The sequence below is a fragment of the Streptomyces laurentii genome (assembly GCF_040635425.1).
Classification (GTDB): Bacteria; Actinomycetota; Actinomycetes; order Streptomycetales; family Streptomycetaceae; genus Streptomyces; species Streptomyces laurentii.
In genome coordinates, this window is record NZ_JBEYHT010000060.1 from 1 (window position 1) to 47,356 (window position 47,356).

General features: G+C 72.5%; 41 protein-coding genes and 4 pseudogenes. 27 read left to right on the plus strand and 18 right to left on the minus strand.

Translation table 11 applies throughout. The features are described from left to right. Positions 1-1,288, plus strand: a 1,288-nt coding sequence (locus tag ABZ693_RS28930) for a streptophobe family protein (protein WP_435842572.1), incomplete at its 5' end; no start/stop codon positions are given. A 37-nt stretch (positions 1,289-1,325) separates the two neighbouring features. On the opposite strand, the gene ABZ693_RS28935 is transcribed toward ABZ693_RS28930, so the two are convergent. Genes ABZ693_RS28935 through ABZ693_RS28945 form a run of 3 tightly spaced genes read right to left on the minus strand, consistent with a single transcriptional unit; the run spans position 1,326 to position 5,891 of the window. Then, on the minus strand, positions 1,326-2,357 hold the full coding sequence (locus ABZ693_RS28935) for a serine/threonine-protein kinase (RefSeq protein WP_359883191.1): 1,032 nt from the start codon (positions 2,355-2,357) through the stop codon (positions 1,326-1,328). Then, positions 2,354-3,337 (minus strand): SH3 domain-containing protein, encoded by a 984-nt coding sequence (locus tag ABZ693_RS28940; protein ID WP_435842573.1) that lies wholly within the window; start codon positions 3,335-3,337, stop codon positions 2,354-2,356. The genes ABZ693_RS28935 and ABZ693_RS28940 overlap by 4 nt, the downstream gene beginning before the upstream one ends. Before the next feature lie 7 nt (positions 3,338-3,344). Further along, positions 3,345-5,891, minus strand: coding sequence for an FHA domain-containing protein (locus ABZ693_RS28945; RefSeq protein ID WP_359883193.1), 2,547 nt, complete (start codon positions 5,889-5,891; stop codon positions 3,345-3,347). Between the two features lie 109 nt (positions 5,892-6,000). Here ABZ693_RS28945 and ABZ693_RS28950 point away from each other — a divergent pair, with 109 nt between their 5' ends. Beyond that, positions 6,001-6,621, plus strand: coding sequence for a TetR/AcrR family transcriptional regulator (locus ABZ693_RS28950; protein ID WP_359883196.1), 621 nt, complete (start codon positions 6,001-6,003; stop codon positions 6,619-6,621). Between the two features lie 117 nt (positions 6,622-6,738). After that, a pseudogene (locus ABZ693_RS28955) lies at positions 6,739-6,924 on the plus strand (alpha/beta fold hydrolase); the annotation flags it as partial. A gap of 110 nt (positions 6,925-7,034) precedes the next feature. Here ABZ693_RS28955 and ABZ693_RS28960 read toward each other — a convergent pair. Both ABZ693_RS28960 and ABZ693_RS28965 read right to left on the minus strand, forming a co-directional pair. Further along, complete coding sequence (locus ABZ693_RS28960) at positions 7,035-7,928, minus strand: oxidoreductase (RefSeq protein WP_359883199.1); 894 nt, start codon at positions 7,926-7,928, stop codon at positions 7,035-7,037. A gap of 196 nt (positions 7,929-8,124) precedes the next feature. Next, positions 8,125-8,943, minus strand: a complete 819-nt coding sequence (locus tag ABZ693_RS28965; protein ID WP_359883201.1) for a class II aldolase/adducin family protein — start codon at positions 8,941-8,943, stop codon at positions 8,125-8,127. 192 nt (positions 8,944-9,135) lie between these two features. Here ABZ693_RS28965 and ABZ693_RS28970 point away from each other — a divergent pair. Then, a pseudogene (locus tag ABZ693_RS28970) lies at positions 9,136-9,507 on the plus strand (class I SAM-dependent methyltransferase); the annotation flags it as partial. A gap of 187 nt (positions 9,508-9,694) precedes the next feature. Here ABZ693_RS28970 and ABZ693_RS28975 read toward each other — a convergent pair. Next, the gene (locus ABZ693_RS28975) at positions 9,695-10,510 is read right to left on the minus strand and encodes a DUF3626 domain-containing protein (RefSeq protein ID WP_359883203.1); all 816 of its coding nucleotides are present in this window, start codon (positions 10,508-10,510) and stop codon (positions 9,695-9,697) included. A gap of 139 nt (positions 10,511-10,649) precedes the next feature. On the opposite strand from ABZ693_RS28975, the gene ABZ693_RS28980 reads away from it, so the two are divergent. From ABZ693_RS28980 to ABZ693_RS28995, 4 genes are all read left to right on the plus strand, one after another. Further along, on the plus strand, positions 10,650-11,369 hold the full coding sequence (locus tag ABZ693_RS28980; RefSeq protein ID WP_359883272.1) for a ThuA domain-containing protein: 720 nt from the start codon (positions 10,650-10,652) through the stop codon (positions 11,367-11,369). 158 nt (positions 11,370-11,527) lie between these two features. Then, complete coding sequence (locus ABZ693_RS28985; RefSeq protein WP_359883205.1) at positions 11,528-12,919, plus strand: NADP-dependent succinic semialdehyde dehydrogenase; 1,392 nt, start codon at positions 11,528-11,530, stop codon at positions 12,917-12,919. Between the two features lie 173 nt (positions 12,920-13,092). Next, positions 13,093-14,205: an MFS transporter gene (locus ABZ693_RS28990; RefSeq protein ID WP_359883275.1), complete on the plus strand. Its 1,113-nt coding sequence runs from the start codon at positions 13,093-13,095 to the stop codon at positions 14,203-14,205. A 108-nt stretch (positions 14,206-14,313) separates the two neighbouring features. Beyond that, positions 14,314-14,859 carry a GNAT family N-acetyltransferase gene (locus ABZ693_RS28995; protein WP_359883208.1) on the plus strand — a complete coding sequence of 182 codons (546 nt, stop codon included), beginning with the start codon at positions 14,314-14,316 and terminating at the stop codon, positions 14,857-14,859. 61 nt (positions 14,860-14,920) lie between these two features. Here the strand turns inward: ABZ693_RS28995 and ABZ693_RS29000 are convergent, their stop codons facing one another. Next, positions 14,921-15,430 (minus strand): SgcJ/EcaC family oxidoreductase, encoded by a 510-nt coding sequence (locus ABZ693_RS29000; RefSeq protein WP_359883209.1) that lies wholly within the window; start codon positions 15,428-15,430, stop codon positions 14,921-14,923. A 60-nt stretch (positions 15,431-15,490) separates the two neighbouring features. Here ABZ693_RS29000 and ABZ693_RS29005 point away from each other — a divergent pair, with 60 nt between their 5' ends. Further along, positions 15,491-15,979, plus strand: coding sequence for a MarR family winged helix-turn-helix transcriptional regulator (locus ABZ693_RS29005; protein ID WP_359883211.1), 489 nt, complete (start codon positions 15,491-15,493; stop codon positions 15,977-15,979). A 141-nt stretch (positions 15,980-16,120) separates the two neighbouring features. On the opposite strand, the gene ABZ693_RS29010 is transcribed toward ABZ693_RS29005, so the two are convergent. Beyond that, complete coding sequence (locus ABZ693_RS29010; protein WP_359883278.1) at positions 16,121-17,131, minus strand: PHP domain-containing protein; 1,011 nt, start codon at positions 17,129-17,131, stop codon at positions 16,121-16,123. Positions 17,132-17,191: 60 nt separating this feature from the next. Then, positions 17,192-19,384, minus strand: coding sequence for a SpoIIE family protein phosphatase (locus ABZ693_RS29015; protein ID WP_359883214.1), 2,193 nt, complete (start codon positions 19,382-19,384; stop codon positions 17,192-17,194). A gap of 193 nt (positions 19,385-19,577) precedes the next feature. On the opposite strand from ABZ693_RS29015, the gene ABZ693_RS29020 reads away from it, so the two are divergent. The 8 genes from ABZ693_RS29020 to ABZ693_RS29055 all read left to right on the plus strand — a co-directional run bounded on the left by ABZ693_RS29020 (position 19,578) and on the right by ABZ693_RS29055 (position 27,453). Continuing rightward, complete coding sequence (locus tag ABZ693_RS29020) at positions 19,578-19,790, plus strand: hypothetical protein (protein WP_359883216.1); 213 nt, start codon at positions 19,578-19,580, stop codon at positions 19,788-19,790. Between the two features lie 195 nt (positions 19,791-19,985). Then, a complete protein-coding gene (locus ABZ693_RS29025; RefSeq protein WP_359883219.1) occupies positions 19,986-21,230 on the plus strand; it encodes an acyl-CoA dehydrogenase family protein in 1,245 nt (414 codons plus the stop codon). A gap of 253 nt (positions 21,231-21,483) precedes the next feature. Next, positions 21,484-22,653 carry a VWA domain-containing protein gene (locus ABZ693_RS29030; RefSeq protein ID WP_435842574.1) on the plus strand — a complete coding sequence of 390 codons (1,170 nt, stop codon included), beginning with the start codon at positions 21,484-21,486 and terminating at the stop codon, positions 22,651-22,653. After that, entirely contained in the window at positions 22,650-23,321 is a 672-nt protein-coding gene (locus tag ABZ693_RS29035) for a DUF6308 family protein (protein WP_359883221.1), read from the plus strand. The genes ABZ693_RS29030 and ABZ693_RS29035 overlap by 4 nt, the downstream gene beginning before the upstream one ends. Before the next feature lie 512 nt (positions 23,322-23,833). Continuing rightward, a complete protein-coding gene (locus tag ABZ693_RS29040; RefSeq protein WP_359883223.1) occupies positions 23,834-24,130 on the plus strand; it encodes a hypothetical protein in 297 nt (98 codons plus the stop codon). Positions 24,131-24,138: 8 nt separating this feature from the next. Continuing rightward, the gene (locus ABZ693_RS29045) at positions 24,139-24,261 is read left to right on the plus strand and encodes a hypothetical protein (protein ID WP_359883225.1); all 123 of its coding nucleotides are present in this window, start codon (positions 24,139-24,141) and stop codon (positions 24,259-24,261) included. A 167-nt stretch (positions 24,262-24,428) separates the two neighbouring features. Continuing rightward, the gene (gene ligA, locus ABZ693_RS29050; protein ID WP_359883227.1) at positions 24,429-26,474 is read left to right on the plus strand and encodes an NAD-dependent DNA ligase LigA; all 2,046 of its coding nucleotides are present in this window, start codon (positions 24,429-24,431) and stop codon (positions 26,472-26,474) included. 358 nt (positions 26,475-26,832) lie between these two features. Continuing rightward, entirely contained in the window at positions 26,833-27,453 is a 621-nt protein-coding gene (locus ABZ693_RS29055; protein ID WP_359883230.1) for a hypothetical protein, read from the plus strand. A gap of 93 nt (positions 27,454-27,546) precedes the next feature. On the opposite strand, the gene ABZ693_RS29060 is transcribed toward ABZ693_RS29055, so the two are convergent. Then, positions 27,547-28,452, minus strand: coding sequence for an alpha/beta hydrolase family protein (locus ABZ693_RS29060; protein ID WP_359883232.1), 906 nt, complete (start codon positions 28,450-28,452; stop codon positions 27,547-27,549). Positions 28,453-28,551: 99 nt separating this feature from the next. Here ABZ693_RS29060 and ABZ693_RS29065 point away from each other — a divergent pair, with 99 nt between their 5' ends. Further along, a complete protein-coding gene (locus ABZ693_RS29065) occupies positions 28,552-29,118 on the plus strand; it encodes a TetR/AcrR family transcriptional regulator (RefSeq protein WP_359883234.1) in 567 nt (188 codons plus the stop codon). Between the two features lie 83 nt (positions 29,119-29,201). Here the strand turns inward: ABZ693_RS29065 and ABZ693_RS29070 are convergent, their stop codons facing one another. Both ABZ693_RS29070 and ABZ693_RS29075 read right to left on the minus strand, forming a co-directional pair. Continuing rightward, the gene (locus ABZ693_RS29070; protein WP_359883284.1) at positions 29,202-31,727 is read right to left on the minus strand and encodes an FtsX-like permease family protein; all 2,526 of its coding nucleotides are present in this window, start codon (positions 31,725-31,727) and stop codon (positions 29,202-29,204) included. Further along, a complete protein-coding gene (locus ABZ693_RS29075; protein WP_435842575.1) occupies positions 31,727-32,530 on the minus strand; it encodes an ABC transporter ATP-binding protein in 804 nt (267 codons plus the stop codon). Before ABZ693_RS29075 ends, ABZ693_RS29070 begins: the two co-directional genes overlap by 1 nt. A gap of 124 nt (positions 32,531-32,654) precedes the next feature. Here ABZ693_RS29075 and ABZ693_RS29080 point away from each other — a divergent pair, with 124 nt between their 5' ends. The 3 genes from ABZ693_RS29080 (at position 32,655) to ABZ693_RS29090 (ending at position 35,666) form a co-directional block, all read left to right on the plus strand. Next, positions 32,655-33,638 (plus strand): helix-turn-helix transcriptional regulator, encoded by a 984-nt coding sequence (locus ABZ693_RS29080; RefSeq protein WP_359883240.1) that lies wholly within the window; start codon positions 32,655-32,657, stop codon positions 33,636-33,638. Between the two features lie 262 nt (positions 33,639-33,900). Next, positions 33,901-34,851 (plus strand): hypothetical protein, encoded by a 951-nt coding sequence (locus ABZ693_RS29085; protein ID WP_359883286.1) that lies wholly within the window; start codon positions 33,901-33,903, stop codon positions 34,849-34,851. 278 nt (positions 34,852-35,129) lie between these two features. Next, positions 35,130-35,666: a DUF4240 domain-containing protein gene (locus ABZ693_RS29090; RefSeq protein WP_359883243.1), complete on the plus strand. Its 537-nt coding sequence runs from the start codon at positions 35,130-35,132 to the stop codon at positions 35,664-35,666. Between the two features lie 368 nt (positions 35,667-36,034). Here ABZ693_RS29090 and ABZ693_RS29095 read toward each other — a convergent pair whose 3' ends face one another. From ABZ693_RS29095 to ABZ693_RS29105, 3 genes are all read right to left on the minus strand, one after another. Then, entirely contained in the window at positions 36,035-37,267 is a 1,233-nt protein-coding gene (locus tag ABZ693_RS29095) for a serine hydrolase domain-containing protein (RefSeq protein ID WP_359883246.1), read from the minus strand. A 128-nt stretch (positions 37,268-37,395) separates the two neighbouring features. After that, positions 37,396-37,770, minus strand: a complete 375-nt coding sequence (locus ABZ693_RS29100; RefSeq protein ID WP_359883248.1) for a DUF1048 domain-containing protein — start codon at positions 37,768-37,770, stop codon at positions 37,396-37,398. A gap of 2 nt (positions 37,771-37,772) precedes the next feature. Beyond that, the gene (locus tag ABZ693_RS29105; protein ID WP_359883251.1) at positions 37,773-38,102 is read right to left on the minus strand and encodes a PadR family transcriptional regulator; all 330 of its coding nucleotides are present in this window, start codon (positions 38,100-38,102) and stop codon (positions 37,773-37,775) included. A gap of 248 nt (positions 38,103-38,350) precedes the next feature. Between ABZ693_RS29105 and ABZ693_RS29110 the strand changes: the two genes are divergently transcribed. Beyond that, on the plus strand, positions 38,351-40,198 hold the full coding sequence (locus ABZ693_RS29110; protein WP_359883254.1) for an APC family permease: 1,848 nt from the start codon (positions 38,351-38,353) through the stop codon (positions 40,196-40,198). A gap of 164 nt (positions 40,199-40,362) precedes the next feature. Here ABZ693_RS29110 and ABZ693_RS29115 read toward each other — a convergent pair whose 3' ends face one another. Beyond that, entirely contained in the window at positions 40,363-40,914 is a 552-nt protein-coding gene (locus tag ABZ693_RS29115; RefSeq protein WP_359883257.1) for a hypothetical protein, read from the minus strand. 54 nt (positions 40,915-40,968) lie between these two features. Next, positions 40,969-41,748: a GNAT family N-acetyltransferase gene (locus ABZ693_RS29120; RefSeq protein WP_359883259.1), complete on the minus strand. Its 780-nt coding sequence runs from the start codon at positions 41,746-41,748 to the stop codon at positions 40,969-40,971. A gap of 764 nt (positions 41,749-42,512) precedes the next feature. On the opposite strand from ABZ693_RS29120, the gene ABZ693_RS29125 reads away from it, so the two are divergent. From ABZ693_RS29125 to ABZ693_RS29145, 5 genes and pseudogenes are all read left to right on the plus strand, one after another. After that, complete coding sequence (locus tag ABZ693_RS29125) at positions 42,513-42,665, plus strand: hypothetical protein (RefSeq protein ID WP_359883292.1); 153 nt, start codon at positions 42,513-42,515, stop codon at positions 42,663-42,665. Next, positions 42,662-42,751, plus strand: coding sequence for a K(+)-transporting ATPase subunit F (gene kdpF / locus ABZ693_RS29130; protein WP_359883261.1), 90 nt, complete (start codon positions 42,662-42,664; stop codon positions 42,749-42,751). Before ABZ693_RS29125 ends, kdpF begins: the two co-directional genes overlap by 4 nt. A 7-nt stretch (positions 42,752-42,758) precedes the next feature. Next, positions 42,759-44,423 carry a potassium-transporting ATPase subunit KdpA gene (gene kdpA, locus ABZ693_RS29135; RefSeq protein ID WP_359883264.1) on the plus strand — a complete coding sequence of 555 codons (1,665 nt, stop codon included), beginning with the start codon at positions 42,759-42,761 and terminating at the stop codon, positions 44,421-44,423. Between the two features lie 83 nt (positions 44,424-44,506). Then, a complete protein-coding gene (gene kdpB, locus ABZ693_RS29140; RefSeq protein WP_359883289.1) occupies positions 44,507-46,609 on the plus strand; it encodes a potassium-transporting ATPase subunit KdpB in 2,103 nt (700 codons plus the stop codon). 6 nt (positions 46,610-46,615) lie between these two features. Beyond that, a pseudogene (locus ABZ693_RS29145) lies at positions 46,616-47,266 on the plus strand (potassium-transporting ATPase subunit C); the annotation flags it as partial. On the opposite strand, the pseudogene ABZ693_RS29150 reads toward ABZ693_RS29145, so the two are convergent. Further along, positions 47,237-47,356, minus strand: a pseudogene (locus tag ABZ693_RS29150) (SOS response-associated peptidase); the annotation flags it as partial. The pseudogenes ABZ693_RS29145 and ABZ693_RS29150 overlap by 30 nt on opposite strands.

Below are 47,356 nucleotides of genomic sequence, written 5' to 3' on the forward strand. Positions count from 1 at the left end.
CGACCCCGCCGGACGCCTGGTCCACGGCCTGGCGGCCGCCCTCGGCGCCGTCGTCACCGGTTTCGTGGCCATGGGCGTCACCGCCGCCCTCGGCCTGTGGGCGGCCGGCGCCACCGGACTGCCGGGCGGCGGGAACGCGTTCACCGCCGTCGTCGCCGCGGCCGTCGTGATGGCCGCCGGCGGCCAGGTCGGACTCGCCGGCGACGCGGGCGACCTGGCCGGCGCCCGGGCCGAACTCACCGCCATGCCGCTCACCGTCACCCTGGTGGGCGCGCTCGTCACCGGCGCCCTGTTCCTGCGCCCGCTGCGCCACCACGCCGTCGCCCGCGCCCGCGACCTGCTCGCCCTGGCCGTCCCGACCGTGGTGCTCTGGCTGGCCGCGCTCGCCGGCCTGTCCACGCTCGCCCGGCACGACTTCCCGCTCACCCTCGGCGGCACCCAGGAGGCCGGCGGCGACCTCGGCGACCTGGTGCGGCAGCTCATGTCCGCCGCCCACCCCACCATCGGCTTCCGCACCGACCTCGGCCCCACCCTCTTCTACGGCCTGCTGTGGATCCTCGGCGTCCTCGTCGTCGCCGTGCTCGTCTCCCGCCGCACCCCGCTCCCGCCCCGTTTCGTCCGCCACCACCAGGCCGTTCGCCCCGCCGCCTCCGCGGTCCTGCTGTTGTTCCTCGCGTACGTGTCCGCCGGCCTCCTCATCGGCCTGGTCGTCGCGGCGACGAAGGGCCACCCCGCCGAGACCTTCGCCGTGCTGCTCCTCGGCCTGCCCAATGTCAGCTGGCTCGCCCTCGGCGTCGGCATCGGCGGCTCGTGGGAGGGCCGGGCCGAGGGACCGTTCGGCCTGCCCATGCCGCAGATCCTCGACCACGTCCTGCGCGGCGGGAACGGCGGCAAGGACCTGTCGACCGTCGACCTGTCCACCCTCGCCTCGTACGACGGGCGGGCCTGGTGGCTGCTACCGATCGCCGTCGTGCTCGTGCTCGGCGCGGCGGTCGCCATGGCCGTCCGCTCCCCGGCCCGCGTCCGGCCCTGGCGGCACGCCCTCCACCTGGGCGTCGCCTTCGCCGTGGCGATGCTGGTCATCGCCCCGCTCACCCTGGTCGAGGCCCGCTTCGGTCTGTCGGTCATCGGCATCGGCGACCTGGAGGCGCTCGGCGCGGTGGTGCTGCTCCGCCCGCACATCTGGGGTCTGGTCGGCCTCGCGCTGCTGTGGGGTCTGGTCGCCGGATTCCTCGGCGGGCTCCTCGCGGCCCCGCTCCGGCACCGCGCCGCGACCAACGTGCCCTGACCGATGGCCGTGCCGTTCGCCGCGCCCGAGACCGCGGTCACCGCTCCAGGAACACCGGCCGCGCCCACTCCGGCGGCTCCGGTGGCTCCGGCGGCGGGCTCGGTGTCCCGCCCGCCGTGCCGCCCGCGACCGCCCGTGCCCCGGCGCCCGGCACCCCGCCCTCCAGGGCCGCCCGCAGCTCCGCGACGAACTCCAGGCACGTCCCGTACCGCTCCTCCGGCGTCTTGGCCAGCGCCTTCGCCATCACCGCGTCCGCCGCGGCCGGAAGCCCCGCCCGCTCCTCGGACAACGGAGGCGGCGGGTCGTACTGGTGCGCCCACAGCAGCGCCATGTCGTCGTCCCGGCGGAACGGCGGCACCCCGGCGAGCGTCTCGAACACCACGCACGCCAGGCTGTACACGTCGCAGCGGCCGTCCACCGGCTTGCCGGAGATCTGCTCCGGCGCCACGTAGTCCAGCGTCCCGACGAACTGCCCCACCGTCGTGAACCCGGTCAGTGACAGGGACTTCTTCGTCAGGCCGAAGTCGGTGAGGTAGACGTGCTCCGGATGGTCCCGGTCGGTGCCCTCCGCCACCAGGATGTTGCCGGGCTTCACATCCCGGTGCACCAGATCGTGCGCGTGCGCGGCGTCCAGCGCGGAGGCCACCTGCACCGCGATCCGCCCCGCCACCGCCGGCGCCAGGGCACCGCCCTGCCGGTCGAGCAGCGCGCGCAGGTCGAGACCGGGGACGTACCGCATCGCGATGTACAGCACGCCCTCCGTCTCGCCCGCCTCGAAGACCGGCACGATGTGCGGATGGTCGATCGCCGCCGCGACCCGCGACTCGTGCGCGAAACGGCGGCGGAAGGTGTCGTTGCGGGCCAGTTCGGGCGCCAGCAGTTTCAGCGCCACGGTCCGGTCGAGGCGCAGGTCGCGCGCCCGGTAGACCACGGCCATGCCGCCGCGCCCGATCTCCGCCTCGACGCGGTAGCCGGCGACCTGCTTGCCGACCAGGCCGGACTCCCGCCCGGCCGGCAGCGAACCGGCCTGCTCCGCCCCGTTGCCCGGGACCGCGCCGGTGCCGCTCATCCGCGCTCACCCGGGTCGTCCGGCCGGGGCTCCGGTACGACCCGGGTCGGCTCGTGCCCGACGGGGCCGGGGGCGGGTTCGCGTACGGTCGTGGGCTCGTCCGCGGGTTCGTCCGCGGGCTTGTCCGGGGGGTTGTCCGCGGGCTCGGCTCGGGTCTCCGGTTCGGGCTCGGCTCGGGTCTCCGGTTCGGGCTCGGGTTCAGGCCGGGGGCCGGGCTCCGGCTCCGTCTCCGGTTCTGGCGTGGGTTCGACTACGGGCTCGGGCTCGGGCGGCGAGGCCGCCGAGGAGGGCGGTGCCGAGGCCGCGTACGCGCTCAGCCCCGTACCGTCGCAGTACACCCACCGCTCGTGCTCCGCGTCGTACAGCCACAGCGACTCCCCGTCGACGACCATCCCCACCCGCAGTCCGCGGGTGCGCCGCCGGAACGTCTCGCCGTCCGCCCGCCCCGCCGCCAGTTCCTCGGCGGCCCGCCGGTAGCGGGTCAGCGCGTCCGCCGCCCGGCCGATCAGCGGGCGCGGGTCGGCCGTCCGGGTGAGCGGACTGCCCGCGGCGGGCGGATCGGCCGGTACGGAGACGAGGAGACGGGCGTCGACCCAGGCCGACCAGCCGTTCGAGCACAGCACCTGGCCCCAGTCGCCGACCCGGTCGAGCAGCCGCACCGGCAGGAACGCGTCCAGCGGCTCCGTCGGCAGCGCGGGATCGGGCGCCTCCCAGGCGGCCAGTCCGGTACGCGGCACGACGTGTGTGGGCAGGAAGTCCGCCTCGTCCGTGCGGCCTGTGCCGTCCGCCCCCTCCGTGCCGCCGGGGCCGCCCGTCCGCGCGGTGGCGGCCTCCGGGGCGTACGCCGGGGTCGCGCGCGCACCCGAGACGAGCCGGGTCGGCTCCCCGGCCGCGGGCCCGTACTCCGGTGTGTGCTCCCCGGGCTCCGGCCCGTGATCCGGCCCGCGCTCCGTCGCACCGCTGGCGTCCGTGCTCTCCACAGGGGTCCTACCTCCGCATCACGACCGGCTCGTGGCGCCGCAGCAGCCACGCCACCACGAGACCGAGGACGACGCACAGTGCGACCAGCATGCCCATGTCGAAGAGCCAGGCGCCCACCGTGTGGTCCATCAGCGGGTCGGCGGTCCGCGAGCCCGGCACGATCGCGCCGATGTCGATCGTCGCGCCCATCGCCGCGAACGCCCACCGCGACGGCACCAGCCAGGCCAGCTGCTCCAGGACCGGTGTGCCCCGGACGTTCAGGAGCGCACCGCAGAACACCACCTGGACGATCGCGAGGAGGACGAGCAGCGGCATCGTCACCTCCTCCTTGCGCACCAGGGCGGAGACGAACAGTCCGAGCATCATCGCGGTGAAGGCGAGCAGTGCCACCGCCAGGGTGAGTTCGAGGAGCGGTGGCATCAGCACGCCCTTGCCGCCGGGCGCGCCGAGGGGCACGCCGATGAGCGCCACCAGGGTGAGGACCACGGCCTGCACGACCGTGATCGTGCCGAGGACGACCACCTTGGACATCAGATACGCGGAACGGGACAGGCCGACGGCTCTCTCACGTCGGTAGATGGTGCGTTCCTTGACCAGTTCGCGCACCGCGTTCGCCGCGCCCGTGAGTACGCCGCCGACGCAGAGGATCAGCAGCACGTTCAGCGCGGATTCGGCGTTCAGCTTTCCGCCGGACAGGGCCCGGGCCATCGCGCCCATGATGAACGGCAGCGCGACCATGATGACCAGGAAGGTCCGGTCGGAGGACAGCGCCGCCGCGTACCGCCGGACGAGGGTACGGAGCTGGGAACCCCAGCTCTGCGCCTTCGGCGGCGGGGGTGGCGCGGCCTGCTGCGGCAGCGCCCCTGCGGGCGCGGGCGCGGGCGCGGGCGCGGGCCCGGGCGTGGGTGCCGGGGCGCCGGCCCCGCGCGGCCCGGCGCGGACGCCGGCCTCCTCGACGTAACGGTGGTGCAGCGGGGAGAGCCGGTAGCGGCCCGCCCAGTCGCGGTCCCGGTCGTTCTCGAACGCCTCGAACGCCTCCGGCCACTGCGCGTAGCCGAAGAAGCCGAGCGCGTCGCCGGGCGGTCCGTAGTACGCGACCCGGCCGCCGGGCGCGAGCACGAGCAGCCGGTCGCACACGTCCAGGCTCAGCACGCTGTGGGTGACGACGATGACGGTGCGGCCGTCGTCGGCGAGGCCGCGGAGCATGTGCATGACCGAGCGGTCCATGCCCGGGTCGAGTCCGGAGGTCGGCTCGTCGAGGAAGAGCAGGGAGGGTTTGGTGAGCAGTTCCAGGGCCACACTGACGCGTTTGCGCTGGCCGCCGGACAGACTGTGGATCGGCTGCCCGGCGCGCTCCGTCAGGCCCAGCTCGGCGATCACCTCGTCGACCCGGGCGCGCCGCTCGGCGGGCGCGGTGTCCTCGGGGAAGCGCAGTTCGGCGGCGTATCCGAGGGCCCGGCGGACGGTCAGCTGGAGGTGCAGGATGTCGTCCTGCGGGACGAGACCGATGCGGCGGCGCAGCTCCGGGTAGTCCTGGTAGAGGTCGCGGCCGTCGTACAGGACGCTGCCCCGGTCGGCGGGGCGCAGGCCGGTGAGGGCGTTGAGCAGCGTCGACTTGCCCGCGCCCGACGGGCCGACGACCGCGAGCAGGCTCTTCTCGCCGACGGGGAAGGAGACCCCGTCGAGCAGGGTCTTGTGGCCGTGGTCGACGGTGACGGCCAGTTCCTGGACGTCGAGCGAGATCTCGCCGGTGTCGGTGAACTCGACGAGCGAGCCGCCTATCAGGCCGTACGCGCGGTGACCGATGCCGACGAGATCGTCGGGGGTCACCCGTGCGTCGGTGACGGGGCGGCCGTTGAGGAAGGTGCCGTTGTGGCTGCCGAGGTCGTGGATGCGGTACGTGCCGTCGGGTTCGGCGCGCAGTTCGGCGTGCCGGCGCGAGACGGTCAGGTCGTCGAGCACCAGGTCGTTGTCGGGGGCCCGGCCGATTCGCACGGTGTGGACGGGCAGCGGGCGGACGGAGGTGGGGCGGCGGAAGGCGCCGGTGCGGGCCGGGGACGAGACGGCCGCGGAGGAGGGCCGGGGCGGCGCGGGGGCGGCCGGTTCCCGGTGTGGTTCCGCTCGTACGGGCGTGGCGGCAGCGGCAGCGGCAGCGGCAGGATCGGCAGGCGCCGCGGGGGCCGCGGCGTCGTCACGTGGCGTCCTCTCGCGGGCCGCGTGGCTCTCGTGCGGTGGGTTCGCGCGGAGGACGGCCTTCGGGCCGTCCGCGGGATGGCCGAAACGGAGGACCGTTCCGGCGCCCACCACGCTGAGGCCCACCCGCCGGCCGTCGGCGAAGGTGCCGTTCGTACTGTCCTGGTCCTCCAGGGTCCAGTGACCGCCGACCGCCCGCAGCACCGCGTGATGCCAGGACGTCCGGTCGTCGGCCAGGACGATGTCACTGCTGGGGTCGCGTCCGATGCGATAGACACGGCGCGCGTTCATGACGGTCGCGTCTCCGTCGGTCTCCAGGACCAAGGCGGGCGCGGCGGGCGCGACAGGCCGCTCTCCCATACGAAAAGCCTATCGTCGGCGGCCTGACCGCGCCCGGGATGGCCGCCGGTATCGTGGCGGCCGACCCACCCGTGGCCGTCCCCGGCCGGGGACCGAAGGAGAACCGCCCGTGCCGAAAGGTGTCACCAAGCGCCGCCCCCGTACCCGCGCGGCCCTGCTGCGGGCGGCCCTGGAGACCTTCGCCGAGCACGGGTTCCACGCGGTGTCGATCGAACAGATCTGTGAGCGCGCGGGCTTCACGCGCGGGGCGTACTACTCCAACTTCGCGAGCAAGGAAGAACTCTTCCTGGCTCTCTTCGACGAGCACGGTGAACGGGTCGTCCGGTGCCTCGCCGAAGCGGTCGACGCGCTCGCGCCCGAGGAGTGCACCCTGGAGCGGCTCGCCGGGCTGGTCGCGCGGATCGAACCGGACGAACGCGCCTGGTACCTGGTGAGCATGGAGTTCACCCTGCACGCCATCCGCGACCCGCAGGCCGCCTGGGTGCTCGCCCGCCACGAGGCTCGCCTGCGCGCCGAGATCGCCCGCGGCCTGGAACTCGTCGTCCGCCGCAGCGGACGCGAACTCGCCGTGGACGCCGACCGGTTCGCCCGCCTGATCGTGGCCCTGCGCGAAGGCGCCCTCGCGCAGAGCTATGTCGAACCGGTCGAACTTCCCCCCGGCACCCTCGAACGCGCCTTCCTGCCCGCGCTGTTGGAGTCCGCCACCCGGCCGGCCGCGCCCCCGGCCTGACCGGCGGGCGGGGGAGGGGGAAGCGTGTTCGTCGATCGGTTCGTCACCGTGTCCCGCCGGCCGCCTGTCGAACTGCTGGTCGCCCAGTCGGCGGGACCCGCGCACCGCGCGCTGCTCGTGATCCACGGAGGCCCCGACTGGGACCACACCTACCTCCGGGAACCGCTGGACAGGCTCGCCGGAACACACCGCCTCGTGATGCCCGACCTGCGCGGGTGCGGGCGCTCCACCCGCGGTCTGCCCGGCGACCGGTACACCCCGGACGCCGCCGTCGGCGACCTGATCGCCCTCCTGGACGCCCTCGGGATCGGCCGGGCCGACGTCCGCCGCAGGGGTGAACGCGACGGCCGCCGGTCCGACCCCCCGTCGCCGGCGTGGAGCTTCCGGAAGAGGCCGAGCGCCTCGACTCCCGCTCAGTCGCGGCCGAGCGCGTCCAGGAGCTGGAACTCCTCGTCCGTGAGCCGGAGTTCACCGGCCGCCAGGTTGTCGACGAGGTGGTCCGGGTTACCCGTGCCGGGGATGGCCAGGATGTGCGGGCCCTTCCGGAGCGTCCAGGCGAGGCGGACCCGGGCCGGGGTGGCACCGTGCGCGCGGGCGATGGAGAGGACCTCGTCGTGCTCGGTGTGGACGGCGCCCTCCTCGCGTCCCGGGCCGGCGATGGAATAGAAGGGGACGAAGGCGATGCCGAGCGCGGCGCAGGTGTGCAGCAACTCCTCGGCGTCACGGTCGTCGAGGCCGTAGCGGTTCTGTACGCACACCACGGGCGCGATCGCCCGGGCCTCGTCCAGGTGCTCAGGGCGGGCGTTGGACAGGCCGAGGTGGCGGACCAGTCCGGCGTCACGGAGTTCGGCGAGCGCGCCGAAGTGCTCGCCGACGGACGGCTGGCTCATGACCCGCAGATTGACCAGGTCGAGGTGGTCGCGGCCGAGCTGGCGCAGGTTCTCCTCGACCTGGCCTCGCAGCTCGTCGGGGCGGGCCGAGGTGGCCCACTCGCCGGAGGCGTCCCGGGCCGGACCGACCTTGGTGGAGAGGAGCAGCTCGTCGGAGTAGGGGGCGAGCGCCGAGTTGATCAGTTCGTTGGAGGACCGCAGCCGGGAGAAGTAGAAGGCGGCGGTGTCGATGTGATTGACGCCGAGTTCGACGGCGCGGCGCAGCACGGCGATCGACCGCCCCCGGTCACTGGGGGTGCCCAGGTGGAAGGCGGCGCTTCCGGTCAGCCGCATGGCGCCGAAGCCGATCCGGTGGACCAGGTGGTCGCCGAGCGTCCAGGTACCCGAGGCGGCCGCCGAGACCGTGCGCGAGGTCATCCGTTTCCTCAACTCCATCCGATAGGCCGCCCCGCCCGACGGGTTCGGGCGGGGCGGCAGTGGAGTATGCGCAGGTGGCAGCCGTGCCGGAAAGCCCGGACGGGGTGGGGGATTGTCACAGCCGGGACGGGAACTCCGGCCGAGCATGCGGACGTTGTCCCCGTAGACGGCGAAACGGCGCGGGCGGATAAGGCGGTCAGTCGAAGAGGTCGGGGTCCGAGGCCGTGATCTGCTCCCAGAGCGGACGGGCCTGGAACCAGCCGGCGATCGGCGAGCCGATCTGGCCGCGGGTGAGCAGCGCCGTCTCCCGGTCGATCAGCTGCGGCGTGCCCGCCGCCATCGCCAGCAGCTGGGCCTGGCAGGAGCGTTCCATGGTGACGAACCACCAGACCGCCTCGGCGACCGACTGGCCGACGGTGAGCAGCCCGTGGTTCTTCAGGACGACCGCCTTGTACGAGCCGAGCGCCTTGGCGACGCGCTCGCCCTCCTCCCGCTCGTTGACGACGCCGCGGTAGTCGTCGTAGATCCCGTGGTCCTCGAAGAACGCGCAGGCGTCCTGGGTGATCGGGTCGAGCGGGACGCCGAGGCTGGAGAACGCCTTGCCGTGCAGGGAGTGCGAGTGCGCGGCGGCGATCGCGTCCGGCCGGGCGCTGTGCACCTGCGCGTGGATGACGAACGCGGCCCGGTTCACCGGCCGTACGCCGTCCAGCACCTGCCCCTCGTGGTCCACGCGGATGAGGTCGGACGCCTTGATCCGGCTGAAACTCATGCCGAACGGGTTGACCCAGAAGGTGTCCGGGTCCCCGGGGTCGCGCACGGTGATGTGCCCGGCGACGCCCTCGGAGAAGCCGAACCGGCCGAAGATCCGGAAACCGGCGGCCAGTTGTTCCTTCCGGTGCTGGCGTTCCTCCGCGACCGAGTCGAAGGTGGGCGGCAGCGGCACGACGGCCCCCTCCGGCAGGGGGCCGATGGCGGCGGAGAGGAGCGCGGCGATTTCGGGCGGCAGATCGGGCACGGGAAGCCTCCGGCGGTGCGGCGGATCGGGTCGGCGAGTGCGCCAAAAGATACAGAGATGTATCCGATACGACAATGTCTCCAACGGCTTCGGCGGACTCGGCGCCCGGCGTTCCCGCCCGGGAACCCCGGGCGGCTGAACTCCGCGAAACTCGGTGGCTCTTCGGTGCTGCCTCCGCCTGGGTTCGGCCGCATGGCCGACGACTGTTTCGGACATCCACGGCTCACCGCCATCTACGATCCGCACGACCCCGACCGTGGCGATCTCGGCGCCTACCTCCGGATGGCCGAAGAGTTCGGGGCGCGCCACGTCCTGGACATCGGCTGCGGTACAGGGGTGTTCGCGCTCCTCCTGGCCGGCCGCGGGATCGAGGTCGTCGGCGTCGATCCCGCGCGGGCCTCCCTCGGCGCCGCCCGGGCCAAGCCGGGCGGTGACCGGGTGCGCTGGATCCCTGGCGACGCGACGGCCCTCCCGCCCCTGCGGGTCGACCTCGCGACGATGACCGCGAACGTCGCCCAGGCCATCGCCGATCCGGACACCCGGCACGCGACACTGGCGGGAGCGGGCAGCCGCTCCGTGCCGCCGTCGAAGGGCAGGAAGACGGTGCGGTTGGCGAGCAGCCGGTCCATGGGGTCGAGCGACGCGTCCGTCATCGTGACGTCCTACCAGCGCCGTCCCGTCACGGGCCCAACGCTTTTCCCGCCGTTCCCGCCGTTCCCGCCGTCCCCGGTGGCCACCAGGCCCCTGCCCCCTACCGCGCCGGCGCCCCGAACCGGGCCAGCAGATGCCAGACCCGCTTCACCTCCTGCCGGTCGTACCGCCCCGACTCCGCGGCCTCCTGCACGATCCGCGCGTCCAGCCACCCCTCCACGGCCAGTTCGGCGCCCAGCTCCACGAACCGCGGCCCCCGGTACCCCGGATGGCGCCGCAGGTCCGCGACCGACAGCCGGAAACCGTCGTGCCACGCGACCGGACACGGCAGCGCGCGGGCCGCGGCCTCCACCTCCGTACCACGGAAGGACGGGTCGAGGACCAGCGCCTCGACGTCCCGGGCCAGGTCGACCGGGCCGTGCACCTGCGCCTCGACGTAGTCGTCGAGCGCGTCCTGGCCGTCGTCGAGGGCGAGCGCGACGAGCGGCGCGGCCCGTTCGGCGACACCGAAGTCGGTCGGTTCGAGGACGCTGTCCGGATAGCAGAAGGTCGTCCGGGCCAGGGCGGCGGCGCTCAGCCGCAGATGCGCCGAGCCGAAGCGGGGCGCGGCGCCGAAGGGGCGGCGCCGGTGGTCGAGCGCGCCGTACACGGGCCGCTCGTGCGCCGGCGCGTCGTCGTACGCCCCGCCGAAGATCCGGCTCTCCCAGCGCCAGCGGTCGCCGCCGGGGTGCGCGGTGAGACCGCCGTTGCTCGTGCCGGTGACGAACTGGGAGCGGTAGAAGCCGTCCTCGGCGAGCCGGCCGAGGAAGGCCGGATGGAAGTTGAGCGTGACCCGCAGGGCGGGGTCGAGCGGGCCGCCCGTGGCGAGGGCGGAGACATGGGCGAGCGCGCGGCTCGGCCGGGGAAGAAGATCCATCGCCGCAGTCTGCCGCAGGCCGGGTCTTGCGGCGCGGGCTTTTCGCTGGCTACGGTCAGGCGTGGAAAGCGCTTACTGAAGTGGGCGCGTCAGGGGAGAGGGAGAGCGGCGCGTGGCCACCAGCGACGACAGCGGACACATCGAGCCGGCCGGACAAGCGGAGCACGCGGGCGGCACGGCGGACGGCCGGCGCGGCGACGAGGTCCTCGTCTACACCCGTACCACCGGCTACCGCCACGACTCCATCCCCGCCGGTGCCGCCGCCCTCGCCGACCTCGCCCGCGCCGCCGGTCTGCGCCCCGAGATCACCGAGGACCCCGGTGCCTTCACTCCCGCCCGGCTCGCCCGCTGCGCCGCCGTCGTCCTCCTCTCCACCACCGGCACCGTCCTCACCGACGCGGGCCGGGCGGCCTTCGAGGCGTACGTACGGGACGGGGGCGGCGTGCTCGCCGTGCACGCGGCGGCCAACGCCGAGCCCGACTGGCCCTTCTACGGCGAACTCCTCGGCACCCGCTTCGACGGCCACCCCGAGATCCAGCCGGGCGTGGTATGCGCGGAGGACTCCGGCCATCCGGCCACGGCCGCGCTGCCGGACCGCTGGGAGTGGACCGACGAGTGGTACAACTTCACCGCCAACCCCCGGGCCACCGGTGTCCGGGTCCTCGCCCGCGCCGACGAGACCAGCTACCGCGGCGGCACGCTCGGCGTCGACCATCCCCTGGTGTGGTGCCGGGAGGCCGGACCCGGACGGGGTCGCGTCCTGTTCACCGCGCTGGGGCACGCCATCGAGGCGTACGCGGACCCCGCCTTCCGGTCCCATCTCGCGGGCGCCCTCGGCTGGGTGACCCACGCCGGGTGACCCGTCGGCCGCGCGGGGCGCCGCCCGACTTCAGGGTGCGCCCGCCCCCGCCCCCGCCCCCGCCCCGTTCGTCCCGCCCCGATTGCGGCCGTGCCCGGTCCGCGAGAGGTTGACCCCGGGGGAGTGCGGCACGGGGGCGGAGGCCTGGAGGAGACGACATGGGTATCGCCACCGTGAACCCGGCGACGGGTGAGACACTGCGCACGTACGAGGCGCAGGGGCCCGCCGAGGTCGAGCGGCGCATCGACGCCGCCCACGAGGCGTACCGCCAGTACCGTACGACCCCCTTCTCCGAGCGCGCCCGGCTGATGCGCGCCGCCGCGGTCCTCCTCGACGAGGACACCGAGGACATCGCCCGCACCATGACCACCGAGATGGGCAAGCCGGTCGTCGCCGCCCGTGCCGAGGTGGCCAAGTGCGCCAAGACCATGCGCTGGTACGCCGACCACGCCGAGGACCTGCTCGCCGACGAGCATCCGCCCCAGCGCGACGTCCAGGACGCGGGCGCCGACTTCGCCCGCGTCCACTACCGGCCGCTCGGTCCGATCCTCGCCGTCATGCCGTGGAACTTCCCCCTCTGGCAGGTCATCCGGTTCGCGGCGCCCGCGCTCATGGCCGGCAACACCGGGCTGCTCAAGCACGCGTCGAACGTTCCGCAGACCGCCCTCTACCTGGGCGAACTCTTCCGCCGCGGCGGATTCCCGGCGGGCTGCTTCCAGACCCTGCTGATCGGCTCCGGCGCCGTCGAGGGCGTGCTGCGCGACCCGCGGATCGCCGCCGCCACCCTCACCGGCAGCGAACCGGCCGGCCGTTCCGTCGCCTCGATCGCCGGGGACGAGGTCAAGAAGACCGTCCTGGAACTCGGCGGCAGCGACCCGTACATCGTGATGCCCTCCGCCGATCTGTCCCGGGCGGTCAAGACCGCCGTCACCGCCCGCGTCCAGAACAACGGCCAGTCCTGCATCGCCGCCAAGCGGTTCATCGTCCACCGCGACGTCTACGACACCTTCGCGGAGCGTTTCACCGCCGCCATGAACGCGCTCGCCCTCGGCGACCCCCTCGACGAGGACACCGACGTCGGCCCGCTCGCCACCGAGCAGGGCCGCGCCGACCTGGAGGTACTCGTCGACGACGCCGTGGCCGCCGGCGCGACCGTGCTGTGCGGGGGCGGCCGGCCCGAGGCGTACCCGCGCGGCTGGTACTACAAGCCGACCGTCCTCACCGGCATCACCCCCGCGATGCGCATCCACCACGAGGAGGCGTTCGGCCCGGTCGCCACGCTCTACCCGGTCGCCGACATCGAGGAGGCCGTCGCCGTCGCCAACGACTCGCCCTTCGGGCTGAGTTCGAACGTGTGGACCCGCAAGGAGGAGGACATCGCCTTCTTCGTCCGTGACCTGGAGGCGGGCGGCGTCTTCGTGAACGGCATGACCGCCTCCCACCCCGCCCTCCCCTTCGGCGGGGTGAAGCGCTCGGGGTACGGCCGTGAGCTGGCCGGACACGGCATCCGCGAGTTCTGCAACGTCACCACGGTCTGGCAGCGGGCCTGACGACGGCCCGCGCGCCCCGGCCCCGGCCCCCGCCCCTCCCGAGCCTTCGCCCGCGCCCGCGAATTCGATTGCGGCGGGCCCGGCCCGACCGTTGAGCTGTGTCCATGGACGGGACTCTCCTGACACCTCCCAAGCGTTCCGCGCGGGCGCGCGGGGCCGTGCTGGGCGCGCTGATGCTGGGCGCCTTCACCTTCAACACGGCCGAGAACCTGCCGATCGGACTCCTCGACGTCGTCGCCGGCCGGCTGGGGGTGTCCGTGCCGGCCACCGGACTCCTCGTCACCGGCTACGGCCTGACCGTGGCGGTCGCCTCCCTGCCGCTCACCCACGCGGTACGGTCCGTGCCGCGCCGCCACGTCCTCACCGGCGTGTTCGCCGCCCTGGCCGTCTCCAGCCTGGCCGCGGCGCTCCTCTCCTCGTACGGGCCGCTGCTCGCCGCCCGGCTGGTGACCGCGCTCGCCCAGGCCCTGTTCTGGGCCGTGATGGGCCCTGTCGCCGTCGGTCTGTTCCCGCCGGGCGTACGGGGCCGGGTGATCGGGGCGCTGTCGGTGGCCGGCTCGCTCGCGCTCGTCGCCGGGGTGCCCGGCGGCACCTGGCTCGGACGGCACGGCGGCTGGCCACTGCCGGTCACGGTGGCGGCGGTCCTGGGCCTCGTCTCGCTGGTGACGGTCGCGGTCCTGCTGCCCACCACGCGCCCCGAGGCGGAACCCGCCGCCCTGGGGATCAGCCCCGACCGCCGCCGGTTCGCCCTCGTGCTCACCGCCGGGGCGCTCTCCGCCACCGGCGCGTTCGCGGGATTCACGTACCTCGTGCCCTTCCTCGGGGACGTGGGCGGCTTCCGGCCGGAGACCATCGGCGTCCTCCTGGTGGCCTTCGGGCTCGCCTGCCTGGCCGGGGTGTCCCTGGCCGGCGCGCTCCTCGACCGCTCTCCGCACGGCGTCCTGACCGGCGCCGTGGCCGTCCAGGCGACGGGCCTGCTCGGCCTGTACGCGTGGGGGGCCCGGCCCGCGGCGGCGGTACTGTTCCTGGTGCTCACCGGCGGCGCGCTCGGCCCCGTCTTCATGGCCACCCAGCACGCGATGCTGCACTGCGCACCCGGCCGCACGGACCTCGCCTTCGCCGCCAACTCCGGTGCGTACAACGTCGGGATCGCGGCAGGCGCCGCCCTCGGCGGCCTGATCCTGCCGTACGCCGGGGTGCGCGCCGCGTTCCTGGCGGGCGGGCTGCTCGCGGTCGCGGCCTGCGCCGTCCTGCTGCCCGGCCGGCCCCGCCCGGCGGAGTCGTAGGGCCCGGCCCGCGAGCGAGGCCGGGCGGCGGGACGAGGCGGTGCGGGAGTGGTGCGGCCGGGACACCCTCACGCCTGCTCAGGACGGGCGGACAGGCATACTCCGGCCATGGACACCGGGGTGAGCGGGAGCGGTACGCGACCGGACGTGGACGTGGACAGGGCCGTGCCCGTACGGACCACCTCGTCGGCGCACGACGCGGGCTGGCTGCTGCGTACCGCGGTGGCGGCGGACATCGAGGCGCTCGCGGAACTGCGGGCCACGGTCATGCGCGCCGACCTGGAGCGGCTCGGACGCTACGACGAGCACCACGTACGGCAGCGGCTGCGGGACGCCTTCTCCCCGCGGCACACCTCGATCATCGAGATCGACCGCGAACTCGCGGGAAGCGTCGCGCTCCGCCCCGCCGAGGACCGGCAGTGGCTGGAGCACTTCTACCTCGCCCCGCACCGCCAGGGCCGGGGGCTCGGCTCCGCCGTGCTGCGCACGGTGCTCGAACGCACGGACGTCCAGGGCGTGACCGTGGGCCTGAACGTCCTGCGAGGCAGCGCCGCCCGCCGGCTCTACGAGCGCCACGGCTTCGTCGTGGAGGCCGAGGATCCGATCGACGTCTTCATGGTGCGCCCGCCGGGGGCGACGGCGGGAACCGGCTGAGGGCCGGCTCGCGCCCCGGACGCCCTGATGCCGGAGCGCCACCCGCCCGCGCGAGCAGGCGTCAGGAGTGGGCGCCGGTGTGCTGGTGGCCGATGCCGAGGCGGCGGGCGGTGCGGGTCATCAGCCGGGACAGGCGCGAGGGCAGGGCGTCGGGGGCGGGCACGGTGACCGGCCGTACGCGGCCGTTGTGGATCGCGGTGATCCGCCAGCCCTGGTCGGTGCGGACCACGACGACGCTCTGCCGCGACCGGCGGCGCTCGGGCAGGCGGGACCGCCAGGGCATGAGGACGGACGCGGTGCCGTGGACGATCGCGACGTCCGGGGCGAGGTACCGGATCGACTCCACCTCGCCGACCAGGACCGAATCGGTGAGGACGCCGCGGAAGAGTCGGTCGTGGTTCTCCTGGTGCCGGGCGCGGCCGACGGCACGGGTGCCGTCGTAGGAGACGTAGTCGGAGTCCTCGGTGAAGCAGGCGCCGAAGGCGCGGGCGTCGCCCGCGTTCCAGGTCCGCGTGAACTCGTCGAAGAGCCGGCGGATCAGGCGGTCATCGGTGTCGGGCCGGACGCGCATGGGAGCCTCCCGGGTAGCATTGCTTCTACCTGCGAAACTTACGATAGGCGAAAGGTTCGAATGTCGAAAGATGCTGTGGTGGGCGACATCGGGACGCAGCTGCGGCTGCTCCAGCAGAGCTTCGACGCCTTCGACGAGGCCGTCGCCACCCGTCTCGGGATCAACCGCACCGACCTGCGCTGCCTGGACGTGCTCCTCGGCGGCGGACCGCTGCCGGCCGGCGGGATCAGCGAGGCCCTCAAACTCAGCCCCGCGGCGACGACCACGGTCATCGACCGCCTCGAACGGGCCGGCTACGTCACCCGTACCCGTGACGCGGGCAACCGGCGCCGGGTGCTCGTCACCGCCACCGAAGCGGCCCGGGCGGTCGAGGCCGCCATCTTCCGGCCCGTCGGCCAGGCGGGGGCCCGGGCCCTCGACCGCTACGACGAGGGGCAGCTGGCCGTCATCCTGGACTTCCTCCGGACGGCCCGCGAGGTCCAGGAATCCCAGACGGCCCGCCTCGCGAGGGCCGAGGAGGCCCGAGGAGTGACACGGGGTCAACCCTGAGCGCCTACGGATGGCGGGGCGGGCCCGAGCGGCGAACGGTTCCGCTGGCCGGTACGCCTGACGGTCCGGCGTGCGTACGGGCCGGTTCGGCCGAACTCGCCGCGCACCTTCAGGGGCCCGCGATACCGCCGGCCCGCGCCCTCAGCCCCGGGCCCAGTCCAGCAGCCGGTCCGCCGGCCAGGTGTTGATCACCTGCTCGGCCGGCACCCCGCACTCCTCCGCCCGCGCGCAGCCCAGGATCTGCCACTCCAGCTGGCCGGGCGCGTGCGCGTCCGTGTCCACCGCGAAGCGGACCCCGGCCGCCACCGCCTCGCGGAGCAGCCGGCGCGGCGGGTCGAGGCGTTCGGGGCGGCTGTTGATCTCCACCGCCGTGCCGGATTCCGCGCACGCCGCGAACACCCGTACCGCGTCGAACTCCGACTCCGGCCGCAGCCGCCCGCCGCTCACCAGCCGGCCCGTACAGTGCCCCAGCACGTCCATCAGCGGATTGCGCACCGCCCGTTCCATCCGCCGGGTCATCGCCCGCGCGTCCATCCGCAGCTTCGAGTGCACGGACCCCACCACCAGGTCCAGCCGGTCGAGCAGTTCGGGCTCCTGGTCGAGCGAGCCGTCCTCCAGGATGTCGCACTCGATGCCGGTGAGCAGGCGGAACGGCGCCCACCCCTCGTTCAGCCGGGCCACCACGTCCAGTTGCCCGCGCAGCCGGTCGGCGGACAGTCCGCGGGCCACCTTCAGGCTCGGCGAATGGTCCGTCAGCACCATCCACTCATGGCCGAGTCCGGCCGCCGTCCGCCCCATGTCCTCGATGGTGCTGCCGCCGTCCGACCAGTCCGAGTGCACATGGCAGTCGCCGCGCAGCGCCGCCCGCAGCTCCTCGCCGCCCGACACCTCGGGCACCGGGATCTCCCGCTCCAGCCGCTCCAGATACTCCGGCACCCGCCCCGCCAGCGCCTCGCGGACCACGGCCGCCGTCTTCGGACCGATGCCCTTCACCGACTCCAGGGTTCCGGCGCGGGCCCGCCGCGCCGCCTCCTCCGGGCCGAGCGCCGTCACCGCCGCCGCGGCCGTACGGAAGGCGCGGACCCGGTACGTCGGCTCCTGCCCGCGCTCCAGCAGGAACGCGATCCGGTCCAGCGCCGCCGCCGGGTCCATCGGCACACACCGCCCTTCCCGTGACCGCCGGCCGGTCGCCCTCGCCTGCCGGCCGCCGGTTCAGTCCTCGTCCTCGATCCAGTCCTCGGCCTGGCACGCGGCACGCTCCGCCGTGCCCCGGGCCTGCGCGCCGGCGTTGTCCCCGGTCCCGCCGTCGTCGTCGCCGTTCGGGCCGTTCCGGCCCTTTCCGTTGTCCGGGCCGGCGGGCTCCAGCTCGCACCACACCGCCTTGCCCTCGCCGCGCGGCTCCACGCCCCACCGGGTCGCGATCGCGTCCATCATGAGCAGCCCGCGCCCCGACGTCGCCGCCTCGCCCGGGGTGCGCCGGCGCGGCCAGCCGCTCGACCGGTCCTGCACCGACAGGCGTACCCGCCGTACCGGCTCCGGCAGCACCTCCAGGGTCAGCACCGCCCCGCCCTCCGTGTGCAGCAGGACGTTCACCAGCAGCTCGCCCGTCAACAGCTCGGCGTCGTCGGCGAGTTCGGGCATACCCCAGTCGACGAGCGTCTGGCCCACCGCCGACCGCGCGTCGGACAGGCCCTGCGGATCGGCCTGGTGGATGTACTGGTGGATCCGCGGCGCCCGCGGCGTCCCCGGGTCCGGACTGCGCCGCAGCACCAGCAGTGCCACGTCGTCCCCGGCGCCCCACCGCTCCCACAGCTGTTCCGACAGATGGTCCGCGAGCGCCTCGGCCTCCGGCGGTCCGCTGCCGATCGCCCCCACCAGCTCGGCGAGCCCCGCCTCGAGATCGGTGCCGGGCTGCTCGACCAGCCCGTCCGTGTACAGCACCAGGATCTCGCCCGGCACCAGGTCGAGCCGCGTCTCCGGGAACTCCTCCTCGCCGAAGACCGTCGCGAGCCCCAGCGGCAGCCCGCCGCGCAGCTTCGGCCGGCCCACCCGCCCGTCCGTGTGCCGGATCAGCGGCCCCAGATGCCCCGCCCGCACCCCGCGTACCGTGCCGCCGGCCAGGTCGACCTGCGCGTACGTACAGGTCGCGAAGCGGTTGGTGTCCAGCTCCGCGAGAAAGCGGGAGGCCCGGGCCAGGACCGTGGCCGGCGGATGGCCCTCGCCCGCGTACGCCCGCAGCGCGATCCGCAGCTGCCCCATGATCGCGGCGGCGTGCGTGTCGTGCCCCTGCACGTCGCCCACGACCACCCCGACCCGCCCGCGCGGCAGCGGGATCACGTCGTACCAGTCGCCGCCGACCTGCCGTCCGCTCCACGCCGCGTGGTAGCGCACCGCGATCTCGCCGCCCTCGATCCTCGGGATCACGCGGGGCAGCATCGTCGCCTGGAGCCCGGTGGCCAGCTCCCGCTCCTCGTCGAAGAGGATCGCGCGCTGGAGCGACTGCGCCACGATCGCCGCGAGGCCGAGCAGCAGATTGCGCTCGTCGGGGTTGAAGCGGCTGCGCCGCCGGTAGAACAGCGCCATCCCGCCCAGCGAGCGGGCCTGCGCCACCAGCGGCAGATAGCAGGCGGAGCGGTACGGCATCCGGTGCAGGTACGGGGCGAGCGCCGGGAAGTCCTCCTCCACGTGCGACGGGAACTCGGACACGAACCGGGCCACGCCGCTCTGCACCGCCTCCGCCAGCGGCAGCCCCCGCTCCAGCGGGCGGGTGCGGAATTCGCCGAAGACGTCGAGGCCCTCGCCGCTCAGCGCGATGAGGTTGAGCGAACCGCTCTCCAGCAGCCCCAGCGCGAGACCGTCCGAGCCCAGTCGCCCGAGTCCGGCCGGACCGGTCAGCGCGGCCGTGACGTCGTCCACGGTCACCGCCCGCGACAGCGCGTACGTCGTGCGCTGCACGATCGTGGTCTGCACCTCCTGGCGCTTGGCCAGGTTCAGGATGAACTCCGAGTTGGTGACCTCGGTCGTCGCGTCCCGCACGATCCCCACGACCCGGTGCGCCGCCCCGTCCGCCCGGCGCAGGATCCGGGCCTGCACATGCGTCCACTGGGGTGGACCGCCGGGCGGGTCGAGGCGTATGTGGGCCGCGTACGAGGAACGGCCGCCGGAGATGGCGTCCTGGACCATACGGTCGAGCCGGGCCTGCTCGGCCGGCTCCAGGGCGCGCAGAAGCGACGCGGGCCGCCCGTCGAAACCGTCCGGAGCCACCCCGAGGACCAGCAGGCCCGCGTCGTCGACATCGATGGTGTCCGTGTCGAGATCCCAGTCGAAGCTGCCGGTGCGGTTCATGGCGAGGCGCTCGGCGGGCCCGATCTCACCGCCGCGCGCACTGTGCTCGTCATCGGTCATCCTCCTCATTGTCGAGCCGGGCCCCCGCACACGCCATGTCGGCGACAGCACCGCGTACGCCCGATTCCGCAAGGGACCCCGATACCGGGGGAGGGCTCCCTCCGGCCGGGACGCGTGCCCCGGATGCGGGACCCGGGCCCGGCCACGAGAATGGCCATTACCTGCGGAACCTTGCGGAACACCAGGAGGCGCCATGAGCGGAGACACCGACAAGATGTCCCGGGGGGTCCAGGGGGAGGTGCCCACGCCCGACAAGCTGCTGCACGCGGGGTCGGAGGGCGAGTTCACCGCCGAGGACCTCGTTCTCGCCTCGGGGCGTGACGTGAATCCGAAGAACCTGGAGTGGGCGGAACGCCGTATGCAGGAGAAGGGGGCGCGCGCCTCACTCGACGAACTCCTTCCCTGAGCCCCTGCCGCCTTCCCGCCTCCCAAGCGGCGATCGGGGCGGTGATCGGGGCGGCGATTCGGGGCGGTGATCGGGGCGGGGAGAGGACGGGAAGGCCCGTACGCCACCGGCAGGCGCACGGGCCTTCCCCCTTTATGGAACACGTTCTACCGTGGCTGGCCGCACCGCGCGGAGCGCCGAGCCACGGGAGACGCCATGCATCTCGACTACACGCCCGCCCAGCACCGCCTGCGCGCCGAACTGCGGGCCTACTTCGCGACGCTCGTCCCCGGGGACTCCGGCGGTACGGGCGATCCGGCCGGCACCGGCGACTCCGACGGCATCGGGGACACTCACGCCCGCTTCGCCGACCTCGACGCCCAGAAGCGCTTCTACCGCGAGACCGTGCGCCGCCTCGGCACCGACGGCTGGCTCGGCGTCGGCTGGCCCACCGAGTACGGCGGGCGGGGCCTGACGCCCATGGAGCAGTTCATCTTCTTCGACGAGGCCGCGCAGGCCGGCGTACCGCTGCCGCTGATGGCGCTCAACACCGTCGGACCGACGATCATGCGCTACGGCACCGACGAACAGAAGGCGTACTTCCTCCCGAGGATCCTCTCCGGCGAGATCGACTTCGCCATCGGCTACAGCGAACCCGACGCCGGCACCGACCTCGCCGCGCTCAAGACCCGCGCCGTGCGCGAGGGGGACGAGACGGACGGCCACTACGTCGTCGACGGACAGAAGATCTGGACCACCAACGGCGACACCGCCGACTGGGTCTGGCTCGCCGTCCGTACCGACCCGGACGCCCCGCCGCACAAGGGCATCACCATGCTCCTCGTCCCGACGAGCGACCCCGGTTACTCGTGCACCCTCATCAACACGCTCGCCTCCCACGACACCACCGCGAGCTACTACGAGAACATCCGCGTCCCCTGCTCCCGCCGGGTCGGCGCCGAGAACCAGGGCTGGCGGCTGATCACCAACCAGCTCAACCACGAGCGCGTCACCCTCGCCGCCCACGGCACCATGGCCATCCGCGCCCTCCACGACGTCCGGCGCTGGGCCGCCGGCACCAAACTCGCCGACGGCCGCCGCGTCCTCGACCTCGGCTGGGTCCGCCGCACCCTGGCCCGCACCCACACCCGCCTCGACGCGATGAAACTGCTCAACTGGCAGATGGTGAACGCCGTCCAGAACGGCACTCTCACCCCGCAGGACGCCTCCGCCGTCAAGGTGTACGGCTCCGAGGCGCGCCGTGACGCCTACGCCTCGCTCCTGGAGATCACCGGCGCCGCGGGCGCCCTCAAGGAGGGCTCGCACGGCGCCGTCCTCCACGGCGAACTCGAACGCGGCTACCGCTCCGCCGTCATCTTCACCTTCGGCGGCGGCAACAACGAGATCCAGCGCGAGATCATCTCCTGGATCGGCCTCGGCATGCCCCGCGTCCGCCGCTGACGCCGTGTGACAAGGCTCGGTTCGCTCGCTTGGCCGACGACGTCAGCTCGCGCCGACCATCCCGCTTTCGTGCCAACCGAAATCGGGATGGTTCGGCAGAGGAGAATTCTGTCCAAAGCCGGGACAGCCGGGACAGCCGGGACAGCCGGGCATCAGGGGGCTACCGTTTCCCTCTCGGTGATCAAGGGGGGCGAGGACGCAGACGACGTCGCTGCGAAAAGGGGAGAACGCCGGGCTGCTGACGGCGCCGGTGATGCTGGCGGTGTCGGTGCACGGCTTGGCCGCGGACGTTTCGGCGCTGTTGCTCGGAGCGGACGGCAGGGTGCGGAGCGACGACGACTTGGTCTTCTACAACCACCCGGCCCAAGATGGCGTATCCCTCGCCGGCTCGGCCATCACCGCCGACCTTGCGCGCGTGCCGGCCGACGTGGACAGACTGGTTGTCGTGGCGAGCGCTGATCCGCTACAGCCGGGCGCGGTCTTCACCCGCGCGCCGCTTCTGTCGATCACCCAGACAGGCTCGCCGGCCAGTTCGTTCACGGCGCCGGACTTCACGTCCGGGGAGACGGTCGTGGTTCTGGCGGAGCTCTACCGGCGGGACAAGGGATGGAAGATCCGCGCGGTGGGACAGGGCTACGCCTCTGGTCTGGCCGGTCTCGCGACCGACTACGGCGTCGATGTGGAATCCGAGCCTGCCGCGACCCCTGCGCCACTCCCCACTCAAGGACGCCGAGTTCCGGGTTCTGCGGGGCCTGCGGTGGACCTGTCGAAGGTCGAACGGATGGCCCCCGGGCTGCTGACCCCGGCACGCCATGCCGGCAAGGCTCTTGTGGACCGGGACGTCGTGAACCGGCGGGCAGCGGTGTACCTGATCCTGGATCACGACTGGCACATGGAAGAGCTGTACGAGTCGTTCGCTGTGCAGGCCTTCGCCGAGCGCGTGTTGGCGCTGTCGGCCACCCTCGATGACGACGGCACGGTGCCCGTGGTCTTCTCCAGCGGGCCGGAACCCTTCCTGGAGGAGATCCGGCTGGACAACTACCGTGGTCGTATCGGACAGCTGCATACCCAGGTCGACTGGGGGTCGGGGAATGTCGCCGACGCCATGCGTCGTGCCGTAGGGCACTACCAGGAATCCGGTGCCGCCGATCCCGCTTTCATCGTGACCCAGGTCGGTGACGAACCCTGGGACAAGGCCGAGGTTCGCTCCTTGCTGCAGAACACCGCATCACTTGGTGTCTTCTGGCTGTTCGTCGGGTTCGGTCGTGGCAAGCTCGCGTTCTACAAGAACCTCAACGCATCGGCCTCCGCCACCTTCGCCAACGTCGCCTTCTACGACGCGAGCAAGAATCCGGGATCGGTGCCCGAGGAGCGGTTCTACGCCGGTCTTGTCGACGCCTTTGCCACCTGGTTGCGGCGTTGAGTCAGCCGCCGCTCGCGCAGCGTCTGAACAGCCTCATTACCTCTGATCAGGCCGTATCCGATCTCCGAAGCTACTTCGGCACCGGCTTGCTCGATGAGACGGCGCCGTTCACGGGTCGTCGTTTCGAGCATCTGGCCGGCGGAGGGGACCGTCAGGCGGTCGCGAACACAGTGACCGCTGACGACCTGATTGCCGTCCAGACCCTGTCGGTCAGGATTCCCGCGCGGGTCGCTGTCGACCTTCTTGAAGGCGACCTTGGAGTCCGGATGTCCAAGCTGCTGAGCAGAGTTCGCTTCGACATCGATATGGCCGAGGCCGAGGCTGCCGACCTGGACGAAGGGTCGCCGGCCCACACCGCCTGGCGCGTTCTCCGCGACCAGTCCGGAATCGGGTGGGTGACGGCAGGCAAGCTCCTTGCCCGGAAGCGGCCGCGGCTGCTGCCCGTCTACGATCAGGTCGTTCGCTGCGTTCTTGGTCGGCCCAAGTCATTCTGGCTTGACCTGCATGGTGCGCTGCGTGCAGACAACCGTGCGTTGCACCGCGAGCTGATGGCCCTACGGCAGTCCGCCGACCTCCCCGCGACCGTCAGCGTGTTGCGGGTCTGCGACGTGGTGCTGTGGATGCATCATCGTAAGGATCATCAGCAGAGAGGCTGTAGCGGGACCTGACGCCTGTCGGTCGCACCCGGAGGGCGCGAGCCCCGTGACCTGCGCTGTAGCAAAATGCCATCTATCTCTCTGATGAGTGCCGACAGTCACCAGCTCCGCGCTTGAGACGAAGGAGTCGACGCCGACCATGACACGGCGGCGCGAGGAGTACCTGTTCGAGGGCGATTTCGGCTTGAGTGCCCTCGCCGGCGAGATGGCTGCATCCCTCGAACCACTTGACCAGTCATCACCCGGGCGGACCCCGACCTCGGCTACCGGCTGCTCCTGCGCCTGCTCGCCACACGTGCCGCCCCTCTCACCGAGGAGGCGTACGAACGCCACGTGGTGCTGTGCCGCCACTTCCGTTTCGGCGCGGAGTACGTGGCCGAGGCCGTCGAACTGCTCCTGCACCGCTGACTCGCACCCCTCCTCCGGCCTGCTCCACGAGGTAGGAGCATCCGGCGGGACTGAGGCGCCGAGCCACACGTCGTCTCCGGGCCTTCGTTGTCAGTGGCGGCTGGAAAGCTGATCGGATGAACGGAGACGAGCAGCTGCTGAACGGCCGCGTCTACGGCGCGGAACACGACGACCCCCATCCCGGTCCGGTCCCGCACCGGACCTACGCCGAGCTGGTCGGCGGCCCGCTGGACGGCCTGCTGCTGGACATCGACGGGTGGCGGACCGAGGAGGTCGACGACGGCGCCGTCCTGAGCACCGAACTCTCCCGGTGGCCCGGGGGCCGCGCCTTGTACGACCCGCGCCCCGGCGAACCCCGCACGCCCGGCCCAGGAGTGAGCTGCCGCTTCTATTACTCCGGCGACACACCCTGACCGAGCACGTGCGGATCAACGGACTCGACCAGGCGGCCCGGATCACCGAGGCCGTCGAGGCGACCGAACGGCTCGTCGCCGCCCGGCTGTGCGTCGGTGGTTCCGCCCACCCCGAACTCCCCGAGGTGTGAGGCGACCTGGAGGACCTGCGGTGGCTGCGTTCCCAGGTAGCCGGCAGAGGGGGCGTCCCGATCGATCAGGCCTCAAGGAGCCGGGTCCGGTTTCCTGGGGGGCAGACGTTCACCTGTGTCCGTCCCAGCCTCGGCCGATTGTCAGACCCCTGCGGAAGGATCGCCGCATGACGACTGCTGCGCCCACTGTCCAGCTGACCGACCGAGCCGCCTACGACACGGCGGTCGACCAGGCCCTTGCCGCGTACGCGGAGTACGAGGGAGGCGGGGACACCACCCTTGCCGACGCCTCGTACGACGCTCTCGCCCGCGGGATCGCCGCTTACGAGCGCGCGTACCCCGACCACAAGCGGGCCGACACCCCCACCGACAAGGTCGGCGGCGGCGTGGCACCCACCGGGGACGTCGCGCACACCGTGCCCATGCTTTCCCTGGACAACGTCTTCGACGCGACCGGCCTGGAGAAATGGGACGAGTCCCTGGCTCGCCGGATCGGCGGACCGGTCACCGGTGGATACGCGGTGGAACCGAAGCTGGACGGGGCGGCGATCGCGGCCCGCTACCGCGACGGCCGGCTGGTGCAGCTCATAGGCCGCGGTGACGGCGCGCGCGGCGAGGATCTCTCCCACGCGATCGGCACGATCGTCGGCCTCCCCGCACGGCTGCCGGACGGCGTGACCGTCGAGGTCCGTGGTGAGGTCCTGCTGACGCGGGCCCAGTTCGACAAGGCCAACGAGATCCGCCTCGCGCACAAGGCGAAGATGTTCTCCAACCCCCGCAACGGCACCGCGGGCACCCTGCGCGCGAAGGACCGCCCGTACGTGATCGAGACGACGTTCTTCGCCTACGGCGCGGTGGGACTGGACGGCGTCGACTTCCTGAGCGGGGAGAGCCACGAGGCGGTGATGGCCCAGGTCGCCGCCCTGGGAGTGCAGACCACCGGCAGCAGCGGAGTCGGCCTGCGGGTGTACTCCACGCCGGCGGAGGTCCAGGCCCGGGTCGAGGAGATCCAGGAGCTGCGGCCCGAGCTGCCGTTCGGGATCGACGGCGTGGTGATCAAGGCCAACGACTTCGCCGAGCAGGAGGCCGCCGGCTTCGCCACGCGCCACCCTCACTGGGCGATCGCCTACAAGCTGGCGGCCGTCGAAGCCCAGACCCGGCTGGTCTCGGTGGAGTGGAACGTGGGCCGCACGGGGATCATCGCGCCGCGCGCCGTACTGGAGCCGGTGGAGGTCGACGGCAGCGTCGTCACCTACGCCACGCTCCACAACCCGGCCTTCATCCGGGACAGCGGCCTGAAGATCGGCGACACCGTCAAGGTCTGGAAGGCCGGCGACATCATCCCCCGGATCGAGTCCCCCGTCACCGCGCTGCGCACGGGGGCCGAGACCGACATCGTCCTGCCCGAGGTCTGCCCGCAGTGCGGCGGCGACATCGACAAGTCGGGTGAGCGCTGGGAGTGCGCGGGCGGTGTGACCGGTTCCTGCGGCCTGCTGCCGTCCCTGAAGTACGCCGTCGGCCGCGACCAGCTCGACATCGAGGGACTGGGCGTCACCTACTTGGAGGCGCTCGTCGAGGCCGGTTTCATCGACGACCTGGGCGATCTGTTCTTCCTCACCCGCGAGCAGCTGGCGCAGGCGACCGGGAGCGAGAAGCGCGCCGACTCGCTGCTGGCCCAGCTCGACAAGGCCAGGCAGCAGCCCCTGAACCGGGTGTTCTGCGCGCTGGGCATCGTACGGACCGGCCGCACCCTCTCCCGTGAGATCGCCCGCCACTTCGGCACGATGGACGAGATCCGCGCCGCCACCCCGGAGGCACTCGCCGAGGTCAACAAGCTCCCGGGCGCGAACGCGCCGAAAATCGCCGCGCACATCGCCGTCATGGGTCCGGTCATCGACAAGCTCGTCGAGGCCGGAGTGAACATGGACGAACCCACCGCCGGCAACAGCGCCGCGGGCGGCAAGCCGCTGGAGGGCAAGGTCGTCGTGGTCACGGGCGGGATGCACGGCCCGCTGGCCGGACGCAACCGCAACCAGATGAACGAGCTGATCGAGAGCGCGGGCGGCAAGAGCTCCGGCAGCATCTCGAAGAAGACCGGCATCCTCGTGGCCGGCGAGGGGGCCGGCTCCAAGCTGGCCAAGGCCGAGGAACTCGGCACCGAGATCCTCAGCGAGCAGGAGTTCGCCGATCTGCTCGGCGCTCACCTCTCCTGACCCACGCCCCGGCCCTGTCTCCGCCCCCGCCGGAGGCGGTCGGGGCGCTCGCCCAGGTGTCGGCGACGCGGGTGTGGATGTCGACACCGTTCGTCAGGTTCCTGATCATCGGTCAAGCGGTGCTCCGAATCCCGGTGGCGACACCCCCCCAGGCCATCGACTTCGACAGGGGCACAGCCGGGTGAGTGCGCTTTCCCCGCCGGGCCTGCGGATTGCAGATTCCCTGCAGGTTCGCTGCAGGCCTTCTTCCCAGGATGGTGTCCGCCGCGGAGCTCGCGGTTCGGCCGGACGGCGAACCGGCGCGGCCGATGCGATCCATGCCCGGGGACGGTCCCGGGCCGACGGAAGGAAAGTCCTGATGCGAGCACTTCTCACCCACACCCGCACCCGCGTTCCTCGGCGCGCCGCCGTGCTGGTGGCGAGCGTCGTCCTGGCCGGCACCGCCGCCGCCGTCGGGCAGGCCTCCGCGGACACGTCCGCCGCTCCCCGGGCAGGTGACTTCGCCGCGCAGGCCCGGGCCGCCGGTCTCTCCGCGGCCCAGGCGCGCGTACTGCAGGACAGTGTGGACGCGCAGCTCGCCCTTGAGGGCGGTACCCAGACCGCCGCCAACGAGATCACCCTGCCGGGCGGTGTCGACCTGCTGGTCCCGCTGCCCGGCGAGTCCAAGGCCCGTGACCTGGACGCACCGGCCACGCGGAACACGGGCACTCTGGCCCCGCCCGCCGACTGCGGCAGCTACACCTTCTGCGCGTACAGCGGCGAGGGCTTCACCGGCGTCGTCAAGCGGCAGATGAGGTGCAGCGACACGCCCCTGTCCATCGGCTGGTCCGGCAACGGCTCGTGGAGCAACAACCAGTCCTCCGGGACTCGGGCCCGTATGTACGGCAGCGGCGGCAACCTCATCTACACCACACCCGGCGCCTACTCGGAGGACCGCAGCGGCTCCTGGACGCCCGTGTTCAAGGTCGACGCCTGCTGACGCGCTCTCCCGTGCGGGACTCGCGGTTCCTCCCGGCCTGTGCCCGCCCGAGGCCGCGGGTCGGGAGGGGTCGGGAGGGAAGGGGTACGGACGTCAGTCCTTGCGTCGCAGCGATGCCCTCCGCTCGGTCTCCGCTGCCACGCGGAACGCGGACCAGGCGTGGGTGTCCACGTCGAGAGCGTCGAACAGGTAGGCGCTGACCGCGTCGGCCACGAGGGTGACGCGGGCGGGGTCGGTGTCGGTGGTCTCGGCCACGGCTTCCCCGGCGATGCCACCGAGGGTGTGCTCGCCGTCCGGTACGGCCATCAACCGCTTCGGCGCGGGGCTGAGGTGGTAGGCGTCGAGGAACCAGTCCGGGCCTCGGGTGGACATCGTCGATCGGTCCTTCTCGCCGGCGATGACGAGCGCGGGAGTACGCATGGTGCGGTAGTCCGGCCTCATGAAGGGCAGGTGCTCGCTCGCGAACGGAGTCAGGGAGTCCCCTGTTCCGGTCGCGGCGATCAGGACGCCGGCCTTGATGTCCTCGCGGGAGAAGTCCTCCCCGGGGTCGCCGGCGTCGTCGAGGACGCGGGCACCGAGGAGCGCGCCCACGGTCTGGGCCCCCCAGGAGTGCCCCACCAGCCCGACGCGTGACGGGTCGACTCGGGCGGTGAGCCCGGCCTGCTCCATGACGTGGCCGAGGTGGTCGAGCACACCATGGAGGTCGGCGATGCGAACCCGCCAGATGGTGCCGAAGCGCGGGTCGTCGAACCCGATGCCGAACCGGCGGGAGTCGAGATGCGTGGGCTGGACGACGACGAAGCCCGCGGCGGCCCAGCGGTCGGCCAGCGGCTCATAGCCGTCCATCGACCACGCGTTGCCGTGGGAGAACACGATGACGGGCAGGCCGGCGCCCTGGACGGGGGCAGTCACCTTCACCTGCAGTTCGACGTCTCGACCGTCGGTGGGAACGGTGATCGGCTTGATCGCGATCGTCTGGGGCTGTGCGAGAACAGGCATGTGCGCTGGATTCCTCACGGAGGGGCGCGTACCGCATACTTGGCGGAACGATGTTCCGGGACTTTAGCGGAACGGTGTTCCGCGAATCAAGGAGAAGTCATGTCGCGAGAAGGAGGCGTCCGGGAGGCAGCGGCCCAGCGCACCCATCAGGCGCTCTTGACGGCAGCGGCCCAAGTGTTCGCCGAGCAGGGCGTGAACGCGCCCATTCGTGCCATCGCCGGCCGCGCCGAGGTGGGCCTGGGGACCGTGTACCGGCACTTTCCCCATCGAGCCGAGCTGGTCATCGCCGTCTACCGGCACCAGATCGACGAGTGCGCCGCCCTCGCGACCGAGCTGGCCGACTCGCCCGACCCGAGGGGCGCCTTGTCCCGGTGGACCGACGCGTTCGTCGAGTTCCTGGTCACCAAGCACGGGCTCGGGGCGGCCCTGCAGTCAGAGGAGGCTGGTCTCCACACCCTGCACTCCCTGATGCTCGACAAGCTCGTACCGGCGTGCGGGCTGCTCATCGACGCCGCCGTGGCTCGCGGACGGCTGGACCCCGGCGTGAACGCGTACGTGCTGATGCGGGCGATCGGCAACCTCTGCGTCCTGGGCCCCGGCTACGAGCGGGAAGACGCCCGCGCCATGGTGGACCGGCTGCTCGCCGGCTGCTGGCTGGAGGCATGACCACGCGCGTTGCCGGCAGCGAGCCGACGCCCCCATGACACGCGGCGGACACGGCCCGGAGAAGGGCGTCGGCGATCGGGCGTTCACCCAGCCTCGGTCGGCGCCCCCGTTCCGTTCCGCTGCGCGGCACGAGCCGGCAGGGCCGTCGAGACGAAGGCCAGGAGCACGGCTGTCGCGATGACGGCGAGACCCGGCACGAGGGGGGCGTACGGTGTCGGGGCGCCGGTCATGCCCAGGCTGAACGCGGTCAGGGTCGCGCCCGCCACCGCCGCTCCCAGCACGACCGCGAGCAGCGTGATGGTGAGTGTCTCCCAGCGGAGCATCGCGCGCAGTTGACGGCGGGTCGTGCCGATCATGCGCAGCAGGGCGAACTCGCGGCGCCGGGCGGACGTCGCCATCACGAGGGTGTTGACCACGGCGATCGCGGTGAACGCGATCACGAGCCCCATCGCGATGTACTTGACCTGGGCCTGCGCGCCCTCCTGAGTGCGCCGCGCCGCTGCCACGGCGGTCCGGTCCAGGACGCGGACCGTGGGGAAGTCACGGAGCGCGGCGGTGAGCGCCGACCGGTTCGGCGCGCCGGCCACCAGGACCGACGAGGACAGCGGCCGGTCGACATGCGCCGCCACCATCCGGTGGGGGAGCAGCAGATCGCCGAAGCCGAGGCCGCGTGCGTAGACCGCGGTCACCGTGAGGTCCTTCTCGACTCCGTCGCCGAGCGTGACGGTGACACGGTCGCCGACCCGCGCGTGCCGGGTACGGGCCGCCAGGTCGCTGAGCGCCACCGTTCCGTCGTCCATCGCGGCGAGCGTGCCCGCGGTGACCTCCGGGTCGAGGGTCCGGGGAAGGCCCGGTGAACTCACGCCCTGGGCCGCGAACTTGTCCTGACCGACGCGCACCGTGGTGGGGACGACCTCCGTCACCGTCGTCCCCGGCACCCGCTCGCGCACGGCCCGCGCGGCCGCGGCCGGGACACCGGGGCCCGAGGCGGCGAGGACGTAGGAGGCGCGCGTACCGGACGCGGCCTGCTCGCCCGCCGCGTGACTCGACGTCGTCTGCGTGAACAAGATCGTCGAAGCCATCGCCACGGCCAGGCTCAACGGGGTGACCACGGCCGCGACGCGCCGGGCGTCGGCCCGGGTGTTCTGCGCGGCCAGGAACCCGGAGGCCGGGGAGAGCCGCCGGGCGATCCCGCCCGTCACCCAGGTGGCGACCCGGGCGAGCGACGGGCCGAGCAGCGCGATCGCCGCGGCCGCGACGATCACCGACAGGAAGGTCACCGGAGTGGCCGCCGCGTCGGTCTCCAGCCCGGACAGGACCACGACCAGGACGACGTACCCGACGGCGGCCAGGACACCCGCGACGACCCGGCCGGCCGGCGTACGCCCCGAGCCGAGCGCCGCCGCGGCGAGCCCCTCCGTAGGCCGCATCCGGGCCGGCCCGCGGGCGGACACCCGCGCCGCACCCCACGCGGCGAGCAGCGTCGCGAGCACCGCGGCCAGGGGCGGGAACGCGCTCACGGTGAGCTCCAAGGTGTCCGGCAGCGCTCCCACGGCCACGAACCTCCCGTGCATCCAGCGGGCCAGGAACAGCCCCGCGACCGCCCCGGGCGGCCCGGCCAGCAGCCCCACGACCAGCGCCTCACGCCCCACCACGCGCCGCAGCTGGCGCGGTGTCGCGCCGACGGCCCGCAGCAGGGCCAGTTCCCGGGCCCGCTGCTGGATCGACAGCGCGAAGGTCCCGGCCACCACCAGCAGGGCGACGAGCAGCGACGTACCGCCCATGGCACCGCCCAGACTGATCAGGCTCACCCGTGCCTTGTCGGCGTCGATGAACTCGACGGGCCCGCGCTCGTCCCCCGACCGCACCTTCAGCGAGGGCGTGTCGGACACCGCGAGGAGGGCCCCGGCGCGGACCTCGCTCACCGTGGCGCCGGGAGCCGTCAGCAGGCCGAGCGCGGAGACCTGCCCCGGGCGTCCGGCCAGGCGTCGCGCCTGCTCCGTGCTGAAGAACAGCGTCGACTGGCGGGCCAGGGCGGCGCGTCCCGGCGGTGCGGCGATGCCGACGACCTCGTACACGGAGGGCGCCCCGGTCGACTGCACGGTCACCTTCGCGCCGGTGCGCAGCCCGCTGCCGGCGTCGGCCACGACCTCGTCCGCCTCTTTCGGCGCCCGGCCGTCGCGCAGCGCGAACGGCGTGAGCCGCGCCGACTCCCAGGCATGGCCCCACGACGCCCCCTTGGCGAGCGGACCCTTGTCCGTCATCACATGGGCCGGGAAGGTGAGTTCGGGGACCACCGCACGAACGCCGGGCACGGCCGCGAGCCGCTTGACCAGGGCGGGGTCCGCCTTCGCCCAGGCCCGCTCGGTCAGCGGCTTGGACTTCTCCTTGGTCTTGCCCTTCTTCTCCTTCGTCCAGTGCAGCTCCTGATCGGCCGTGACCAGTACGGGAGTTCCCGCGTACCGCTCCGTGGGAATCGTCCCGCGCAGCCCGGTCTCCAACAGCGCCCCGCACGCGGTGACGAGAGCGGCGGCGAACAGCAGGGCCACGAAAGCGCCGGCGAAAGCCCCCTTGCGGGCCCGCAGCGTACTCAGCGCGAGAGTCAGCATCACGCCCACGCTCCCAGGCGGCTCATACGGTCGGCGACCCGCTCCGCGGTGGGCGCGGCCATCCGGTCGACGATCCGCCCGTCCGCCAGGAACAGCACCGTGTCCGCGAACGAGGCGGCCATCGGGTCGTGCGTGACCATCACCACGGTCTGGCCCAGGTCGTCCACGGTCCGCCGCAGCAGCGCGAGCACCTCCTTGGCGGTCATGGTGTCCAGCGCGCCGGTCGGCTCGTCGCCGAAGACGACCTCGGGCCGGGTGACCAGCGCGCGGGCGAGCGCCACCCGCTGCTGCTGGCCGCCGGAGAGTTCGGCGGGCCGGCGCCCGCCCCGACCGGTGAGCCCCACCTGGTCGGTGATCCGTGCCAGCCAGTCCGAGTCGGCCCGGCGCCCCGCGAGGCGCAGCGGGAGGGTGATGTTCTGCTCGACCGTCAGCGACGGCATCAGGTTGTAGGCCTGGAAGACGAAGCCGACGCGGTCCCTGCGCATCCGGGTCAGGGCGGTCTCGTCGAGGGCCGTGAGTTCCTGGTCGCCAAGCCAGACGGTGCCGCCGCTGGGCCGGTCCAGGCCGGCGGCGCACTGCAGGAACGTCGACTTGCCGGAGCCGGAGGGCCCCATCACGGCGGTGAAGCTCCCCCGGGGGATGGCGAGATCGACGCCGCGCAGCGCGTGCACCGCACTCGCGCCGCGTCCGTACACCTTGCTCACGGCGTCGAGCCGGACCGCGGGGGCGGGCTCGCCGGAGCGGAAGCCGGGGGAAAGGGCTGAGGATGCGGGCGCCGTCGTGCGGCCCGCCGAAGAGAAGATCCAGGGCATGCGTCCAGCCTGTTGTGCCGCTGATCACTGCGCTAGGGTCAGAAAGGGCGGCCGCTGACACCATGCTGCCAACGGGCAAGCCAGAAGGACGCGCCCCGGGGGGAAGAACGGAATCATGAGCCTGACATCGGTCGGGGTGTCCGACGAGCACCTGCGGCTCTACCGCTACTTCCTGCGCCATCCCGAGCGCGGGGCCGAGTCCGCCGGAGGCGCCCTCGGCTGGGACCGCGACACCGTCGACGAGGGGCTGGAAGCGTTACAGGAGCGGAGCCTGATCAGGCTCTCCGAGCGGCACACCGTCCTGGTCTCCGACCCGGCGGTCGCCGTGGAGTGGCTGGTGGAACAGCGCCTGGGGGAACTCAAGTCCGCCACCGACGAAGTGCTCGCCACCCGGGCCGTGATCGCCACCCTCATCGACGACCACAAGCAGGGCGAGGCCCGATCCCCGAGCGAGGACATTGAACGGGTCGACGGGCCCGAGGCGATCCGCGAACGCCTCACCGATCTGGCCTTCTTCACCTTCCGCGAGCACATGTCGCTGCTCCCGTCACCGTGGCACCCCCACAGCATCGACGAGGCCCGCACCTCGGACCTGAGGATGCTCCGCCGCGGCATCCGCTGGCGCACCGTCGTCACGCGGCAGGCGCTCGCCGACCCCGCGACCCTGGCGTATCTGCGCGAACTGGAGGCGCTGGGCGGAGAGGTGCGCCGCACCGAGCAGGCCATCCGGAGGCTCGCGATCTGGGACCGGGGCGTCGCCATGGTCCCCGTCGACCCCGCCGACCACTACGAGTCGACGCTCGTCGTCCGCCAGCCGGGGGTGGTGGCCAACACCGTGGCCTGGTTCGAGCAGGTCTGGGACACCGGCCGGCAGCTTCCCGCCGAGGACGACCTCGCCGCGCGGACACCGGCCCTGTCCGCCCTGGAGCACCGCGTCCTGGACGCGCTCACCCGCGCCGACAAGGACGAGGCGGCGGCCCGCGAACTGGGCGTGTCCCTGCGGACGTTCCGCCGCTACGTGGCCGACATCATGCTGCGGCTCGGCGCGGCCAACCGCTTCCAGGCGGGGCTCCTCGCCAAGGAACGGGGCTGGATCTGACCCTCCGGCGTGGAGCAGCGACTGACGCCGTATGTCTTGGGCCTTTGGGATCGTCCGGTGGGAGATCTCTGGCCGGCGGGCTTCAGCCCGGCTCAGACCTGGGGATACGGCGGTGCCCCTCAGGGGCGTCGTCGCGCGAAAACCCGTTGCTCCCGGTCCGCCCGCTTGGTGGGATGCAGGGGTTTCGGCGGCGGGAGGGGACGGGTTGGCGGTGTTCGGGTGTGCGGGCTGTGGCGCGGTGCTGACGGCGGCGGTGTCGGAGGTGGCCTTGCCGGTCCATTGGACCGACGCGCACTGGGAGACCCTGCACCCACCCCTGCTGGAGGCCGGCTGTTACGCCGTCGATCCCGAGCCGTACGGTCCGCCGTGGCGGCAGGAGGACGAGGTCGGGGCGTCCGAGGCGGCGGAGCGGGGGTGGTTCGCGCCGTTCGGCGCGCTGTCGTACGGGCCGACGGGGACGGTTCTCCTCGCGCCCGGCGACCTGCGCGGCACCCGGCTGATCCTTGAGCGGGCCGCAGGGTACTGCATGGGGATCGACGGGCGGGACGGGCCGAACCTCGCCTGCGTGGGCTGCGACCTGCCGGTCGCGACGAGGATGGACGACTGCGGGTGCTGGCAGGTCGTCCTGCTCGACCCCGAGGCGGTGGTGCGGCTGCCCGCCCCACCGGAGCTTCCGGTCATGGACTGGACGGAACTGCTGGCCACCGACGCGCTGTGGCACCGGCTGAGCGCGTTCCGGGACATCCCCGCAGGTGCGGCGCTCGCCCAGGTGGTGGTCGCCGCCGGGGGCGAGCCGGTCGAGGCGGCGCCCGGGCCGGTCGCCGAACTCCTCGGCCGGACGCTCGGCGCGCTGATGCCCGCCGGGGAAGGCGCGAAGCGGCTGGACCTGGCGGGGCCGGGATTCGGTGAGCGTGCCGCCGACCTGGTGCTGGTGCCGGTCCACCCACAGACCGGTGAGGTGTGGCAGCCGCGCGGCGGCGCGGTGCCCGTACCGACGGATGCCGCGCTCTGGTCCGAACTCGCCTTCCCGCCGCACCGGACCCGGCTGCCGGCGGTCGGCGGGCTGCCGGCAGGGGCGGAGCGGGACGATCCACTGCCACCGCACCCGGCGTACCCGATCGGACCGTCCCACGCCGCGTTCCGGCACACGCTCGCGCGGATGCCCGCCGTCAGGGAGCCGTGGCTGCGGGCGATCTACGACCGAGGATGGTGACGGTCCGACCTGAGCCGGATCGGCAGGTCTCTGAGATCGCGAGGAAGTACGCCATCAGCACCGGCGAGAAGGAGGCGTGAACCCTTAGGTCGCCTCCCTGCGAAGGCACTCGGCTACCACGACGGGACAGCCGCTCGCCTGGTCACCGGAGCCGGAGGAACCTGGAGTCGATATGCACCGGGCCATCCCACGCGCTGACAGGACCGAGGCGGCTGCTCTGATGGGCCAAGACCCTGCGAGGGGCCCATTGTCAGTACCGGGTGGCAGGGTCTGCCTCCATGAACAAGCAGCAGTTCTGGCAGCTCATTGAGGCAGCCCGCCATCAGGCGTCCAACCCGAACGACGGCGAGGCGGTCGCTCGCGAGGCGACCTTGCTGCTGGCCTCCCGACCGGTCGAGGAGATCGTCGCAGCTGAGCGGGTTCTGTGGGACCTGATGGTTGACTCCTACTCCAATCCTCTGTGGGCCGCTGCTTACATCGCCCATGGTGGGTGCTCTGACGACGGATTCGACTACTTTCGCGGCTGGCTGATCGCTCAGGGCCGTGAAGTCTTCGAACGCGTAGTCGCTGACCCCGATGCCCTGGCAGAGCTGCCCATCGTTCAAGCCTCCGCAGCCGACGGCGTCGACCTGGAGGGTGAGGACATGCTGGGCATCGCCTGGAACGCACACATCTCGGCGACCGGTGATCAGCTCCCCGCGAGCCTGCCTACCGTCCCCCACCGGGAGCTGGACCCCACCTGGAACTTCGATTTCGATGACCACGAGGAAATGACTCGCAGGCTGCCCCGCTTGGCAGCTCTCTATCCGGAGTAGGCGGAAGCTCCACGCCTCTCCGCCCAGGGCGTGTGAGCGCTCATCTCTGCGCTCCTGTCTTCTCGGGATGGATAGTGGACAAGTCGCTATCGGGGCCGTCGCCTCGAACGTCGATGTCGACGAGCGGATCACGGCGCAGGTGGTCAGGGCCGAGACACGATCCGGGCAGGTCGCACTCCCGCTGAAGGCTCTGCGGGGTCGTCGCCTTGTTGCTGGCGTTGAACTACCGTGACTCGCCTGACGGATCCACGGTTTCCTGGCGAACGACGTGGGGAGCAATCGGCTCCTGACGCAGGGGGTGATCGGGGTCACCTTTGACGCTCTGGCTGCCTGGTTCTTCGCGACGGCCGTCGTCCCTGCGGCCCGTCTCAGTCGTCCAGCGCCTGGTAGAGCGTGGTCCAGAAGTCGTTGATGGCCCGGGCCGAATCCGGCGTGGACATGCCGGTCTGGGTGAGCAGGATGCCGACGAGTCCGTGGACCGGGTCGGCGTACGTGGTGGTGCCCGCTCCGCCGTCCCAGCCGAACTGGCCGACGGGCGCGAAGTCGCCGCGATAGGTGCGTACCGCCATCCCGAAGCCCCAGCCGCCGTGCTGCCCCTGACCGTGCGACAGGTGGACGGCGTTGCGTGCCCAGGTCTCCCGGGCGGCCAGCTGCTCGGCCGTGAGGCGGTTGGTGGTCATCAGCTCGACGGCGGGCCGGGACAGGACGCGCCGGGTGCCGTGCCGGCCGTGGTTCAGCAGCATGCGGAAGTAGGCGTGGTAGTCGTCGGCCGTCGAGTCCAGTCCGCCACCGCCCGACGCGAACGCCGGAGGGCTGCTGTGGTGTCCGCCTTCGGCCTCGTCCGCCACGACGAACTCTCCGGTCCCCGGGTCGGGGGCGTACAGCGGCGGCAGCCGGTCGATCTTGTCGGCGGGGACGTGGAATCCGGTGTCCTTCATGCCCAGCGGCTCGAAGACGCGCTCACGCAGGAACGTCTCGAAGGACTGGCCGGAGACCCGGGCGACGAGCACGCCGAGCAGGTCGTCGCTGACGTTGTAGAGCCAGCGTTCGCCCGGCTGGTACAGCAGCGGGAGCCCGCTCAGACGGCGCATCCACTCGTCCGGGTCCGGTGCCGGCAGCAGCCATCCGCCCTCGTACACCCCCTGCTCGAAGAGCGCGCTCATCATCGGGGAGCCCGGGTCCGTCATGTCGAGCCCGAGCCCGCAGGTGGAGGTGAGCAGGTCGCGTACGGTGATCGGCCGCCGCGCCGGTACGGTCTCGTCCAGCGGGCCGCCGGCCCGCTTCAGGACCCGCCGGCCGGCCAGTTCGGGCAGCCACGGATCCACCGGGTCGTCCAGCCGCAGCCGGCACTCGTCGATCAGGACCATCGACGCCGCCACCGCGACCGGCTTGGTCGTCGAGGCCATCCGGAAGATGGTGTCCCGGCGCATCGGCGGGCCGCCGTCGTGACGCATCGTCCCGATCACCTCGACGTGAGTCTCCTTGCCGCGGCCGACCAGGGCGACGAGCCCGGGTATCTTCCCCGACGCGACGTGCCGTTCCAGTACGTCGCGTAATCTGCGCAGCCCGGTCTTGGTGAAGCCGTTCGTGCTCGTGCCCATCGTCGATCTCCTTGGGGTGTCCGGTCGTCGAGTCCGACGCGTCGCGTCCTGTCGCGCAGCGTCGTGCGTGCCGTGCTCGTGCTGTGCCTGCGCCCGTGTCCGCGCCCGTGTCCGCGCCCGTCCCGGCGTCAGACCGCGGTGCTGTCACCGGCGGCGCGCTCGAGGTCGTCGATCAGCTGCTTGCGCGCACGGGCGGGGACGTAGCCGTCCTCCGAGTAGTTCGCGGCGAAGGCCTCGACGAACTCCTCGGGGTCCTCCCCGACGATCTCGCGGATCGGCGTACCGTCCGCGGCGGCCTGCTCGAACAGGTCGACCAGGTCCTCGAACATCGACGCGGTGCTCTCGGCGTCGGTCGGTACGAAGTGCATCAGGTACCGCTCGATCGCCTCGACCGCGCCGCGGTAGCCACCGGGCAGCTCCTTGGTCCGGGCCTTGTACGCGCGCCAGCGCTTCTTGGGGCCGATCACCTTCGCGAGGATGCCGTTCTTCTCGTCCTCGGGCATGGCTATTGTCCCCCTTCGCGGAGCTTTTCCAGTCGTTCTGCGAGGAAGCTCCAGGTCCTCCAGAACTCTTCGAGGTACTCCTGCCCCTGACCGTTGAGGGAGTGCACCTTGCGCGGCGGTCCCTTCTCGGAGGGGACCTTCTCCACGTCGACGAGGCCGCGCTTCTCCAGTCGTGTGAGCAGCGCGTAGACCGTTCCCTCGGCGATGTCGGAGAACCCCTGCTCCCGCAGGCGTGCGGTGATCTCGTAGCCATAGGCGGGCCGGCCGGCCAGCGACGCCAGGATGACGCCCTCCAGCGTGCCCTTGAGCATCTCCGTCAGCAGCTTGGCCATGGCGCACCTCCTCCTCGCGCTAGTAAGCGCTGTTGAGTACCGGTACACCGTAACGCTGACTACCGGTACTCAGCAAGACTGAGGAGTGGATTGGCCTGCCGGCCGGCGAGGGCTCGGAGCCCGGTGCCGTCGGCACGTCAAGAACGTGTGAAGACACCGGCGTCGGGCGCCAAGGATCCGCTAGCGACAGCCGAATCCGGGGGAGTCGGGGGAAACCCTGAGCGGACCGACGAGCAAGGAGACCCCCGATGTCCACGCTGCCCGCCCCGACCGCCCCGACCGCCGAGAACGGCGCCGGGCCCACGACGGCGGAGCCCCCGGATCCCGACGCGCGCCACCGGCTGACCGCCGTCACCGGGCTCGCCGCCCTCTCGCTCGACGCCATGGCCTCCGTGGCGTACGGGCCCGAGGCCATCGTCCTCGTCCTCGCGGCGGCCGGCGCCCACGGGCTCGGCTTCACCCTGCCGGTCACCCTCGCCATCGCCGGCCTGCTGGCCGTGCTCGTCGCCTCGTACCGGCAGGTCGTCGCGGCCTTCCCGGACGGCGGCGGCTCGTACGCGGTCGCCCGGACGTACCTGGGCCGCCGCACCAGCCTGGTCGCGGCGGCTTCCCTGGTCCTCGACTACGTCCTCAACGTGGCCGTCGCCGTGACCGCCGGCGTCGCCGCGCTCACCTCCGCCTTCCCCGGCCTGTACGGCGACCGGCTGTGGATCTGCCTGGGCGTGCTCGCCCTGATCACCGCGATCAACCTGCGCGGCATCGTCGACTCGGCCCGCGCCTTCATCGTCCCGACCGCCGTCTTCGTCGGCGCGATCCTCGTCATGATCACCGTCGGGCTCTTCCGCGACGCGCCGGTCTCCACCGCGGCCTCCGCCGGGCACGCCTCCGTCCTCGCCGACAACGCCACCAGCGTCGGCGCCCTGCTCCTGCTGAAGGCATTCGCCTCCGGCTGCTCGGCCCTGACCGGCGTCGAGGCCATCGCCAACGCCGTCCCGTCCTTCCGTGCCCCCGCCGCCCGCCGCGCCCAGCGCGCGGAGGTCGCCCTCGGCGCGCTCCTCGGCGTCATGCTGATCGGCCTGTCCGTCCTGATCTCCCGCTTCGGCCTCCAGCCGGTCGAAGGCGTCACCGTCCTCGCCCAGCTCGCCGACGCGTCCTTCGGCCACAACGCGGTCTTCTACGTCGTCCAGTTCGCCACCATGGTGCTGCTCGCGCTGTCCGCCAACACCTCCTTCGGCGGACTGCCCGTCCTGCTGAAACTGCTCGCCCGCGACGACTACGTCCCGCACGTCTTCGGTCTCAAGGCCGACCGGCAGGTGCACCGGCACGGCGTCGTCTGGCTCGCCGTCGTCTCCGCCGGCCTGCTGGTCTTCTCCGGCGGCGACACCAACACCCTCGTCCCGCTCTTCGCCATCGGCGTCTTCGTCGGCTTCACGCTCGCCCAGACCGGCATGGTCCTGCACGGGCGGGCCGCCCGGCAGTGGGGCAAGGCCCTGCTCAACGGCGTGGGCGCGCTGCTCACCGGGGTCGCGGCGGTCGTCGTCACCGCCACCAAGTTCCACGACGGCGCCTGGCTGATCGTGATCGCGCTGCCGCTGCTCGTCGCGCTCTTCGAGCTCGTCCACCGCGCGTACGGGCGGATCGCCGACCGTCTCGGCGTCGGCCGGATCCCCGAGCCACCGCACCGGGCCCGCTCCCTCGTCCTGGTCCCCGTCTCCTCCCTGACCCTGGTCACCAGCAAGGCCCTGACGGCCGCCGTGTCCCTCGGCGACGAAGTCCGCGCCGTGACCGTCTGCCACCCCGACCCCGAGGACCGGGCGCATGCCGACGCCCTCGCCCGCGACTGGGCCCTGTGGAACCCGGGCGTCGCCCTCGTACGACTGCCCTCCGAGCGCCGCTCCCTCGGCAGACCGATCACCGCCTACGTACGTCACCTGGCCAAGGCGTACCCGGACACCCAGATCACCGTCCTCATCCCGGAGGCCGAGCCCGAGCGGCTGTGGCAGCGGCTGCTGCAGAACCAGCGTGGCGCGGTCGTCGCGCACGCCGTCCGCGGGGACACCGATGCCGTCGTGTGCCGGCTCCGCTTCCGCTGCTGACGGGCGGACCACCGTCCCGACCGCCCGCCCCGCCCGCCCCATCGGCCCCGCCCGGATCCGCCAAGGACGCCTCCGCCCGGTGCTCACCCCGCGCCGCACCGGGCGGAGGCTTGGCGACGAGTCCCCGGCCCGGACGGACAGACGGACGGCGCCGGCCTGCCGGGTCAGTCGAGCCCGGAGACCGTGAACACCGACCGGGCCGTGTCCCGTTCGATCCGCCGGGCGAGCCGGTCGAGATCACCGATTCCCTTCAGCAGGGTGCCGTTGCCGGCACAGGCGCGGGCGTCGGTCTCCAGGAGCAGCCAGAGGCGCGGATTGGCCAGGAGGACGCGCAGTTCGATCCGCGCGTGCCCGCCGTCCGTGTCACGGAGGTCGAGGCCCCGCTCGATGCCGTCGGACCAGCGGAGGGCGGCGAGCCGGTCGGTCCGTACGGTCCGGCGGACGCAGACGCCCCGCACGCTGACCCGGCCCGGTGCGGCGACGACCCGCGCGGGCAGGAGGACCACGAAGAGCGCGCCGGACAGGGCAGCCCACAGCAGCGTGTCCGGCAGATCCGGCCCGCCGGTCAGCGCCTCCACGGCCAGGGACACGACGAGCAGCAGCCCGGCGCAGCCGGCGGCGGCCCCGGCGTCCCGCGCCCACCGCACGTCGTGGACGACACGGGCGCGGGCGGCGCGCTCACCGGGCCGGTGCGGCGGGACGAATCGTTGCTCCATGGCGCGCACGCTAAAGCCCTGGTCGGGCCCGGAAAGGAGGGTTTGACGCGGTTCCTATGCGGCGTCCGCCAACTTTGACGCGTGGTTGACGGGCCCGGCGGCGAAGTGGACGTATTCGCGGGTCAGCCGGAAGCCGGCGGTCCAGGCGAGCAGCCGGCTGGGGCGATTGTCGCGTGAGCAGGTCCAGCTGGCGCGCCGGCCGCGCGCCGCGATGTCGGCGGTCAGCCCGGTGACGCAGGCCAGGGCGAGATGCCGGCGGCGTTCGTCGGGTCCGGTGGCGCAGGCGACGTCCTCGTAGCGGCTGCCGGCGAAGCGGGTGCAGGCCAGTGCGAGGACGCGGCCCCGGCGGAAGGCGGCCCAGGCCAGGCCGGACCCGGCGAGGGCGGCGGGGCTGCCCCAGGTGCCGTGGAGCCAGGCCGCCGCGGGGTCGAGGGCGGCCAGCGCGCCCGCGTCCCCGGGGACGACACGGCGCACGGTCACCCCGTGGGGGACGCGCGGTACGACGGGCTCGGCCCGGTGTACGTAGAGCATCCGCTCCCACGGATGGAGGTGGCCGAAGGCGGCGCCGAGCACCGGGAGGAAACGGTCCGCTGCCTCGATGTAGTGCCCGGCGAGCGGGGCCAGCCGGCCGGGGGTGACGGCGCCGGGATTCCCGGCCAGAAGGGCGTGTCCGCCGCAGGTCACGGCGACGACGCGGGGCTCTTCGGTCCGGTCGGTCCACCACTGGCCGTGGCCGGTGGCGAGGACGTGCTCGGCGAGGGCGCCGGTGCCGGGAGCGCCGGAGAGGAAGACACGGGCGGGAGCGGGAGGCTGGTGGGACGCGTGGGGGATCACGGGTACTCCTGGTACGGACGCGGCGGAACGGAAACGGAAGAGCGACGGCCGGCCGGGCGGCCGTGGTGCGTCCGCCTGCGCGGTGCGGGTCTCTCGGTGGTGTGGCCGGCGGATGAGGGCGGACACGAGGGCGAAGAGGAGGGGCCGCCCGGACGGGGAAGCGGGTCACGACGCCCCAAGGGAGCGGGTTGCGGCGACCGGTCGGCGGGACGCCCGAAGGGGCGCCCGAGGGAGGGAGAGGCACGTGCGGTGCGTCCTCCATCGAAGCCGAGCGCGGGAGGGACCACAAGACCGGCGGACCCGCTCCTGCGCCTCACTGACGGGGAGTCGGCCACGGCGGCCGGGAAAGGCGGTCCCGAAACGGCGCTGGCGGAGCGGGGGCACGGTCAGCTGGACGGGAAGAGCCGCCGTGCCCCCGCGGCCAGGGGACGATCAGGCCACTGACGTCCCGCGGTCGGGGTGAGCGACCGAGAGGAACGCTAGCCCCGGCCGGCCGCCCGGAGTGGAGCGAGGCGCCCGAATTGACGGGTCTCTGACGGTGGCCGGGATCGACCGTCGCGACCCCGCCGATCCGGCCGTCACCCCGTACTCCCTCCGGCGCCCTGACCTGCGCCCGCGGCTCCGCGCCCGCGGCCGACACGTCCCGCCGACGCGTCCCACCGCCGCGTTCCGGCCGCCCGGGGCGCCGTACGGGCCCCGTCACGTAGAGGACGCGTCAAGAGAAGGCGGCGCGGCGTAAGGGGGGCGTCAACGGGAGCGGCGGCGTGGCTGGAATGAGGTTCGCTCGTCGTGTCCGAGTATTCGATTCTCTTCCTTCTCACCGGGAGCTCACGATGGCCGACGTGGCCTTCGTCCTCGCCACGGTCGCGATCTTCGCGCTGGTGGCGTTCATCGCCAAGGGGGTGGCCAAGCTGTGACTGCCGAGAACATCGTCGGTCTTCTCGTGGCCGCCGCCCTGCTGGGTTATCTGATCCTCGCCCTCGTCAAGCCGGAGAGGTTCTGAGCCCGAGATGAGTCCCGTCCTCGCTGGAGTGCTCCAGCTTCTGGCGCTGGTCGTCGCGCTCGGTCTGTCGTACCGGCCGCTCGGTGACTACATGGCGCGTGTCTACTCCTCGGAGAAGCACTACACACCCGAGAAGTGGATCTACCGGGTGATCGGCGCGAACCCGGACACGGAGATGCGCTGGCCGGCCTATCTGCGCGGAGTGCTCGCCTTCTCCGCCGTCAGCGTCCTCTTCCTCTACCTGCTGCAGCGGGTCCAGGGCGTGCTGCCCGGCTCGCTCGGCTTCGTGTCGATCGACCCGGACCAGGCGTTCAACACGGCCGCCTCGTTCGTCGCGAACACCAACTGGCAGTCGTACTCCGGCGAACAGGCCATGGGCCACGTCGTGCAGACCGGCGGCCTCGCGGTGCAGAACTTCGTCTCGGCGGCGGTCGGCATGGCCGTGGCGGTCGCCCTCGTCCGCGGTTTCGCCCGGTCCCGCTCCGGCGAGCTCGGCAACTTCTGGGCCGACCTCGTGCGCGGCACCGTCCGCGTCCTGCTGCCCCTCGCGGTGGTCGGCGCGCTGGTCCTGGTCGCCTGCGGCGCCATCCAGAACTTCTCCGGCATCCACGAGGTCGGCCAGTTCAGCGGCGGAGCGCAGCAGTGGAACGGCGGCGCGGTGGCCTCGCAGGAGGTCATCAAGGAGCTGGGCACGAACGGCGGCGGCTACTTCAACGCCAACTCGGCGCACCCCTTCGAGAACCCCAACGGGCTGTCGAACCTCTTCGAGATCTACCTGATACTCGTGATCCCCTTCGCGATGACACGCACCTTCGGCCGGATGGTCGGCTCGCTCAAGCAGGGGTACGCGATCCTCGGCACGATGGCCGTGATCTGGGTCGGCTTCACCGCGCTGATGATGTGGACCGAGTTCGCCCACCGCGGCCCGGCCCTGGAGATCGCGGGCGGGGCGATGGAGGGCAAGGAGACCCGGTTCGGGATCGCCGGCTCCTCGCTGTTCGCGGTCGCCACGACGCTGACCTCGACCGGCGCGGTGAACTCCTTCCACGACTCGTACACCGGCTTCGGCGGCGGCATCGCGATGCTCGGCATGCAGCTCGGCGAGATCGCGCCCGGTGGTGTCGGCTCCGGCCTCTACGGCATGCTGATCATGGCGGTCATCGCCGTCTTCATCGCGGGCCTGATGGTCGGCCGTACGCCCGAGTACCTGGGCAAGAAGATCGGCACCCGCGAGATCAAGTTCGCGGCCTGCTACATCCTGATCACCCCGGCGCTCGTGCTCTGCTTCACGGCGCTCGCGATGGCGCTGCCGACGCCTCCGCACTCGATGACGAACACGGGCGCGCACGGCTTCTCCGAGATCCTGTACGCCTACACCTCCGGTGCCAACAACAACGGATCGGCCTTCGGCGGCCTGAACGCGGACACCCAGTGGTTCAACTCGACCGTCGGCATCGCGATGCTGCTCGGCCGCTTCCTGCCGATGGTGTTCGTCCTCGCGCTCGCCGGCTCGCTGTCCGAGCAGGCGCCCGTACCGGCGACCGCGGGCACGCTGCGGACCGAGAAGCCGCTGTTCACGGGCCTGCTGGTCGGCACGATCCTGATCATCACCGGTCTCACCTACTTCCCGGCCCTCGCCCTTGGACCGCTCGCCGAAGGGCTCGCGGCATGACACACGACATACGCAAACACGACGCGAACGACGCAACGGATCGCGACGTACGGAATCACGACGCGAAGAATCACGAGGACGCCATGTCCGCCACGCATCCGGCCCCCTCTCCGCACGGGGACCCCTCCGGCGACCAGCGCGCCCACGGGCGGGTCGGCGGGGGTCTGTTCGACCCGAAGCAGCTGGTCACGTCCTTCCCGGACGCGGTGCGCAAGCTCGACCCGCGGGTGATGGTCAAGTCGCCCGTGATGTTCGTGGTCCTGGTCGGGTCGGTCCTCACCACCGTCCTCGCGTTCCTGCACCCCTCGGACTGGTTCGGCTGGGCGATCACCGCCTGGCTGTGGCTGACGACGATCTTCGCCAACCTCGCCGAGGCCGTGGCCGAGGGCCGCGGCAAGGCCCAGGCCGACACCCTGCGCAAGGCCAAGACCGACACGGTCGCGCGCCGGCTGTCCGGCACGGCCGAGGAGCAGGTCCCCGGCACCGACCTGCGCGTCGGCGACCTCGTGGTCTGCGAGGCCGGCGACATCATCCCCGGCGACGGTGACGTCGTCGAGGGCGTCGCGAGCGTGGACGAGTCCGCGATCACCGGCGAGTCCGCCCCCGTCATCCGGGAGTCCGGCGGTGACCGGTGCGCGGTGACGGGCGGTACGAAGGTGCTCTCCGACCGGATCGTCGTGAAGATCACCACCAAGCCGGGCGAGACCTTCATCGACCGCATGATCAACCTGGTCGAGGGCGCGGCCCGGCAGAAGACGCCCAACGAGATCGCCCTCAACATCCTGCTCGCCTCGCTGACGATCGTCTTCCTGCTGGCCGTCGTCACCCTGAAGCCGTTCGCGATCTACGCGGGGGCCGACGAGCAGACCTCCCTGATCGTCCTCACCGCGCTCCTCGTCTGCCTCATCCCCACGACGATCGGCGCCCTGCTCTCCGCGATCGGCATCGCCGGCATGGACCGGCTCGTGCAGCGCAACGTCCTCGCCATGTCGGGCCGCGCGGTCGAGGCCGCCGGCGACGTGTCCACGCTGCTGCTCGACAAGACGGGCACCATCACCCTGGGCAACCGCCAGGCCGCCGAGTTCGTGCCGGTCAAGGGCGTGACGGAGGCCGAGGTCGCGGACGCCGCCCAGCTGTCGTCGCTGGCCGACGAGACCCCCGAGGGCCGTTCGGTCGTCGTCCTCGCCAAGGAACGGTACGGGCTGCGCGAACGCCACCAGGGCGAACTCGAGCACGCCGAGTGGATCGCCTTCACCGCCCAGACCCGGATGTCCGGCGTGAACGTCGACGGCAAGCAGACCCGTAAGGGCGCGGCCGGTTCGGTCCTCGCCTGGGTACGCGACCAGGGCGGCCACGTCGCCGAGGACGCCGACACGCTGGCGAACCGGATCTCCGAGGCCGGCGGCACCCCGCTCCTCGTCGCGGTCAAGGACGCCAAGGGCGCGCGCGTCCTGGGTGTCATCCACCTGAAGGACGTCGTCAAGGACGGCATGCGGGAGCGGTTCGACGAACTGCGCCGCATGGGCATCAAGACCGTCATGATCACGGGTGACAACCCGCTGACCGCCCGGGCCATCGCCGAGGAGGCGGGTGTCGACGACTTCCTCGCCGAGGCCACCCCCGAGGACAAGATGGCCCTCATCAAGCGGGAGCAGGCGGGCGGCAAGCTCGTCGCCATGACCGGCGACGGCACCAACGACGCCCCGGCGCTCGCCCAGGCCGACGTCGGCGTGGCGATGAACACGGGCACGTCGGCCGCCAAGGAGGCCGGCAACATGGTCGACCTCGACTCGAACCCGACCAAGCTCATCGAGATCGTCGAGATCGGCAAGCAGCTCCTCATCACCCGGGGCGCGCTGACCACCTTCTCCATCGCCAACGACGTGGCGAAGTACTTCGCCATCATCCCCGCCATGTTCGCGGTGGCGTATCCGTCGCTGGACAAGCTGAACATCATGGGCCTGTCGTCGCCCGAGTCCGCCATCCTTTCGGCCGTCATCTTCAACGCGCTGATCATCGTGGCCCTGGTCCCGCTCGCCCTGAAGGGTGTGCGCTACCGGCCGTCCAGCGCGGACTCGATGCTCCGCCGCAACCTCGGGATCTACGGCCTCGGCGGCCTCGTCGCCCCGTTCGTCGGCATCAAGATCATCGACCTGCTCCTCTCCCTCATCCCCGGAATCGGCTGATCCACGATGAACAACTCGGTAGGAAACACGGGCCGCGTGCTCTGGGCCGGCCTCCGGGCCCTGATCGTCCTCACGGTGGTGTGCGGCGTGCTCTACCCGCTCGCCGTCACCGGGATCGCCCAGCTCGTCTTCCCCGGCAAGGCCAACGGCTCGGAGATCAAGGACGACGGGAAGGTCGTCGGCTCCGCGCTCATCGGACAGCGGTACGACCTGCCGCTCAAGGAAGGCCAGGAGACGGCCGCCCCGGACCTGCGCTGGTTCCAGCCGCGCCCGTCCAACGGCCTCGGCACCAACAGCGTCAACACCCAGTACGCGCTCCTCCTCTCCGGCGCCACCAACCGCTCCGCCGACAACGCCGAGCTGATCAGCTGGGTGAAGGAGGCGAAGGCGGCCGTGCTCAAGGACAACTCCACCGCCGACTACCAGGTCAAGCCGTCCCAGGTGCCGGCCGAAGCGGTGACGTCCTCCGGCTCGGGTCTGGACCCGCACATCTCCCCGGCGTACGCCGAACTCCAGGTCCACCGCGTCGCGGAGAGGAACCACCTCACCGTGGCCCAGGTCGACAAGCTGGTCGCCGACCACACCGACGACCGGATCCTCGGCTTCATCGGCGAGCCGCGCGTCAACGTCCTCCAGCTCAACATCGCGCTGAAGGACCGCGTACACCTCCTTGGTGGGGGCCACGTTCCAGTCGGGGGCCAGGGTCTCCTCGGGGTCCCACTTCTCGACCCCGAAGGTGCCCACCAG

What these genes read in the sequence shown, in the direction of transcription:
- ABZ693_RS28935 (WP_359883191.1), bottom strand. Translation starts at nt 2,357, where the DNA reads ATGAGCGGCACCGGCGCGGTCCCGGGCAACGGGGCGGAGCAGGCCGGT.
- ABZ693_RS28945 (WP_359883193.1), bottom strand. Translation starts at nt 5,891, where the DNA reads ATGGGAGAGCGGCCTGTCGCGCCCGCCGCGCCCGCCTTGGTCCTGGAG.
- ABZ693_RS28960 (WP_359883199.1), bottom strand. Translation starts at nt 7,928, where the DNA reads ATGACCTCGCGCACGGTCTCGGCGGCCGCCTCGGGTACCTGGACGCTC.
- ABZ693_RS28975 (WP_359883203.1), bottom strand. Translation starts at nt 10,510, where the DNA reads ATGGATCTTCTTCCCCGGCCGAGCCGCGCGCTCGCCCATGTCTCCGCC.
- ABZ693_RS28985 (WP_359883205.1), top strand. Translation starts at nt 11,528, where the DNA reads ATGGGTATCGCCACCGTGAACCCGGCGACGGGTGAGACACTGCGCACG.
- ABZ693_RS28990 (WP_359883275.1), top strand. Translation starts at nt 13,093, where the DNA reads ATGCTGGGCGCCTTCACCTTCAACACGGCCGAGAACCTGCCGATCGGA.
- ABZ693_RS28995 (WP_359883208.1), top strand. Translation starts at nt 14,314, where the DNA reads ATGGACACCGGGGTGAGCGGGAGCGGTACGCGACCGGACGTGGACGTG.
- ABZ693_RS29000 (WP_359883209.1), bottom strand. Translation starts at nt 15,430, where the DNA reads ATGCGCGTCCGGCCCGACACCGATGACCGCCTGATCCGCCGGCTCTTC.
- ABZ693_RS29005 (WP_359883211.1), top strand. Translation starts at nt 15,491, where the DNA reads ATGTCGAAAGATGCTGTGGTGGGCGACATCGGGACGCAGCTGCGGCTG.
- ABZ693_RS29010 (WP_359883278.1), bottom strand. Translation starts at nt 17,131, where the DNA reads ATGGACCCGGCGGCGGCGCTGGACCGGATCGCGTTCCTGCTGGAGCGC.
- ABZ693_RS29015 (WP_359883214.1), bottom strand. Translation starts at nt 19,384, where the DNA reads ATGACCGATGACGAGCACAGTGCGCGCGGCGGTGAGATCGGGCCCGCC.
- ABZ693_RS29020 (WP_359883216.1), top strand. Translation starts at nt 19,578, where the DNA reads ATGAGCGGAGACACCGACAAGATGTCCCGGGGGGTCCAGGGGGAGGTG.
- ABZ693_RS29025 (WP_359883219.1), top strand. Translation starts at nt 19,986, where the DNA reads ATGCATCTCGACTACACGCCCGCCCAGCACCGCCTGCGCGCCGAACTG.
- ABZ693_RS29030 (WP_435842574.1), top strand. Translation starts at nt 21,484, where the DNA reads ATGCTGGCGGTGTCGGTGCACGGCTTGGCCGCGGACGTTTCGGCGCTG.
- ABZ693_RS29040 (WP_359883223.1), top strand. Translation starts at nt 23,834, where the DNA reads ATGAACGGAGACGAGCAGCTGCTGAACGGCCGCGTCTACGGCGCGGAA.
- ligA (WP_359883227.1), top strand. Translation starts at nt 24,429, where the DNA reads ATGACGACTGCTGCGCCCACTGTCCAGCTGACCGACCGAGCCGCCTAC.
- ABZ693_RS29055 (WP_359883230.1), top strand. Translation starts at nt 26,833, where the DNA reads ATGCGAGCACTTCTCACCCACACCCGCACCCGCGTTCCTCGGCGCGCC.
- ABZ693_RS29060 (WP_359883232.1), bottom strand. Translation starts at nt 28,452, where the DNA reads ATGCCTGTTCTCGCACAGCCCCAGACGATCGCGATCAAGCCGATCACC.
- ABZ693_RS29065 (WP_359883234.1), top strand. Translation starts at nt 28,552, where the DNA reads ATGTCGCGAGAAGGAGGCGTCCGGGAGGCAGCGGCCCAGCGCACCCAT.
- ABZ693_RS29070 (WP_359883284.1), bottom strand. Translation starts at nt 31,727, where the DNA reads ATGCTGACTCTCGCGCTGAGTACGCTGCGGGCCCGCAAGGGGGCTTTC.
- ABZ693_RS29080 (WP_359883240.1), top strand. Translation starts at nt 32,655, where the DNA reads ATGAGCCTGACATCGGTCGGGGTGTCCGACGAGCACCTGCGGCTCTAC.
- ABZ693_RS29090 (WP_359883243.1), top strand. Translation starts at nt 35,130, where the DNA reads ATGAACAAGCAGCAGTTCTGGCAGCTCATTGAGGCAGCCCGCCATCAG.
- ABZ693_RS29095 (WP_359883246.1), bottom strand. Translation starts at nt 37,267, where the DNA reads ATGGGCACGAGCACGAACGGCTTCACCAAGACCGGGCTGCGCAGATTA.
- ABZ693_RS29100 (WP_359883248.1), bottom strand. Translation starts at nt 37,770, where the DNA reads ATGCCCGAGGACGAGAAGAACGGCATCCTCGCGAAGGTGATCGGCCCC.
- ABZ693_RS29105 (WP_359883251.1), bottom strand. Translation starts at nt 38,102, where the DNA reads ATGGCCAAGCTGCTGACGGAGATGCTCAAGGGCACGCTGGAGGGCGTC.
- ABZ693_RS29110 (WP_359883254.1), top strand. Translation starts at nt 38,351, where the DNA reads ATGTCCACGCTGCCCGCCCCGACCGCCCCGACCGCCGAGAACGGCGCC.
- ABZ693_RS29115 (WP_359883257.1), bottom strand. Translation starts at nt 40,914, where the DNA reads ATGGAGCAACGATTCGTCCCGCCGCACCGGCCCGGTGAGCGCGCCGCC.
- kdpA (WP_359883264.1), top strand. Translation starts at nt 42,759, where the DNA reads ATGAGTCCCGTCCTCGCTGGAGTGCTCCAGCTTCTGGCGCTGGTCGTC.
- kdpB (WP_359883289.1), top strand. Translation starts at nt 44,507, where the DNA reads ATGTCCGCCACGCATCCGGCCCCCTCTCCGCACGGGGACCCCTCCGGC.